We start from the raw sequence: 54825 nt of genomic DNA, 5'->3' as shown, positions 1-54825 counted from the left end.
ACGCAACAGAGATCTCGCTAATATCTCAAAAGGCATTAGCGGGCACATACAAATTCACGAAGTACAAAGAAAAGCTGATTTCAAAAGGCTTTGGCAAGCCCCCCAGGCAGCTCTCTATACCCACTATTAGGGATAGACTAACGTTGAAGATTATTTGCCAGTACTTGTTTACCATTTTTCCAGAATCAAAACCTGCTCTACCCCAAGAGAAAATTGAAGAGCTTCGCAAGGCCATCGATTCGGGAAAATACACTCACTTCATCAAGATCGATCTTCGGGATTTTTATCCATCTATCGATCACAGAATACTAGTTTCCAAATTAAGAAGAAGAATTCGGATTGAGCCTTTTCGTAAACTGATCAGTGATGCAATAAAAAATCCAACCGTATCCGAGACCAGCACAAAAAATCAAGACCCTGTTGCCAAAGGAGTTGCACAAGGCCTTTCCATATCGAATGTTCTTGCAGAAATCTTCATGCTCGACGTCGACGAAAAAATTCGGAAAATTGCTCCAGTCTTCCTAAGATTCGTCGACGACATCATCATTCTTACTGATTCGAACGCGGGCACAGCGCATACAGAGATTTGCAAGATTTTGCGAAAACACAAGTTAAACCCGCACCCTCTCGACGCAATTGGATCAAAAACAAAAATTGGAAAAATATCTGACGGACTAGAATTTCTAGGATACTCATTAAGACCAAAAACCGTTTCAATTCGAAGAAATAGCATTCTTGGCTTCGAGGGCTCATTGGTAGATGTTTTTTCGGACTACAAACATCGCATCAGAAACGCCAAAAACGCCTCTGAAAAGGAAACCGCGTTCGCAAGATTTAGATGGGCCTTGAATCTAAAAATTACCGGATGCATTTATAAAAATCAGCGATTTGGGTGGGTTTTTTACTACTCCCAAATTAACGACCTTAGTGTTCTTCGCCGAATAGACAACACCATCCTTATGCTGCTCAAGAGATTTGGAATTTCAACCCCTCCGAATCCAAAGCGCACATTAAAAGCCTTTTACGAATCCAAGAGAACTGACAAAGAAAGTCATCTATACATTCCCAATTACGACTCTTTGAACACATCCAAGATGAAAAAATTTCTAATTGGAATAGGGCAAAAAATTGATGACTTTCCGGATTCAGAGATCAATGCCGTGTTTCATCGACTAATACGTCGTGCGACGCGAAGCCTAGAAAAAGACATTGCAAGTCTTTCGTGAATATTCGAACATTTTTCGGCGATTCAATTTTTCTAAAAGCGCAAGAACTGTAAATCGCAGCACAGTCCTAGGCTAAAAAAATTGAACCTACGCGAGCCCCTTCAATAGCATCGCGTGCGCATCGCTCCCAATCCAATCTCGCAGGGCATTCGCTTTCGTCGCGAGGTGCGGGGGAAGCCAAAGAGCAAGTAGGCGCAGGTTGTTATCCGTGAGGAATCGCAGCGCAGACGCCGCTGCGGCATCGGCCTCATCCAACGTTCGAGCGTGACCATCGAGGAATTTCAGCGTGCCCTTGAGCTTCGGCGATGGGATTCGATCTGGGTCCAGCGCCGCAAAAGCAAGAAGCGGTTCCAACAAATTCGTTATGAGTCGGCCACGGCAATCGAACATGATCCACGGCATTGGCTCAAGTGCGCCAACAATCGCTGTCGCGTCCCGCGCAGCGGCCCTAGTTAGTCCTTTGGTGGCCGCCATCAAATTCTCAATTTCCGCCTCGGTCCGCTGTCGATATTCCTTGACTGTGAAGTCTCCACGCTGCTGAACGGCCTCCAACGATTCGAGTGAGGAGCCAATCAGTGCGTACAGCCCCGCTCTGACTTTAGTAAGCCACTTCGCCCCGAACTTGTTGGTGTGCATAAAAGCATTGATGCGAGCCTCGATAGAAGGAACTAAGGCCTGCAGCTCCCTTGCTCGCCTTACAAGGTCTGCGCGCTCCCTAAGTCGTTGATGGTCCGCCTGAAGCGTATGAAAAATCTCTTCGCCAAAATGCGTACGACCACAGTACTGACCGATGTTGGTTTCAATCCCGCTTTCTGTGATGACTAGGAACCCGTGGTTGTGAGGTGTCCTGCAAGCCTTGAGACCACACAGGACTTGTCTTTGGAAGTGGTACTCGGACAGCACCGCCTTTAGGACATGTTGGGTATGGTCGATTGGGGCCTGAAAGCTCTCACGCACACTCATCTCCTCGAATGTCTGAGGGCGATCGATGAGGGTCTGCGGAGAATCAGCGGTCAGTTGCATAGACTGTCTTTCCATCCAGTGCCACACTATATCTAGTGCATTTTCTGATTGCAACCCACTATATGTAGCGTTATTCCGCTCTTTTTTCCCGCTACGCATTCGCCAGATACTTGCTTATGAGGCAACTATCTTCTTCTCCATACCCTCTTAATCTGCAAAGGCAATCGCCAGACACTCCTCCCATCCCACAAGGAGTGCTCTCATGCCAATCGCCTTACTCGCGCTGACCCTCAGCGCCTTCGCCATCGGAACGACCGAGTTCGTCATCGTTGGCCTCATTCCCACCGTCGCCGCCGACCTCGGCATCGGCCTTCCCTCGGCGGGCCTCTTGGTCAGCCTCTATGCGCTGGGCGTTGCCATTGGCGCGCCGGTGCTCACGGCCCTCACGGGCAAGCTGCCGCGCAAGGCGCTGCTGCTCGGGCTGATGGCGCTCTTCACGGTCGGCAACCTGCTGGCCTGGCAGGCGCCCAGCTATGAATCGCTGATTGCCGCCCGCGTGCTCACGGGGCTGGCGCACGGGGTGTTCTTCTCGATCGGCTCGACGATTGCCACCGGCCTGGTGCCGAAAGAAAAGGCGGCGAGCGCCATCGCGATCATGTTCACGGGCCTCACGGTGGCGCTGGTCACGGGCGTGCCGCTGGGCACGTTCATCGGGCAGCACTTCGGCTGGCGCGAGACTTTCCTGGCGGTGTCGGCGCTGGGCGTGATCGCCTTCATCGGCAGCTGGATCTTCGTGCCGGGCAACATCCGCCACACGCCGCCGGCCTCGCTGGCGCAACAAGCCAAGGTGCTGGCCGAGCCGCGCCTGCTGCTGGTGTATGCCAAGACGGCCATCGGCTACGGCGGCTCGTTCATTCCGTTCACGTTCCTGGCGCCGATCCTCACCGACGTGTCGGGCTTCAGCGCCGGCGCGGTGGGCTGGGTGATGCTGGTGTACGGCATCTCGGTGGCGGTGGGCAACATCTGGGGCGGCAAGCTGGCCGACCGCATGGGCCCGATTCCGGCGCTGAAGATCATCTTTGCGCTGCTGGCGGCCGTGCTGCTGGTCTTCAACTTCGCGGCGCCGCACAAGTGGCTGGCGCTGGTGGCGGTGCTGATGTGGGGCGCGGTGGCGTTCGGCAACGTGCCGGGACTGCAGGTGTACGTGGTGAAGCAGGCCGAACGCTTCACGCCGCAGGCGGTGGACGTGGCCTCGGGCCTGAACATCGCGGCCTTCAACCTGGGCATTGCCGGCGCGGCCTGGGCCGGCGGCCTGATCGTGACGCACCTCGGGCTGATGCATACGCCCTGGATCGGCGCGCTGGTGGTGCTGGTGTCGCTGGCCCTCACGCAGTGGAGCGGCTCGCTCGACCGCCGTGCCGGCATTCCGGTGCGCGCCTCGGGGCCGGTGCCGGTCGGGCACTGAGCTTTCCTCTTCCCTTCTCTTCTTTTTCTTTCTTTCTTTGAACACAAGGCACACACACGCCATGACCACGAACATCCACACCCCCATTCCCGCCTTCGGCCTCGGCACCTTCCGCCTGCAGGGCCAGGTGGTGATCGACTCGGTGAAGAACGGCCTCGACCTGGGCTACCGCACGCTCGACACGGCGCAGATCTACGGCAACGAAGCCGAGGTGGGCCAGGCGATTGCCGAAAGCGGCGTGGCCCGCAACGACCTGTTCATCACCACCAAGATCTGGACCGACCACTACGCGAAGAACAAGCTGGTGCCCAGCCTGAAAGACAGCCTCGCCAAGCTGCGCACAGACCATGTGGACCTGACGCTGATCCACTGGCCCTCGCCGGCCAACGCCGTGCTGGTGGCGGAGTTCATGGGCGCGCTGGCCGAGGCCAAGGCGCTGGGGCTCACGAAGCAGATCGGCGTGTCGAACTTCAACATCGCGCTGATGCAGGAAGCCATCGCCGCCGTGGGCGCGCCGGCCATTGCCACGAACCAGATCGAGCTGCACCCCTACCTGCAGAACCGCAAGGTGGCGGCCTTCGCGCAGAGCCAGGGCATCCGCATCACCTCGTACATGACGCTGGCCTACGGCAAGGTGCTGAACGACCCGGTGATCGGCGCCATTGCCACGGCGCACGGCGCCACGCCCGCGCAGGTGGTGCTGGCCTGGGCGATGCAGCTGGGCTACGCGGTGATTCCGTCGTCGACAAAGCGCGCGAACCTCGAAAGCAACCTGAAGGCGCAGCAGCTGACGCTGACCGAGGCCGAGATGGCGCAGATCGCCGCGCTCGACCGGGGCGAGCGGCTGACCGATCCGCAAGGGCTGTCGCCGGCGTGGGACTGAGGCGCTGGCGCGGGATGTAGCGCCGCGCGGCAGAATGCAGTGACCCCTCGGGGCGCCTTCATGGGTGCCCTTTTTCTTCTGCTTCTTTTCGCTTGCCAGCCATGACCGACCTTCACACCCGCATCTCCGACAGCTTCAACGCACAGGGCCTGATGGCCACGCTCGGCGCGCGGCTGGTGCATGTGGGCGACGGCGAGGTGCACATCGAGATGCCGTTTTCAAAAGCGCTGTCGCAGCAGCGCGGCTATGTGCATGCGGGCGCGGTGACGAGCATCGTCGACAGCGCCTGCGGCTACGCGGGGCTCACGAAAGCGCCGCAGGGCTGCGACGTGGTGACGGCGGAGTTCAAGATCAACTTCATGCGGCCCGCGCTGGGCGAGCGCTTCCTGGCGGTGGGCCGCGTGCAAAGCTCGGGCAAGCTGCTCGCGGTGTGCACAGGCGAAGTGCGCGCCTTCGCGAAGGCGGGCGACACGGACTACAAGGTGGTGGCGATGATGCAGGCGACCATCGTGAACGTGCCGCAGTGAGCGAACGGCACCACGCCTCGCGCGGCTAGCAGCGCGGCGTGGTGGCTTCGCTCTGTTCTTGTTGCTGCTGCTTCTGCTGCTCGGCGATCACCGCGCGGCACAGGGCCTGCAGTTCGGCCGCGACGATGTCGGGCGCCTTGCGCAGCTCGGCAATGTCGCGCTCGCCGACGCAGTGGCCTTCGAGGCGCACATAGATGCGAGTGAAGTTGCCCCCGAGCGCGCGTGCAATGTCGCGCAGGCAATCGGCGACGCTGGCAAAGCCGGTGTGGCTGTACGAGCTGGGCGGGATCACGCCCTTGGAGCGCGGCGCACGCACGGAATACAGGTACGACGCGCCTTCAGACCGCAGCTCCACCACGGGCTGCAGACCGCGCTGAACCTCGCCGTTGCCTTGCTTTCCTTGCATGGGGCGGAGTGTAAATCTGGCGAAGGCAGAATCTGCCGACCAGGCCGAAGGCCGCTTCGCGAGGGGTGGCTCTTCTTCATTCTTGTCACGGCGACGCGCTCGCATTGCAGCCGCCATTCACACTTTGATCCATGGCCAATCGTTCTTACCTCTACAGCCTCACCAACCGGCCCACGGCGTACACGGACCGGCCCGAAACCATCTCGGGCCTGTCCGAATGGAACTACGACATTCCGTTCATGTACCGGCTGCTGATGTCGGGCGATCCGCAGCTGTGCGCGTCGCTGATCTCCGACGGCCTCGACAGCGACGAGGGGGATGAGAAGGTCAGGCTGTACGCGATCAGCGGCCGCTTCGAGCCGGGCTTTGCGCGGGTGAAGCGGCTGATCGACATCATGCGATTCCTGGCGGCACAGGCGCCGGTGCCTGCGACCGCGCCCGCAGCAGCGCCCGTCGTGGCCGCGCCGAAGGCCACATCGTTCGTCGACCGGCTCAAGGGCTGGTTCTCGCCGTCGGCCGCACCGAAGGCACCGCCCGCGGCTGCCGCGCCCGCAACGGGCTCGACGCAGCTGCCGGGCTGGCTGGACGAGACCCTGGCTTTTCTCGAAGCCCACCGCAACGAGCACCTGCTGCTGGAGACGGTCGAGCTCGACACCATGACCGAATCGGAAGAAGCCCCGCTGCGGGCCTGCGTCGAGAAGGAGCTTGCCCGCTGCCAGCAGGCCGGCGCCGCGCTCGATGCGCTGCCGCAAGACATCGCAGCGGCGGCGCAGGTGCTGCGCGAAGCCGGTGCGAAAAAGCAGGCGGCCCCGCTCGATGCGTTCTTCGGGCTGCGCTTCGACGACGACTGCGACAGCACGCGCAGCCGCGCCACGGAATATCCGCTGGGGCTGCAGTGGTACGACGTGCTGTACTTCGGCCTGCTCAACCGCGCCGAGTTCGAAGCCGCCACGCGCGGCGACGCTGCGGCCGCGTAGCGCTTCAGTCGCCGCGTCGCGGCTCGGCCCACGCCGAGAGGATGCGCACGGCTTCGGCGTCCATCTTCTGCTCGGCCGGTTGCACACGCGCGGCCAGCGGTGCGCCGGCTTCGGTGCGCAGCACATCGACGTCGATGGGGTGGCGCGCCGCCACGGTCACGCCTTTGAATGCCTCGCCCGACTGCGCGAGCGTGGCCGCGTAGTACAGCTGGCCGATGCCCGCGATGTGCATGGCCGCCACGCACATGGCGCAGGGCTCGCACGAGGTGTAGAGCTCGCAGCCCGACAGGTCGACGGTGCCCAGCCGGCGGCAGGCATCGCGAATGGCCTCGACCTCGCCGTGCGAGGTCGGGTCGTGGTGCGCGACGGAGTGGTTGAAGCCTTCGCCCACCACTTCGCCGTTCTTGACGACGACGGCGCCGAAGGGCTCGGTGCCGGGTTCCTGGAGCGCCCGGGCCGAGAGGGCCAGGGCGCGCTGCATGAAGTGTTCGTTGTACATGGGTCGAATCTCCTGGGTGCTCAGACCTTGCGGGCCTGGTTGATGGGGGACGGCGCGGGCGCGGCCTGCGCGCCGAACAGGCCGGCGGTGGCACTCGCGTAGCGGCGCGGGTCGAAACGCAGCACGGCGGGCAACAGCAGCACGGTGACAGCGGCCAGGTAGGCCCAGGCCATGGTGAAGCCACCGGTCTGCTCGCGCACCCAGCCGGTGACGAAGGGCGCGAGCGCCGCGATCATGAAGCCCACGCCCTGCATGAAGCCCGCGAGCGCGCCGGCCTGCGCGGGGTCGGGCCGGTGGTCGAGCGCGAGCACCATGCACAGCGAGAACGCACCGCCCAGGCCGGCGCCGAGCACGACGGCGACGATGGCCGCCGGCACGGGCAGCGCAAGCCCGAGCGCCGCAAAGCCCGCGAGCTGCGCCAGCAGCGCGCCGACCAGCCAGCGCCGCAGGTCGCGCTGGCCGCCGCGCCGCGCGAGCGCCGGCAGCGTGAGCGCGCCGACGACCTGCGCCAGCGTCATGAGCGCGAGCACGGCACCGCCCTGCTGCGCCGTCCAGCCGCGCTCGGCATGGAAGTAATGCGGCAGCCACGCGACGAGGCTGGTGTAGCCGCCGTTGATGAGGCCGAAGCACAGGGCCAGCAGCCATGCGCGGCGGTGGCCGAAGCAGCGCAGCCAGGCGCGATCGAGCGAGGGGGCGGCGGTGCCTCGCGCAGATGACGACGCAGATGGAAGTTGCCGCGCACCGCGCAGCCACGCCGCCAGCGCCACGACCGCGAGCACCGCCCACATGGCGAGGCCGGCGTGCCAGTCGAGTTGCGCATCGCCGCCCACGGCGCGCGCGAGCCACGGGCTGGCCATGGCGCCGAGCCCGCCGCCGCCCATGATGGCGGCCGAGTAGAGCCCGGTCATGAGACCGAGCCGCGCGGGGTAGGCCTGCTTGACCACGCCGGGCATGAGCGCCTGCACCAGCCCCACGCCCGCGCCCGCGAGCGCGGCGCTCCACAGCAGCGCCGCGGCGCCGCCCGCCACGTAGCGGCCGGCGCAGGCCAGCGCGATGGCGCCGAGCCCGAGCGCGATGCCGCCGCGCGCGCCCAGCCGCTGGCCCACGGCCGCGCCCGACAGCGACACGGCGCCCATTGCGAACATCGGCAACACGGTGAGCAGTGCGACGGCGTGGAAGCCGATGCCGGTCGCGGCGCGGATCGGTTCGAGCAAGGGGCTGCTCGACGTGAGAAAGGCGCGCAGGTTGAGCGCCACCAGCACGACCACGCAGGCGAAGAAGACCGGGCCCGCGCCGGTGCGCGAGCTGTCGGTTGCAGGGCGTGCGGCGCGGCTCACGCGGGCACGGCGCCGGGCACGAGCGTGCCGTGGCGCGCGACCACGCGGCCGCCCGACACCACGAGCTTGCGCACGGGGCGGCTCACCACGGCCTGCGCGGGCGTTTGCGCGTCGACCAGCACGAGGTCGGCGCGGCAGCCCACGTCGAGCCCGTAGGCCGCGAAGCCACAACCGCGCGCGCCGGAATGGGTGACGGTGTCGAGTGCCACGTCGAGCTCGTCGTCGCGGCGCAGGTTGTAGCGCAGGCCGATGAGCATGGCGCGCTCGAGCATGTCGGGGTTGCCGTAGGGCGACCAGGTGTCGCGGATGCCGTCGTTGCCGCCCAGCACGGTGACGCCGGCGGCGCGGCACGCCATGAGCGGCGGCACGTTGCGCGAGGCCGGCGCGCTGGTGATGAGCACCACGCCGAGCTTCGCCATGCGCGCGAGCAGCACGTCGCGCTCGCGTTCGCTCACGTCACCCAGGCAGAAGCCGTGGCTGATCGCGACCTTGCCCTGCATGCCGAGCGCCTCGGTGCGCTGCAGGATCAGCTCGAGCGAGAAGGCGCCCATGGCGCCGGGCTCGTGCAGGTGGATGTCGACGGGGCGCTGGTGCTTGTGGGCAATGCCGAAGAGCACATCGAGCGACTTCACGGGGTCGCCGTCGATGGCGCAGGGGTCGAGGCCGCCGAGCACGTCGGCGCCCAGGGCCAGCGACTGGTCGAGCAGCTCGGCCGTGCCGGCGCGCCCGAGCAGGCCCGACTGCGGAAACGCGACGACCTGGATCTGCTGCACCTCGCGCAGCGTCTCGCGCGTGCGCAGCGTGCCTTCGAGGTGGCGCAGGCCGGCCTGGGTGTCGACGTCGACGTGCGTGCGCAGGCGCGTGGTGCCGAGCGCGAGAAAGGCCTTGGCCAGCACCAGCGACTGCGCGGCGGCGTCGTGCCCGCTGGCGTGGCGGAAGGCGCGCTCGTTCTCGATCTTGTCGGTGAGATTGGTGCCGACCTCGTTGCGGTACCAGTCCATGCCCCACATGGTCTTGTCGAGGTGGGTGTGGCCTTCGACGAGGCCGGGCAGCAGCAAGGCGCCCTCGCCGTCTTCGACGGTGGCGCCGGCCGGTGCGGCCAGCGCCGCGCCGATCTCGGCGATGCGGCCGTCGTGCACGCGCACGTCGACAGGAGACGCACCCAGGGGGCGCACGTTGCGGATCAGGAGCTGCGAGGTCATTCGATTTCGTTCGTGGGTCAGGGGCAAGAGAAGACCGGTCAGGCGGGTTGCGCCGCCACGGTGCGCGGCAGCACGCGCGGCGTGACGAGCGCCACCGCCACGAAAACCAGCGCGTTGACCGCCAGCGCCACCAGCCCGGTGTTGAGCGACTTGAAGACGACAGGCGCCGCCGGGAACAGCGTGCCCAGGTTCGCGCCGGTGGTCATCGTGAAGGCCAGCACCGCACCGCCCGCGAGGATGCCCGCAAAGGCGGCGTGCTTGCTGCCGAAGGGTTTCTTCATCAGGCTGAACAGCAACGAGGGCAGCAGCTGCGTGAGCAGGCTCGACGCGAAGATGGCCACGGCCACGATGGTGGTGCCGCCGCGCAGCACGAAGTACACAGCCACCAATGCGAACAAGGGCAGCACGCCGCGCGCCACGCGCGAGACCTGCTTGTCGGTGGCGTGGGGCGCAAAGCCTTCCTTGTAGACGTTCTTGCCGATCACGGTGGAAGCGGTGAGCAGGATCATCGAGCCCGGCACCAGCGCGGTGAGCACGCCCGTGCCGCCGATCACGCCGACGAACCAAGGGTCGAAGGTGTGCTTCACGAGGCCGAACAGGGCCAGGTCGACCTCGGAGCCCTTGAGCCCCGGCACCTGCAGGATGGCCGCGAAGCCCACCAGGAACAGGAAGGCGATGACCACCTGGTACAGCGGCATCAGGATGGTGTTGCGGCGCACCGCACTCGCGCTGCGCGCGGCATACACCGAGGTGAGGTTGAACGGGTACAGGTAGTAGCCCAGCGCCGTGAGCAGGATGGTCGAGTTGTACCAGGTGAGGTTCAGGCCCTCTTTCGGAAACTCGAAGAAGCTGGGGTTGGCCGCGTGGATGGCGCTGAACATCGGCGTGACGCCGCCGTAGTAGTGCCACGGCAGGTACACGCCCAGGAACACGGCGAGCACGAGGATCAGGATGTCCTTCACGATGGCGATGCTGGCCGAGCCGTGGATGCCCGAGAACAGGATGTAGCTCACCATCACGAGCGTGCCGATCCAGATCGCCACCTGCGGCGCGATGGAGCCGTACGAGGCCTCCGACACGATGATGCCCAGCCCGCGCAGCTGGATGGTGAGCAGCGCCACCATGCCCATGAGCGCGACCACCGACACCAGCACGCCGAGCGGTCGGCTGTCGTACTTGTGGGCGAAGAAGTCGGAGAACGACACCAGCTTGTGCGCGGTGGCGTAGCGCCAGATGGCCGGCAGCATCCAGAAGGCCATGAGGTAGGCCAGGCCGCCGTAGGCCAGGATGTAGAAGGCCGGCGAGCCCTTGCTGTACGACCAGCCGCTGGCGCCCAGGAAGGTGAAGGTCGAGAACGACTCGCCCGCCATGAGCAGGAACACCATGATCGTGCCCAGCCCGCGTCCGCCCAGCGCCCATTGCTCCAGGCTCATGGTGCGCCCGCGCCGCGCGAGCACGGCCAGGCCCAGGGCGCCGGCCACGAAGAGCGCGATCACGCCGAGTGCGGCGTTCATCGCGCGTCTCCTGCAGCCTTGGCAGCCTGCGCATCCTGCGCGTCGAGGTCGCCCTCGGCGCGGTCGATGACCACCATGATGAGCGAGGTCAGCACCAGCCAGCTCACGTTCCAGACCATCAGGAACGGCATGCCGAGCACGAAGGTGGGCGCGACGGACGACAGCCATCCCCCGCTGAAGAAGGCGGCGACCGGCAGCAGGGCCAGCCATTTGGCGAGTTTCATGGGATGTCTCTGTGTGTTCGGGTGGTTGGAAATTCGATCTTCTTTTGGTTAACCATTTTATATATTTTGGTTAACCAAACGGCGCGAATGGTACGGAGCCGGGCGGGCCGCGTCAATCCGGGGGCTTTCCCGGAGGTGGCGGGGTGCAGGCAATAATCCGCAGACCCATGCCTGCCGCCACCCGCCGATCCGCCGCACCCGCCCCTTCCGCAGAACCTGCCGAACCCGCTTCCGTCGATGACGCGAACGTGGACGAGCGCGTCTACGCCGCCGTGTCCAAGGCGCTGCTCAGCGGCAAGCTGCGCCCCGGCACGCCGCTGCGCGAGCGCGCGCTGGCCGAGGCGCTGGGCTGCACGCGCGGCGCGGTGCGCAAGGTGCTGGCGCGGCTGGGCTCCGAAAAGCGGCTGGTGCTGGAGCACAACCGCGGCGCCTTCGTGCCCAACCCGTCGATCGACGACATGCGCGGCATCTACCGCGCGCGCCGCATCGTGGAGGCCGGGCTGGTCGCCACGCTGTTCGGCCGACTGGCGCGCGAGCAGGTGGCCGCGCTGCGCAAGCACGTGCAGGCGGAGCAGAAGGCGTTCAAGGAAGGCCGGCGCGAGGACGCGATCCGCCTGGCCGGCGACTTCCACCTGCTGCTGGCGCAGATGGCGGGCAGCGACGAGCTGCTGTCGTACATCCGGCGGCTGATCTCGAACACCGAGCTGTACAAGGCGCTGTACGACTCGGCCGAGGCCGCGAGCTGCGCGCCGCGCGAGCACGAACAGATCATCGAAGCGCTCATGGGCGACTCGCTCGACGCCGCGCTGGCCGTGGCGCTGGAGCACCTGGACGAGCTGGAGCAGCGCGTGATCGCGGGCGCGGCGGCGGAGCAGGAAGTCGACCTGGCGGCGCTGCTGAACGGCGCTGCGCCGGCGCGAAGCCACGGGCACGATCACTGAGGCTTTCGCGCCGACATTTCGCCCACATTTCGCCCATGAGCGAAGTGTCGAGGGGCCGGTCTCGCGAAGATCGGCGCACCATGCCAACGACCCCGCTCGCCGCTTCAGTCCAACCCCACACCCCTGCCCTTGAATGGGCGCTGCTCGCGGTGCTCGCGACCTGCTGGGGCGCCTCGTACACCTTCATCAAGATCGGCGTGGCGACGATCCCGCCGGTCACGCTGATCGCGGCACGCACCCTGATCGCCGGGTTGCTGCTGCTCGCGGTGCTGCGCGTGCGCGGCGTGCGCTTGCCCAAAGACGGCGCGACATGGCGGCGCTTCGCGCTGCAGGCTGGCCTGAACAGCGTGCTGCCGTTCACGCTGATCGCGTGGGCCGAACGCAGCGTGGATGCGGGGTTGGCGACCATCCTCAACTCGACCTCGCCGATCTTCATCTTCCTGCTGGGCTGGGGCCTGGGCGGGGCGGGCAAGCCCACGCTGCAGCGCCTCTTCGGCGTGGGGGCGGGGCTGGCGGGCATCTGCCTGATCGTGGGTTTCGAGGCGCTGCAGGGGCTGGGGCATTCGCTGCTGGCGCAGCTGGCGCTGGTGGTGGCCGCCGTCTGCTACGGCTGCGCCGCGATGTTCGGCCGCGTGTTCAAGGGCCTGGACCCGATGGTGCCCGCGGCCGGCTCGCTGTTGAGCGGCGCCGCTCTGCTCGTGCCCGCGAGCCTCGCGATCGACAGGCCCTGGGCGCTCGCCCCCTCCACCGCCTCGATGCTCGCCGTGCTGGCGCTGGCGGTGCTGTCCACGGCGCTGGCCTTCACGATCTACTTCCGGCTGATCAAGACGCTGGGGCCGATGTCGACCTCGGCGCAGGCCTACCTGCGCGTGCCCATCGGCGTGACGATCGGCGTGGTGTTTCTGGGCGAGACGCTGGCGGCCACGGCGTGGATCGGGCTGGCCTGCGTGGTGGTGGGCGTGGTCGCGATGACGACGCCCGACACACAACTTTTGCGCCGGGGCCTTCGTTTTTTACGCGGCTTTTAGACCCGCGCTTCTACGCTGCCGGCTCCTCCATCCGTTAGCGAATTCTTTCGATGAAACACCTTCTCCGCACCGCCTTGCCGGTGCTCGTTCTTCCCACCCTGTTCGCCCTGCCGATGCTCGCCAACGCGCAGCTCACGGGCAACGTGGCGCTGACCACGAACTACAAGTTCCGCGGCCAGGACCAGGACATGCTGGGCAAGAACGACTACGCCAAGACCAAGGGCTTCAAGCCCGCCATCCAGGGCGGCTTCGACTACGCCTTCGGCGACAGCGGCTTCTACATCGGCAACTGGAATTCGAGCGTCAACTGGCTCAAGGGCAACAGCATCGAGAGCGACCTGTACGGCGGCTACAAGTTCAAGGCCGGCCCGGTCGACATGGACGTGGGCGCCCTCACCTACCTGTACCCGGGCAATTCGACGGGCAACACGACGGAGCTGTACGCCAGCGCGGGCTACACCGACGCCACGCTCGGCTCGTTCACGCTGAAGTACTCGCACACGGTGTCGAAGGACTACTTCGGCTATGCCAGCGCCAAGACCGGCTCGGGCCGCACGGGCCGCAACACCGGCTACCTGAACCTGGCCTACAGCAAGGAGATCGTGCCCAAGGTCACGCTGAAAGCGGCCGTGGGTTACACGAACATGTCGAGCGACATCCGCAGCCTGGGCTACAGGAGCTACGTCGACTACAACGTCGGCGCCACGTACGACTTCGGCAGCGGCCTCACACTGACCGGCTCGGTGCAGGGCGCGAACAAGAAGGGCGCGTACGTGTCCGTGGCCAACCCGGGCTTCGACTACGGTTTCGGCAACGTCGGCCAGACGACCTACTCGCCGAACAAGGCCCGCTTCATCCTCACGCTGACCAAGACGCTCTGATCAGTCGATGCTGATGTTCGCCGCCTTGGCGACCTCGGCCCACTTCACGCGGTTGGCGTGCACGGTCTTCTTGAACTGCGCGGGCGATTCGATGCGCACGGTGTTGCCCTGGCTCTCGAAGCGCTCGCGGATCTCGGGCTGCTCGAGCACGGTCTTCACGGCGGCGTTGAGCTTGTCGACGATGTGCGCGTCGGTGCCCTTGGGCGCGAAGATGCCGAACCAGATGGCGCTGTCGAAGCCCTTGGTGCCGGGCAGGCCGCTGGAAGCGATGGTCGGCACTTCCTTCACGGCCGGCACCGCCGTGGCGGTGGTCACGCCCAGCAGGCGCACCTTGCCGGCCTTGTAGTGCGGCAGCACGGTCTGCACCTGGTTCATGATGCAGCAGGTCTCGCCGCGCACCACCGAGGTGATGGCCTCGGGGCCGCCCTTGTAGGGCACGTGGACCATGTTCAGGCCCAGGCGCGAGTTGAACTCCGCAAAGGCCATGTGCGTGCCCGCGCCGTTGCCGGTGGAGGCGTAGTTGTACTTGCCGGGGTTGGCCTTCACCAGCTCGACGAACTCCTTGAGCGTGCGCACGTTGATCACGTCGGGGTTGATGGTGAGCACGTTCGACACGTCGAGCACGGGCGCCACGGGCACGAAGTCGGCCTCCACGTCGAAGGGCAGCTTCTTGTAGAGCGCAGCATTGCTGCCGTGCGTGGCGGCGGTGCCGAACGAGAGCGTGTAGCCGTCGGGCTTGGCATGGGCGACGTACTCGCTGGCGATGTTGCCGGCGGCGCCCGACTTGTAGTCGATGATCACGGGCTTGCCGAGCTGGCGCGACAGCGGCTCCTGGATGGCGCGGGCGACCACGTCGACGCCCGAGCCGGCCGGGAAGCCCATGATCAGTGTGACGGGTTGTTGCGGCCAGTCGGGCTGGGCCAGCGCCAGGGTCGATGCGGCGGCGGTGCAGAGCAAGGCGCCAGCGGCCAGCAGGGCGCGACGCGGGAAGGGAGAATGGGCCATGTCGGTCTTTCTTCGAGGCGGACGGTGCAGGCGCCGATTGTGGCGCGCGGCTGATATCTGTTTGCACATGTGCTTATGCACCGCGCCCCTCGCCTCTCCATAATCGCTCCATGGTCCGCCCCACACAACAACTCCACACCCATCGCGAACCGGTGCCCGTGCGCGCCGCCGCCACCGTCCTGCTGCTGCGCGACACCGACGCCGGCCTGGAGGTCCTCATGACCCGCCGCTCGGCCACCGCGAGCTTCGCGCCCGGTGCCTACGTCTTTCCGGGGGGCCACATCGACGCGGCCGACGCCGCTGCCGCGCGCATCGCGGCACGGCGCGCCACGCAGAGCGACACGCAGCACACGCAGGCCATCGCCGCGATCCGCGAGGCCTTCGAAGAACTGGGCATCCTGCTGGCCCGCCACGCCGACGGCCGCGCGGTGGCTGCCGGCGAGGTCGCCGCGATGGACCGCAACGCCACCGCCGGCACGGCCTTCGCCGACCAGTGCGCGGCGCGCGGCCTGGTGCTGTCGGCCGACGAGGTGTTCACCTTCGCGCACTGGATCACCGACCGCGACCTGCCCAAGCGCTTCGACGTGCCCTTCCTGGTGGCGCGCATGCCCGAGGGCCAGGAGCCCACGGCCGACGAGAGCGAGCAGTTCGAGCCCTGCTGGGTGCGCCCGGCCGACGCGCTGGCGCGCCACGAGGCGGGCAGCTTCTTCATGATCTTCCCGACCATCCGCACGCTGCAGCGCATGGCGGCCTACGCGACGGTCGATGCGGTGCTCGCGGCCTGCGCGCCCGGGGCCGACGGCCAGGAGAAGCCGCTGTGGACCAGCTGCCCGCGCGCCGGCCTGCTCAAGGGCGAGGACGCGCGCTACATGGAACACGAGTCGCCCTTCGGCGAACTCGCGCTGGTGTGCCCCGACGGCCAGATCGCGCACGCGCTCGACTGGCAGAGCACGCAGCCCGTGGCGCTGCTGAAGAACGTGCAGCGCCTCACGGCGCCGAACCCCAGCGCCATGACCGGCCCGGGCACCAACACGTATCTCGTGGGCGACGCGGCCACCGGCTACCTCGTGATCGACCCGGGCCCGAACGACGCGACGCACCTGGCGCGGCTCGTGGAAGCCACGCAGGGCGACATCCGCCTGATCGTCTGCACGCACTCGCACGCCGACCACTCGCCGGGCGCTGCGCCGCTGCAGGCGCTGTGCGCCGCAGGACGCAAGCCGCCGATCCTCGGGCTGTCGTCCGCGCCCACGGCGCGCTCCACCGCGCGCTTCAGCGCCGAGCGCGAGCTGGCCGACGGCGAGCGGCTGGTGCTCTCGGGCACCGCGCCCGACGGCACGCCGCTCGTGCACACGCTGCGCGCCATCCACACGCCCGGCCACGCGGCCAACCACCTGTGCCTGGTGCTCGAAGAAGACGGCCTGCTGTTCTCGGGCGACCACATCCTCAACGGCAGCACGACGGTGGTCGATCCGCCGGACGGCGACATGACGGCGTACCTCGATTCGCTCGACAAGCTGGACGCGGCCTGCGCGGCCGGCGACATCGACTTCATCCTGCCGGCGCACGGCTACGTGATCGGCTTTGCGCGCACCGCCATCGCGCACCTGAAGGCGCACCGCCTCAAGCGCGAGGCCAAGATCGCCGCTGCGATGCAGCGGCTGCCCGACGGCACGCCCGAGCAGTGGCTGCCGCTCGCCTACGACGACGTGCCCGAGCGCATGTGGCCGGTGGCCGCGCGTTCGCTGGCGGCGCACGTGGCGCGCATCCGTCAACTGGCTGACGCGCGATGAACCGCTCGAACCGCCCCTCGGCACCCGACGACGAAGGCGTGCGCCTGGCCAAGCGCGTGGCCGCGATGGCCCAGGTGTCGCGCCGCGAGGCCGAGCTGCTGATCGAGAACGGCGCGGTGCGCGTGGACGGCGTGCCCGCCCTGCTGCCGCAGTCGCGCGTGCAGCCGCACCAGCAGGTCGAGATTGCCGCCGGCGCGCGGCCCGAGCCCGTGGTGCCGGTGACGATGGTGCTGTACAAGCCCGCCGGCATGCCGACCGACAACGCCCACCAGCTGCTGGTGGCCGCGAACCACCACGAGCCCGAGCGCGAAGGCCAGCGCTTCCTGCCGGCGCATGCGCGCGGCCAGCGCTGCATGACGCCGCTCGAAACTGGCGCCAGCGGCCTCGTGGCCTACACGCAGGAATGGCGCATCGAGCGCAAACTGCAGGAAGACGCGGGCATCCTCGAACACGAAGTGATGGTCGACGTGGCCGGCCCGGTGAGCCCCGAGGTGCTGGCGCGGCTGGAGCGTTCGCCCGCGCGCGTGAGCATCGGCCGGCAGTCGCCCGAGCAGACCGGCCTGCGCTTTGCACTCAAGGGCGCGCGGCCCGGGCAGATCGCGCACATCTGCGACGGCGTGAACCTGCGCATCGTCGGCATGCGGCGCCTGCGCGTGGGCCGTGTCTCGCTGGCCGGGCTGCAGCCGGGCCAGTGGCGCTACCTGGCGCCGCACGAGCGTTTTTGAAAGCGGCTTGAGGACGACGAGGCAGCACCGCAAACTGCCACCTGAAGACAGCGGCCCCGCGCCGCACACGGGAGATACCAGCACCATGAAGTTCGGCACACCGATCCGCACCCTGGCCTGCACCCTGCCCCTGACGCTGCTGGCGGGCTGCAGCTACCTCACGGCCCTGCTGTTCCCGGACGCGCCGGTCGGTTCGCCGACCGCCGCGACGACAGCCGCCCCGCCCGCCGTGGTTTCCAAAGACGGCCTCGCGCCGATCACCGCGGTGCAGGTGGAACGCATCCGCGAAGCCGTCGGCGGCAAGCCCCCGAGCCCCGCGGTGGGCAAGGTGGTGGGGAGCGCGTCGCCGACCATCGAATCCTTCTTGCGCACCGAAGGCTGTATCACGGCGCGCAACGGCGCGGTGCTCAACCCCTTCGCGGCGCCCGGCCGGTTGTTCGACGGCACGGGCTTCCAGGGCGGGCCGATGGCCGAGATGCAGTACCACGACAAGACCGCCTGCGTGACGGTGCAGCGCATCCAGAACTGGAAACTGGTGTCGCCCCGGCTGCTGCGTTTCGACGTGGTCTACGTGGGCGACGACGGCGAGGAGCGCGCCATCAAGCGCCACGAGCTGACGCGCCAGCCCAAGGGCGGCTGGCTGTTCACTCGCTGAGCGTTGCGGCCGGCGAGCGGCACGTGCCGCTCAGCGGACGGTCGTGGCGGGCTTGCCTTGTTGACTTTGTGCGAGCGCGTCATCGGCCGGCTCCCAGCCGCCGCCGAGCGCCATGAACAGCACGACCTGGTCGTCGGCCAGTTGCGCCTCGCTGGCCGCCAATGCGGCGTCGGCACCGGCCAGTGCGCGTTCGGCGTCGAGCGCGTCGAGGTAGGCGGTGCGGCCGTTGCGGTACAGCTGGCGCGCCTGCGCGGCGACCTTGGCGCTTTCGTCGCGCGAGGCCTGCAGGGCGGCGCGGCGGTCGAGCTCGCGGGCGTAGGTGCCGAGCGCGGTCTCGGTCTCGCGCAGCGCCGTCAGCACGGTGCCGTCGAACTTCGCGAGCGCGGCGCGCGTGCCGGCCTCGGCCTGCGCGATGCGGGCCTGCGCGGCGCCGGTGTTGGGCACGGTCCACGAGATCAGCGGGCCGACGCTCCAGGCCAGCGTGTCCTGCCGGCCGAAGCCGGTGGCATGGCCGGCCGACGAGCCCGACAGGCCCAGCGTGACCTTCGGATAGAGGTCGGCCGTGGCCACGCCGATGCGCGCGGTCGAGGCAGCGAGGCTGCGCTCGGCCTGGCGGATGTCGGGCCGGCGGCGCAGCAGCGCGGCGCCGTCGCCCACCGGCAGCGCGCCGGCCACGCGCGGCGGCGTGGTGCAGTCGGCCACCTCGCGCGGAAAGTCCTGCGGCAGTGCGCCGGTGAGCGTGGCCAGGCGGTAGAGCGCGCCCTGGCGCTGGGCCTTCAGCGGCGGCAGCGCGGCGTCGAGCTGCGCGAGCTGGGCGCGCGCGCGGCCGGCGTCGATGGCACCGGCGCGGCCCGCGCGCTGCAGGCGCTCGGTGACGTTCACGGCGTCTTGCTGCAGCGAGACCGACTTCTGCGCGATCTGCAGCCGCAGGCCGGCCGAACAGGCCTCGGCGTAGGCGCGCGCGGTGCCCGCCGCAACGTTCACGCGCACGAGGTCGAGCGCGGCTTCGGCGGCCTGGCTGTTGGCGGCCGAGGCTTCGATGGCGCGGCGGATCTGGCCGAACAGGTCGACCTGGTACGACAGCGATGCGCCCGCGCTGTAGTTGAAGGTGTTCGGCGGCTCGTAGCCCTTCTGCAGCAGCGACAGGCCCGAGACGTGGCCGAAGGACGGCCCGGCGTTCACGCCGATCGTCGGGTACTTGGCGCCGGCCACTTCGGTTTCGATGGCACGTTCGCGCTCGAGGTTGGCCACGGCCTGGCGCAGGTCGGTGTTGTGCGCGAGGGCCTGGGTGACGAGGCGGTCGAGCAGCGGGTCGTGGTACAGGCGCCACCAGTGCGCGGGCAGCGGCGCAGCATGGGCCGGGGCTTCGGCGAACGGCTTGCCGGCAGCGGGCTGGCTGGCCAGCGCCTCGGGCGGTTGCCGGTAGTCGGGGCCGACCGCCGCGCAGGCCGCGAGCCCGGCCGCGACCGCGAGCGAAGCCATGCGAAAGGCGAAGCGGGTCATGGCGGTCATCCCTTCTTCGGCGTGGCGGCAGCGTGGGCCGCGTCGTGTTCGAGGACCTGCACCGTGACCGTCTGGCCGGCCACGAGGCGCGCGCCTTCGGGCAGCGGGTCGAGCTTCACGCGCACCGGGATGCGCTGCGCCAGCCGCACCCAGTTGAAGGTCGGGTTCACGCTGGGCAGCAGGTTGGCGCTGGTGGAACGGTCGCGGTCGGCGATGCCGGCAGCCACGCTGTCGACCGCGCCTTCGAGCACCGCGCCGCCGCCCATCGGCGTCACGCGCACGCGGTCGCCCAGGTGGATGCGCGGCAGTTTGGTTTCTTCGAAGTAGCCCTCGACGTAGAACGACTGCGCATCGACCAGCGCGAGCACCGGCCGGCCCGCGGCGGCGTAGCTGCCCTGGCGCAGGTCGAGGTTGGTGACGAGGCCGTCGGCTGGCGCGCGCACTTCGGCGCGCTGCAGGTTCAGGCGCGCCGAATCGAGCGCCACCTCGGCCTGCGCGACGGCGGCCTGGGCCTGCTCGACGCGGGCACGGGTCTGTTCGCGCGACTCTTTCGACACCAGCTCGTCCAGCCCCGTGTTGCGTGCGTTCTCGCGCTGGGCCTGGGCGCTCACGGCGCGCTGCGCGGCGAGCGCGGCCTGCGCCTGGCGCACGGCGAGGTCGTAGCGCGCGCGGTCCACCTCGAACAGCAGCGTGCCGGCGGCGACCGGCTGGTTGTCCCGGATCGGCACGGCCGTGACGAGGCCCGAGACGTCGGGCGCGATCTGGACCACGTTGGCGCGCACGCGGCCGTCGCGCGTCCACGGCGCGAGCTCGTAGTGGTCCCACAGGCGAAAGCCCGCCCAGACGGCGGCGGCCACCACGGCCACGGTGAGGAGAACGCGCAGCAGGCTCTGGGCCCGGGGGTTGTCTGCGAAGGGGTTGGCTTTCATGGGAATCTCTGTGTGGTTTGCGTTGTCATTGCAGGTGCGCCGTGAGGCGGCTCAGGCCGTACAGCAGCAGCAGGTACAGCGCCATGTCGAACAGCGCCGGGTGCCACACCCAGCGGTACAGGCCGGTGGCGGCGAGCAGCCGGCGCACGCCCCACAGGGCGAGCAGCGCGGCGCCGGCCAGCAGCATGAGCCAGGGCACGTAGAGCCCGTAGAAACTGGCTTCGCCGATCATGCGGAAGCTCCTTGCGGTGAAGAGGAAGACACGCCTGCCAGCGAAGGCGGCGCGTCGGGGAACAGGTTGCGGCGCAGGCCGACCAGCGCGGTGACGGCGGCGCGCGACGCGGTCGAGGTGTCGCGCGCGGCGAGCACGGCGGTCAACGCTTCATCGATCTGCGGCAGCAGTGCCGTCGGGCGCGGCGCCATGCGGCCTTCGCCGCGCTGGCGGAAGAAGCGCGCGATGCCGCCGAGCAGTGCGGCCGAGGTGGCCATCGGCAGCTGGGCGCGCACGCGCTGCAGCACGGCGATGTCGGCGCCCATGCGCAGGTCGCGCAGCGCGTCGTTGGCGGCCACGCCCTCGACGGTGCCGCCGGCCTGCGCGATGCGCGGCGCCAGCAGGCCGATGCGGTCGAGCATGCGCACGGCGTAGGCGTCGCTCTGCGCGTACTGCGGCTGGGAGGAAGCGGCCATGTCGCCGAGCTCGCGCCAGGTGGCGCGCTGGATGCGGCGCGCGCTCCAGTCGGCGCCCACCGAGCGCACCAGCCGCGTGACGCGCGCTGCGACCAGCACGCCGACGACCTGGCCGATCATGCTGTTGATGAAGCTCACGAGGTCGGCGCTGGCGGTGTCGTGCATCGCCAGCGTGCCCGACACGCCGAAGACCAGCGCCATCGCGGCCATGAAATGCGTCGGGCGCGGCAGGTACAGGCCCAGCAGCAGGAAGAGCGGCGCGCAGATCACGACCAGCATGCCGAAGTCCTGCACCGTGGGCATGAGCACGAGCACGTAGACGGCCGAGATGGGAATGGACCACAGCGTCCACTTCAGGAAGCCGTGGATCGCCGGCACCGGGTCGTCCATGGTCGCGAAGAAGCAGCAGAAGACCGCGGCCATCATGGTGGCGGCCGAACCCGTGGGCCAGCCCGTGAGGATCCAGAACGCACCGCACAGGCAGATGGCGATGACGGCCGCGAGCGCGGAGAGCAGCGCCATGCCGTGGTCGCGGTGCATCGCGCGATGGCCCAGCGCGGCCGTGCGGCGCAGCGGCGCGCCGCCCTTCAGGCCTTCGTCGATGTCGCGGCGCAGTTGGGCGCAGGCGGTCCAGCCGTCGACCAGTTCTTCGAGCCGCCCCGCGAGGCCGATGCGCAGCGCGCGGGCCCAGGGCGTGAGCCCCGTGTCTTGTGCGCCGCCCAGCGCGGCGATCGCCTGGCGCAGCGCCTGCAGGCGTGCGGAGGCATCGACGGCCGGGTCGCTTTCGTCGCGCAGCCACTGTGCGGCCAGCGCCAGCACGGCGGTGACGTCGGGCGCGAGGCGGCCTTCGGCTTGCGCCAGCGCCTGCAGCCGGTCTTCGACGGCCGACAGCGCGGGCGTGAGCGCCGCCACGCGGTCCTGCATGGCGCGGATCGCGCCGGCGGTCCAGCGCAGGTGCGTGGTGTCGAAGGGCACGTGGGTAGAGAGCAGGCGCAGCTGCGTGATGTCGCCGGCGAGGCGGCGGCGGTCGTCATCCAGGCGCTTCGGGTCGGCGTCCTTGGGCGTGCTGCGGTCGCCGGGCTGGAACAGGTCGCCGATCCACTGGCGCGCGTCTTTCAGCGTGCGGTCGAGCAGGCCCAGCACGGTGGGCGCGAGCCCCGCGGGCAGCACGAGGCTGTGGACCAGCGTGGCGCAGAAGATGCCCAGGCCGATCTCTTCCACGCGCGCCACGGCGGTGTCGAACAGCACGAGCGGCGTCTGCACCGAGGGAAAGCCGATCAGCGCCGCCGTGTAGCCCGCGAGCATGAAGACGTACGAGCGCGGCGTGCGGTCGAGCAGCGACACATACAGGCACAGCCCGACCCACAGCGCGAGCACCAGCGTGAGCAACTCGGGCGCGTTGGACAGCGCGGGCACCATCAGCACGGTGGCAACGCTGCCGATGAGCGTGCCGCAGAAGCGGAACACCGCCTTGGAGCGCACCGCGCCGGCCAGCGGGTGGGCGACGACGTAGGTGGTCATGAGCGCCCAGAAGGGGCGCGGCAGGCCGGCGCGGCTGGCCAGGTACATCGCCAGCATCGCGGCGGCGAAGCTCTTGACGGAAAAGAGAGCTTCCGCGCGGGTGAAGCGCGGCAGCGCCATCGACATCGCCATTTACGAGCCGCGCCCTTCCTGCTGCAGGCTCTGCATGCCGGCGGCACTGCGGCCGAGCTTGGCCTCGAGCGCGCCGAAGACGCGCAACGTGGCGGCGATGTCCTCGTCGGGAATGCCTTCGAACAGCGCGGCTCGCATCTGGCGCAGCGCCGCCTCGATGGGCTCGCAGACGGCGCGGCCGGCGGGCGTGAGGTGCAGCGTCTTGGCGCGGCGGTCGGCCGGGTCTTCGCGGCGCTCGACGAAGCCGGCCTCGACCAGCTGGTCGAGCGAGCGCACCAGCGACGGCCCTTCGATGCCCAGCGCCTCGGCCACCGTGCCCTGCCGAACGCCGTCTTCCATGCGCCCGAGCACCACCACTGGCCAGGCCAGCGTCTGCGACAGGCCCACGTGCGCCACTGCCTTGTCGGCCGCCGCGCGGTAGCCGCGCTGGAGCACCGACAGCGAGGTGCCGAGCCGCATCAGTGCGTGTTCGCGCAACGGGGAGATGGGTTCGGTATCGGCCACGGCGTTATCAATTAGTTAGCTTGCTAACAATTGTACGGGTTTCTACCGAGTCTTGCACGCGGCCGCGCACGACGTCAGCACGCGGCCCAGGGAAAAGGGGGAAGGGAAAGAAAAGTGTGAAGCTCGCCGATAAGCCGGATTCTGTGCACCGGGGCCCTCTTGCGAAGACCCCGGCGTGACCGCCATTACTCTGGGCCGTTTGTCGCCAAACGGCTCGATGCCACCTACCCGCCAGCTCAGCGGAACCACCTCAATACTGGCCTACTTGGTGTTGCTGCGCGCAGAGATTGCCCGTTTCACCCGAACTGAATCGGCTCGTCTCTGTTGCTCTGATCCTCACCTCACGGTGGAGAGTCGTTAACTCCTGCGCTGTCCTGTGCAGTCCGGACGTTCCTCCAGTGCGATCTTTCGACCCGATGCTGTTGCCCGAGGGCAGAGCATCGTCCCTTTCGGGCTTGCACCAGCGGCGGTCTGGCGTGCTTCACCTCTCGATTATCGCCCGCCCCATCAATGACCCTTCAAGCGGTGTCGCGCGCCGACCTTCAACCGAGCGTTTCGCTGTCGCCGGCCTGCACCAGGCCCAGCTTGCGCAACGTCCGGTGGAAGTTGCTGCGGTCGATGCCGGCCTCGCGCGCGGCGCTGGCCACGCGGCCGCCGTGGCGGGCGAGCAGTTCCAAGAGCCAGGCCCGCTGGAAGGCCTCGGTCGCCTCGCGCAGCGTGCCGCCCGCGATGGCAGGCCCCGCGTGTTCGTTCGCCGGCGCCTGCACGGGCGCTGCCACGGCGCTCCCCACGGCAGCGCTGTCCAGCGCCAGGTGATGCGGTTCGATGGCCGTCCAGCGCGAACCGCGCGGCTGTTCCCTGAACGCCCGCAGCGAGGCGCGGCTGATCACATGCTCGAGCTCGCGCACGTTGCCCGGCCAGCCGTGCGTCAGCATGGCGGCCTTCGACGCCGGCGAGAGCCGCAGGTTGCGCGCGCCCAGCCGGTGCTGGTTCTCCTCGAGAAAGCTGCCGGCGAGCACGAGCACGTCGCGCCCCCGTTCGCGCAGCGGCGCGACGACGAGCGGATAGACCGACAGCCGGTGGTACAGGTCGGCGCGAAAGCGCCCCTGCGCGATCGCGGCGGGCAGGTCGCGGTTGGTGGCCGCGATCACGCGCACATCGACCTTGCGCATGCGGTCGCTGCCGGGTCGCTGCACCTCGCCGCTTTGCAGCACGCGCAGCAGCTTGGCCTGCACGCTCAGCGGCAGCTCTCCGACCTCGTCGAGAAAGAGCGTGCCGCCATCGGCGATCTCGAACTTGCCGTCGCGGTCCTGCACGGCGCCGGTGAACGCGCCGCGCTTGTGGCCGAAGAGTTCGCTGTCGGCCAGCGACTCGGGCAGCGCCGCGCAGTTGACCTGCACGAGCGGCTGCTCGCTGCGACGCGAGCGCGCGTGCAGGCGCTGCGCGACCAGGTCCTTGCCGACGCCGGTTTCGCCGAGCAGCAGCACCGTGAGGTCGGACACGGCGACGGTGTCGATCTCGTGGCACAGCTGCTTCATCGCCGGGCTGCTGCCCAGCAGCTCGCGCGGCGCGCCACGCCCTGCGCGCAACGCCTGCGCGACGGCCTGTTCGCGCACCGCGCGCGCCTGCATCTCGCGGATCGTGTGGGCGGCCTCGATGCCGGTTTCAACGAGGGCGATCAGTGCCTCCATCTGCGCCGGGCCCACGGCATCGAAGGCGTGCGGCTCCAGGGCGTCCAGCGTGAGCAGGCCCCAGACGGCGCCGCGCAGGCGCAGCGGCGCGCCCATGCAGTCGTGCACCGGCAGGATGCCCGGCTGGCCGGCAACGAGGCCGTCGTACGGGTCAGGCAGGTTGCTGTCGTGCGCGAAGCGCAGGCCCCGTTCGCTGTCGAGCAGGCGCGCGAAGCGCGGATGAGCGGCGACGGGAAACTGGCGTCCGAGGGTTTCATCGCTCAGGCCGTCGACCGCGACGGGCTTCAGCACGTCGACGTCGAGCTGCAGCAGCGCGGCGGCATCGCAGCGGACCAGTCCGCGCGCGGCGGCGAGCAGCGACCGGTAGCGGGCGGACTCGGCTTCGGGCTCGGGCTCAGGTGGTGAGGCCTCGGTGGTCGAATCGACACGCAATGTGGTCATAAGTACAACGCAGAAGTTGTTGCGAATTTGACCACGCCCGATAAATCCCCAATGGCGTCAAGCACTTGCAGAGGCCTTCCGGCTGGCACGGATCGTGAGATGACACAGGCATCTCCAACCGAAGGACCGCAAGACCATGCACCCGCAAACCATCGCCATCGTCAAGTCCACCGTGCCCGCGCTCCAGGCCCACGGCGAGGCCATCACCAGCCACTTCTACAAGATCATGTTCGAGGGCCATCCGCAGGTGAAGGCCTTCTTCAACGAGGCGCACCAGGCCGCCGGCACGCAGGCGCGTGCGCTGGCGGGGGCGGTCATCGCGTACGGCGCGCACATCGACCGGCTCGAAGCGATCGCCGGCGCCCTGCCCCGCATCATCCAGAAGCACGCCGCGCTGGGCGTGCTGCCGGAGCACTATCCGATCGTCGGCCACTACCTGCTGCGCGCCGTGAAGGAGGTGCTCGGCGATGCCGCGACCGACGAGGTGATCGCCGCGTGGGGCGAGGCCTACGAATCGCTGGCGGGCCTGCTCATCGCCGCGGAAGAAGCCGTCTACAGCGCCAACGCGGCGCAACCCGGCGGATGGCGCGGCACGCGCGAATTCCGCGTGGCCCGGCGCGAGGACGAGAGCGAGGTCATCACCTCGTTCTACCTGGAGCCCGTGGACGGCGGCGCGCTGCTGGCGTTCTCGCCGGGGCAGTACCTCACGCTGGTGCTGGAGATCGACGGCCAGCCGGTGCGCCGCAACTACTCGCTGTCCGACGCGCCGGGCAAGCCGTGGTACCGCATCAGCGTGAAGAAGGAAGAAGGCGGCCGCGCCTCGAACTGGCTGCACGCGGCCGCCGCGGTCGGCACGCGGCTGCAGGTGCAGGCGCCGTGCGGCGACTTCGTGCTGCAGCCCGCGGGCGAGCAGGCGCGTCCCCTCGTGCTGGTGACGGGCGGCGTGGGCATCACGCCCGCGATGAGCATGCTCGAATCGGTGGCGCACACGGGCCGGCCGGTGCACTTCGTCCACGCGGCGCGGCACGGCGGCGCGCATGCGTTCCGCGCCCGCGTCGACGCGCTCGCGCAGCGGCATGCGAACGTGAAGCCGCTGTATGTCTACGACGCGCCGCGCGACACCGACACGCCGCACGCGACCGGCTTCGTCACCCGCGAGCTGCTGGCCGGGCTGCTGCCGGAAGACCGCGACGTCGACCTGTACTTTCTCGGGCCGAAGCCCTTCATGCAGGCGGTGTATGCGAACGGGCTGGCGCTCGGCGTGCCGAAGCAGCAGCTTCGCTACGAGTTCTTCGGGCCGCTGGAAGCCCTGGAGGCCTGAACCGCAACGGCCTGCCATCCCCTCGTGCTGAAACGGTCGCGGGCCGGATGCAACCCGGCCCGGGGGGCGCCACAATGCGCGCTGACCATCCGACCCTCGCACCCAAGGAGATTCCATGAAGGCCCAGAACATCCTCCAGACCATCGGCAACACGCCGCACATCCGCATCAACCGCCTGTTCGGCCATGCGAAGCAGCAGGTCTGGATCAAGTCGGAGCGCGCCAACCCCGGCGGCTCGATCAAGGACCGCATCGCGCTGTCGATGGTGGAAGACGCCGAGAAGAGCGGCGCGCTCAAGCCCGGCGGCACCATCGTCGAGCCCACCTCGGGCAACACCGGCATCGGCCTGGCGATGGTCGCGGCCGTCAAGGGCTACAAGCTGATCCTGGTGATGCCCGACAGCATGTCGGTGGAGCGCCGTCGCCTCATGCTGGCCTACGGCGCCACCTTCGACCTCACGCCGCGCGCCAACGGCATGAAGGGCTCCATCGCCCGCGCCGAGGAAATCGTGGCCGGCACGCCGGGCGCGTGGATGCCGCAGCAGTTCAACAACCCCGCCAACGTCGACGTGCACGTGCGCACCACGGCCGAAGAGATCGCGGCTGACTTTCCCGAGGGCATCGACGTGCTCATCACCGGCGTGGGCACGGGCGGCCACATCACGGGCGTGGCGAAGGTGCTCAAGAAGAAGTGGCCCAAGCTGCAGGTGTTCGCGGTGGAGCCGGTGGCTTCGCCCGTGATCTCGGGCGGCGCGCCGGCACCCCACCCCATCCAGGGCATCGGCGCGGGCTTCATCCCGAAGAACCTGGACACCTCGCTGCTGGACGGCGTGCTGCAGGTCGACGCCGAACCCGCGCGCGAAATGGCACGCCGCTGCGCGGTCGAGGAAGGCATCCTGGTCGGCATCTCGTCGGGCGCGACGCTCGCGGCCATTGCGCAGAAGCTGCCCTCGCTGGCGCCCGATGCGGTGGTGCTGGGCTTCAACTACGACACCGGCGAGCGCTACCTGTCGGTCGAGGGCTTCCTGCCCGCCTGATCCAGCTACAAGTTTCATAGCGCCACGGGCGCTTAAAATCGTCGGTCTGCTTGATAACCACAAGCCCCACGACATGCTGCGAATCTCCGAACTCAAACTCCCGCTCGACCACGCGCCTGACGCGCTGGTCACCCTGATCGCCCGGACGCTCGACGTTCCGCCTGACGCGATCGCCTCCCACACCGTCTACAAGCGCAGCTTCGACGCTCGCAAGGTCGACCTGCTCACGGTCTACATCTGCGACGTGCAGCTGGCCGACGCGGCGCTCGAAGCCGCGCTGCTGGCCAAGCACGCCAGCCACCCGCACATCCAGCCCGCACCGGACATGCGCTACACGCCGCCGGGCCAAGCACCTGCGGACGCGACGCGGCCCGTGGTGATCGGCTTCGGCCCCTGCGGCATCTTCGCGGCGCTGATGCTCGCGAAAATGGGCTTCAAGCCCATCGTGCTCGAACGCGGCAAGACCGTGCGCCAGCGCACCCGCGACACCTGGGGCCTGTGGCGCAAGAGCGTGCTCAACCCCGAGTCGAACGTGCAGTTCGGCGAAGGCGGCGCCGGCACCTTCTCGGACGGCAAGCTCTACAGCCAGATCAAGGACCCGCGCTTTCTCGGCCGCAAGGTGATGGAAGAGTTCGTGAAGGCCGGCGCGCCCCCCGAAATCTTGTACGTCGCGCATCCGCACATCGGCACCTTCAAGCTGGTGAAGGTGGTGGAGAACATCCGCGAGCAGATCGTCGCGCTCGGCGGCGAGATCCGCTTCGAGCAGCGCGTGACCGACGTGCACATCGAAGAGGGTCATCTGCGCGGCCTCACCGTGCTCGACCAGACCACGAACCAGAGCAGCGAACTGCGCGCCGACCACGTCGTGATGGCACTGGGCCACAGCTCGCGCGACACCTTCGAGATGCTGCATGCCCGCGGCGTGCACATCGAGGCCAAGCCCTTCTCGATCGGCTTCCGTGTCGAGCATCCGCAGGGCCTGATCGACCGCGCCCGCTGGGGCCGCCACGCGGGCCACCCGCTGCTGGGCGCGGCCGACTACAAGCTGGTGCACCACGCCAGCAACGGCCGCTCGGTCTACAGCTTCTGCATGTGCCCCGGCGGCACCGTGGTCGCGGCCACCAGTGAGCCGGGCCGCGTGGTCACCAACGGCATGAGCCAGTACTCGCGCAACGAACGCAACGCCAACGCGGGCATCGTGGTGGCCATCGACCCGAAGGACTTCCCCGGCGATGCGCTGGCAGGCATCGCGCTGCAGCGCCAGCTCGAAAGCAACGCCTACGTGCTCGGCGGCAGCAACTACCACGCGCCCGGCCAGCTGGTGGGCGACTTCATCGCCGGCAAGCCCTCGACCGCGCTCGGCAGCATCATCCCGTCGTACAAGCCCGGCGTGACGCCGACCGACCTGCACCAGGCCCTGCCCGCCTACGCCATCGAGGCGATGCGCGAGGCCTTCCCGGCCTTCGGTCGCAAGATCAAGGGCTTCGACACGCACGACGCCGTGCTCACCGGCGTGGAAACGCGCACCTCGTCGCCGATCAAGATCACGCGCGGCGACGACTTCCAGAGCCTCAACGTGCGCGGCCTCTACCCGGCCGGCGAAGGCGCGAGCTACGCGGGCGGCATCCTGTCGGCCGGCGTGGACGGCATCAAGGTGGCCGAGGCCGTGGCGCGCAGCGTGCTCGGCAGCGCCGTTTGACGATGCACTTCCACCGTCCCACCACCGGCCAGCTGGCCGTCGCCACGCTGGCGATGGCCGCCGTGGTGCTCGCGTCCAACATCCTCGTGCAGTTCGCCATCAACGACTGGCTCACCTGGGGCGCCTTCACCTACCCGGTGGCCTACCTCGTGAGCGACCTCGTCAACCGGCGCTTCGGCCCCGGCATGGCGCGGCGCGTGGCGTGGGTCGGCTTCGCGGTGGCCGTGGCGGTGTCGCTGCTGCTGGCGCCGGCGCGCATCGCCGCCGCCTCGGGCCTGGCCTTCATCGCCTCGCAGCTGCTCGACATCCGCGTGTTCGACCGCCTGCGCCGGGGCCTGTGGTGGCGCGCGCCGCTGGTGGCCACGGTGATCGCGGCCGTGCTCGACAGCATCGTCTTCTGGGGCATCGCCTTCGCAGGCACCGACGGCCCCTGGCTCACCTGGGCGCTCGGCGACCTGGGCGTGAAGCTCGGTGTCGGCGTGCTGATGCTGCTGCCGTTCCGGCTGCTGATCGGGCGGCAGGTCCCTGACCGAGGTGACCGAGGCGCTGCACGCGCATGACCATCCGCCCTGACAATACCCGCAGGATGTTCCGGCCGCGCTGACCGCGCGGGACCGGTTGTTCTTTTTCTTCCCTTTCCATCCCTCGCGCCCATCGCCGAGCCTTCCGTATGACCGACGCATCCACCGCCGCCCCGAACACGAACTCGCGCAACGCACGGCGCCAGCGCCCGGACATGGCCGAGCAGCTGCAGCAGCTGAAGTCCGGCGCGGGCAGCACCGACGCAGGCGCTGACGCGTCGGCGGCGCAGCCCGCCCCCGCACAACAGCAACAACAACGCCCGCCGCGGGCGAAGCAGCAGCGCCCGCACGGGCAGCAGCAGCCGCAGCAAGGGCGCAAGCCGCGCGGCCCGCAGCAACAACAACAGCAGCCCGAAGCCCAACGCACACCGCGCAAGGTCAACCCGGTGCTGGAACGCCTGTTCGCGCTCTACCCGCAGCTCTTCGGCGCACGCTTCGTGCCGCTGAAGCTCGGCGTGTACGAAGAGCTGATCGCGCGCCATCCCGAAGACTTCAAGGCCGACGACCTGAAGATCGCGATGGGCCAGCATGCGCGCTCCACGCGCTACCTCGAGAGCGTGGCCGCCGGCCATGCGCGCCACGACCTCGACGGCAACGCGCTCGACCCGGTCGCCCCCGAGCACGTGCACCACGCCATCCTCGAGCTGCACCGCCGCCGTTCGCACCGCAACCCCGGCGAAGACCTGCGTCCGCAGCTGGTGACGCGCATCGCCAAGGCCATCGAAGCCTCGGGCCTCGACCACGAGGCCTATGCCGTGCTGGTGCGCTCGCGCGACGCCAACAACAACGCCATCGTCGACGAAGCCCTGGCCGAACTCGCCCAGCAGGCCGCTAAGCGCGAAGCCCTGCTGCGCGCCTTCGAAGCCAGCGGCCGCAGCGAACAGGAGTTCGCCGACATGTACGGCATGAAGCCGGGCGACGTGACGCGCACGCTGCAGCGCGTGCGGGACGACAAGAAGCGGGCCGAGGCTGCGGCAGAGGCCGCCGCCGCTGCGGCCGCAGCGGCACCGGAAGCAGTACCAGAAGCTGCGCCGCAAGCCGCCGAATCCGCACCGGACACGCCCGCGTCCGACGAGCCTGCCGCCACCGGCAATTGAACGGCCTGAAGCGCCCAGAAGGCTGCAACTGTGCAGTCTGACTGCGGCGCGGCGAATTTTTCGCCAGGGATCGGTGCTCAGGAAACGTTTTTACACATTTCCAGCTACATTCCTTCGGCCCATTCCGGGCGGAGGAGAAGTTCATTTGAAAAGAGTCATCAGGCTGCTTCTCGCGGCCGTGGCTGTTTCCGTGTTCGCGAGCGGCTGCGCGGTCAACCGCGCAACAGCGACCGTCGATCCCTCGGCAAATCTCGACAAGCTGCGCGTGGTGCAGGTCAGGAAGCTCGAGGGTGAAGACGGCACGCTCCAGAAGCTGATTGCCGGCAATCTGCGCAAACGCGGTTTCGAGGTCACGGAAGAAGCCAAGCCCCCCGAGCCAGTCGACGCTGTCGTCACCTACGTGGACAAGTGGATGTGGGACATCACCATGTACCTCGTCGAGCTCACCGTCACGATCCGCGAACCGAAGTCCGACTACCCGTTGGCCACCGGCAATTCGCTCCACACCTCCCTCACACGCCTCTCGCCGCCCGAAATGGTCGACGAAGTGGTCGGCAACATCTTCAAAGAATCGGACAAGACCAAATGATCAACACCACCACCCTTCGCCGCGCAGGCGCCCTGGCCGTTCTCTCCGTCGTCGTCGTGCTCGCGGGCTGCGCCTCGTCGGCCAACCGCGAGGCCATGACGCCCACCAGCATCGCTTCGAGCAAGAAGCTGCCCTACTCGGTGTCGGTGAAGACCGGCGGCGGCAATGAAACGAACCCGCTCTGGAGCTCGGACATCACCAACGAAGACCTGGGTGCCGCCATCGAGAAGTCGGTCACGCAATCGGCCCTGTTCAAGGAAGTCGTCAAAGGCAAGAGCGGCGACTACGAGCTGTCGGTCTCGATCGTCAAGCTGACCAAGCCCACGTTCGGCGCCGCGTTCACGGTCGACATGGAAGCGGGCTGGTCGCTCATCAAGACCTCCGACAAGTCGGTGGCGATGCGCCAGGTCATCAAGTCGACCTACACGGGCGGCGCGTTCGACTCGCTCGTCGGCACGACCCGCCTGCGCATGTCGGTGGAAGGTGCCGCGCGCAACAACATCAAGCAGGGCCTGGAAGCCGTCTCGGCGCTCAACCTCTGAGGTCTGACTGAACGACACACCGTTCTTCGGTGAATGAAAAAGGGGCTGGTGAATCACCAGCCCCTTTTCCTTTGTGCCGCTGCGCGGCCTGTCTGTGCTCAGCGCGCGTTCTGCAGCGCCGCAATGCGCTCTTCGATCGGCGGGTGCGTGGCAAACAGCTTGCCCATCGCGCCGGTGATGCCCATGGCTTCCACGGCCTTGGGCAGTTCGCCGGCCGGCAGGCCGCCCAGGCGCGCGAGTGCGTTCATCATCGGCTGGCGGTTGCCCATGAGTGCGGCGGCGCCGGCGTCGGCGCGGAACTCGCGCTGGCGCGAGAACCAGGCCACCACGATCGCGGCGGCGAAGCCGAGCACGATGTCCAGCACGATGGTGCTCACGTAGTAGCCGATGCCGGGGCCCGACGAGCGGTCGTCGCCGCGGCGCAGGAAGCTGTCGACCGCGTAGCCGATCACGCGCGAGAGGAACACGACAAACGTGTTCATCACGCCCTGGATCAGCGTCATCGTGACCATGTCGCCGTTGGCGATGTGCGCGACTTCGTGGCCGATGACGGCCTCGACCTCTTCACGCGTCATGCCCTGCAGCAGGCCGGTGGACACAGCCACGAGCGACGAGTTCTTGAACGCGCCGGTGGCAAAGGCATTGGGCTCGCCTTCGAAGATGCCGACCTCGGGCATGCCGATGCCGGCCTTGTCGGCGAACTTGCGCACCGTGCCGACGATCCAGGCCTCGTCGGGCGACTGGGGGTTGTCGATCATGCGCAGGCCGGCCGTCCACTTGGCCATGGGCTTGCTGATGAGCAGCGAGATGATCGCGCCGCCGAAACCCATGACCAGCGCGAAGCCGAGCAGCGCCGTCAGGTTGAGCCCGTTGGCCGTGAGAAAGCGGTTGACGCCGAGCAGGCTGGCGACCACGCCGAGCACCGCGACGACCATCACGTTGGTCAGGACAAACAGAAGGATACGTTTCAAGTTGAATTCTCCGTGGGGAACACTGCCGACCAGATGAGGGCCACAAGGCCCGCTTCAAGCCTGCCCGGCCGGGGTGACCGCTGTTGTCGTAGGTTGTGACGGGCGCGGCGCGGTGGCGTGCGGTAGAGCAATGATAGGAGTAAAAGTTCTATGAACGGGGCCGGAAGACCTTCGGATCGTCGTAGTAATCGGGTGTTTCGTTGGCGCCGCACCACCCCGGAACGCCGAGCACCGGCAGCGGGGCGAAGGGCTTGCGTGCCATGTGCTCGAGCGTGAGGCAGCGCGCCAGCGCCGCGTCGCCGAGCGGACCTCCGGCTGCAGGCAGCAACAGCACATGCGCGGTCGCGGCCTTGCGCGGCACCACCAGTTTTTCGAGCAGCGCATGGCCGAACACGCGCAGCCGGGCCTGCGCCCAGAGTGGGCGCCGCGTGACGAACAACGCCTGCCAGTCGCGCGCCACCAGCGCCTCCCACAGCGCAGGCGGTGCATCGAGCACGGCCCCGTTCTCGTCGAACAACGTGAGCGCATCGCGCAGCGGCCCGCGCGTGGCGCCGACGCCGGCGCGTGCGATCTCGGCGGCCTGCAGTTCGTTGAGCCGGCGCTTGGTTTCAGGGAAAGCCAGCCAGACCAGGCCGTTGAAGAAGTCGTGCAGGTTGTCGCGCGTGGGCACGGTGCGCGTGCGGAAGATGTGGGCCTCGTAGGCCTGGCCCTCGGGCAGCGCGTCCTGCGTGACGAAGTCGGGCACGGCGAGTGGCTTGGCCGCCTGCAGCGCGGCGGCGACGGTACCGGCTTGTGCGACGGCCCGCGCCACGACTTCGCCGGGATCACGGTACGGCGCCAGCCAGGGTGCGGCCCAATCGATGGCCGCGACCGCTGGCAGGTCCGTGCTCAAGGCGCGGGCGCCCCCGTCCATCGGATGCGGTCGGGGTGCTGCATCACCGCGAACTCGCCCGTGAGCTTGTCGAAGAGCTTGAGCGAGCTGCCGCTCTTGCTGAGCAGGCCGGCGGTGCGCAGGGCCTTGGCCACGTCGTTCAGCGGCACGTCGGTGCCGCGGCGCAGCGCGGGAACGGCCTGCAGGATGAACTCGGCGGCTTCGGAGATTTCAGGCTGCTGCGGCGGTGGCGGTGCCACCGGCTTGGCCGTCTTCGCCGCCGTCTTGCGCGCAGTCTTGGCCGCAGCCTTCTTCGCGGGGGCGGTCTTCGCGGCCGGCGTCTTCTTCGCAGCCGCCACCTTCTTGGCCGGCGCGGTGCGCACGGCCGGCTTGATGCCGTGGTGCGCGAGGTCGATGAAGCTGTCGTAGATGCCGACGGTCTCTTCGCCGGTCTTGCCCTGCTGGCCGATGCCGCAGACGCGGCAGCCCTTTTCGCGCAGGCGGATCACCAGCGGCGCGAAGTCGGAGTCGGACGACACCAGCACGACCACGTCGGGCCGCTCGGCGATCACGAGGTCGATGGCGTCGACGGCCAGCGCGATGTCGGTGCTGTTCTTGCCCGCCGACAGGTTCACCATGGGCCGCACCGACAGCCGCTTGAACAGCGCCTGGCGGTTCACGGCCATCTCGGCGTTGCAGTAGGCGCGACGCACGTGGATGGCGCCGTAGTCCTCCATCGTGCGCTGCACGGCCTGCTCGATCACGTCGGCCGAGACGTTGTCGGCGTCGATCAGCAGCATCACGCGCAGCGACGACAGGGGCACCGGCGCCGTCATGCGAGCTTCCAGTTCACCGTCTCGCCACCGCGCAGCGGCTTGAGCGTGGCTTCGCCGTAGGGCACGGTCTCGGGCAGGGTCCAGGTTTCGCGCTTCAGCGTGATGGTGTCGGTGTGGCGCGGCAGGTCGTAGAAGTCGGGGCCGTGGAAGCTGGCGAAACCCTCGAGCTTGTCGAGCGCGTTCACGCTGTCGAAGGCCTCGGCGTACAGCTCGATGGCGGTGAGCGCGGTGTAGCAGCCGGCGCAGCCGAGCGCGTGCTCCTTCAGGTGCGCGGGGTGCGGCGCGCTGTCGGTGCCCAGGAAGAAGCGGTCGCTGCCGCTGGTGGCCGCCTCGACGAGCGCCACGCGGTGCGTCTCGCGCTTGAGCACGGGCAGGCAGTAGTAGTGCGGGCGGATGCCGCCGGTGAAGATGGCGTTGCGGTTGTACAGCAGGTGGTGCGCCGTGATGGTGGCGGCGGTGAAGCGGTCGGCGTCGCGCACGTAGTGGGCGCCTTCCTTGGTCGTGAGGTGCTCGAACACCACCTTGAGCTCGGGGAAGTCGCGGCGCAGCGGGATCATCACGCGGTCGACGAACACGGCTTCGCGGTCGAACAGGTCGATGGCCGGGTCGGTCACTTCGCCGTGCACCAGCAGCAGCAGGCCGTGCTTCTGCATGGCCTCGAGCGTCTTGTAGGTCTTGCGGATGTCGGTCACGCCGGCATCGCTGTTGGTGGTGGCGCCGGCCGGGTAGAGCTTGAGCGCGCGCACGCCGGCTTCGGCGGCCAGCGCGATTTCTTCGGGCGGCAGCTTGTCGGTCAGGTAGAGCGACATCACGGGCTCGAAGGACGTGCCCGCGGGCACGGCGGCGCGGATGCGGTCGCGGTAGGCCACGGCCTGGGCGGCGGTGGTCACGGGCGGACGCAGGTTCGGCATGATCAGCGCGCGGCCGAACTGGCGGGCGCTGTGGGGCACGACGGCTTCGAGGGCGGCGCCATCGCGCACGTGCAGGTGCCAGTCGTCTGGGCGGGTGATCGTGAGGGTGTCTGTCATTGCGGCGAGATTGTCGCATCGCCCCTCGACCGGAGCACCCCCGGGCTACCCCAGCAGGTACTCCCGCACCAGCAGGCGCGCCCGGTGCAGCCGGCTCTTCACGGCGCCCGGCGGCTCGCCCAGGCGCTCGGCGATCTCGGCGATGGTGAGTTCCTCGAAGTCGCGCAGCAGCACGACCTCGCGGTAGTGCGCCGGCAGCGATTCGAGCGCATGGGCCAGGTCGATGCGCAGCGCGTGGTCGCTGCGGGCCGCGAGCTGGCGCTCGACGGTGTCTTCGTCGAGCGGGTCGTGGCGGAACATCGCGCGCTGCAGGCGCAGGCATTCGCGCCGGATGACGGTGAACAGCCACGACGAGAACGCCACGGCCGCCTGCAGCCCGCGCACGCGGCGTGCGACCACGAGCAGCGATTCCTGCACGGCGTCGTCCACGTCGCTGGCCTGGCAGTGCCGGCGGGCGTAGCGGCGCGCGTCGGTCTGGCAGGCGGCGAGCAGGCCCTCGAGGGCGACGGGGTCGCCGGTCTGCGCGGCCAGTATCAGGCAGGTGCGGTCGATCGCTGCGGTGGCCATGGGTCAGTGGCCCTTGTCGAGCTTGCGCCCGACCATCGCGCACATCGGGCAGAAGCCGACCAGCCCGGTGAGGGCCAGCATCGCGCCCATGAGGCCGACCGCGACGGCCATGGCATTCGCCGGCCAGTTCAGGGCGGCGAAGGCGAGGCCGGCGAGGCCCAGGGCGATGCGCAGGGCGCGTTCCCAGCCGGGGACATTCTTGACGTAGAGCATGGTGGTTTCCTTCGATCCGTGACGTGTGAATGCGGGGGAGCAGAGCGCCCCTCCCGCATGGAAAGAGGCGGCCACCCGCCGAAACGGTTCGCGGAAAGTCAGGATTTTTTCATGCACCGGTGCCAACGGCCACCGCAGCCAGGCGCCACTACCGCTGGAACACCCCGCAGATGCGGTCCGCCACGGCCTGCATCCAGCGCACGTGGCTGGTCGAGCTGCGCGCGCCCCGGCCCGGCGGCCAGGGGTCGAACAGGCGCAGCGTGGTGCCGCCCCCGCCGGGGTCGTTGTCGCCGCGGATGCCCGCGAGCACGACCATGTGGCCCGGCTGGCCGGCGGGCGCGCCGCCCTTGGCGCCCCAGCGCAGGTCGAACATCAGCGGCCCGGCGTGCAGCGCGGTGCGCAGCGCGGCGACGGTCCACGGGCCGTGGGTCCGCAGCGTGAGGCCGTGCGCGGCGGCGAAGCGGCGGTTGTCGTCGTCCTCTTCGCCGCTGCCCTGCGCATGGCGGTCGCTGTCCACGCGGCGGCGCAAGGCGCCGTCGGCGCCCATCAACTCCGAGGGCGTGCGCGCGACCACGGTCTGCACGGTGGCGCGCGTGAGCATCGCGGTGGCGGCCGCCCAGCACAGCGCGGGCGCCGGTTGCGGGATCAGCGCCACGGGGTGCAGCAGCGGCGCGTGGGTTTCGTTGTCGAAGGCCACGTTGCGGGTGCAGGGGCCGGCCTCGCCGTCTTCGCACAGCCAGTGCGCGGCCTGCAAGCGCAGCACGGCCGCCCGGGTGACGGGGCCGTAGTCGCCGTCGGGGACGAGGGCGGGGCTGGGTTGCAGCTTGCGGTTCAGGGCCTCCTGCAGGCGACGGACATCGGCCCCGCGCCAGCCCTGTTTCAGCGTGCTCATCGGTGGGAATCCCCCTTGAGACAAGGATGCACGGACGAAGGAAAGCGAGCGGATGCATTGTGAAAACGGCACGCCCCTGCGTCTATTGGTCGGATGACATAGCCGAAACATGTGATGACGCGGGGGTGTCCCCCGGAGCGCCAGCCCCGTGGCGGACCTTGGTAGGCTCGCTCCCCATGACCGCGCCCGCCCCGACCGCACACCCCATCACCACCGAACTCGCCGACGGCGGCCTCGCGGCCCTGTTCACCGCGCCCGGCGGCGCGCCGGCCTTCGCGGTGCGCTGGCAGGGCGCCGTGCACGGCTACCTGAACCAGTGCCCGCACGCCGGCGGCCCGCTCGATTTCGAAGGCCAGATCCTCGAAAGCTCCGGGCGCTACCTGATGTGCGCGCGGCACGGCGCGATCTTCGAGCCCGACACCGGGCGCTGCGTGGGCGGCCCCTGCCGCGGTGCGCGCCTCACGCCGCTGGCGCTGCGCGAAGCGGCGGACGGCAGCGTGTGGCTGGCCGACTGAGGCCGCCAAGCGGCTACAGTCGCGACCTCTTCTTTCCGCCCTGCCCCATGCGCCGATTCGCTGCTTTCTCCGTCCTCGTTCCGGCCCTGCTCATCGGCGCGGGCTGCGTCTCGCGGCCCGCGCCGCGCGTCACCTTCCTGGCCGACGGCGTGTTCAAGTCGCCCACGGCGCAGGACGCCGAGAACTACTGCCGCAACTTCGGCGCGCCGATGCGCTTTTTGAGCAGCACGCTGTCGGAGGTGCCGGCGCAGGGTGTGCCGGCGGGAGAAGTCGTCTACCGCTGCGACTGAGCTTCTTCGGCTTCTTCCGGCCGCACCCGCGCCAGGATGAAATCGATGAACGTCCGGATCGCCCGCGTGTGCTGGCGGTTCGGCATGTAGAGCATGAACATCTGGGTGCCGAAGATCGACAGGCGCCAGTCGTCCAGCGTGGTCACCACGTCGCCGCGGCGCACGTCTTCCTGCACCACGTAGTCGGGCACGAGGCCCACGCCCAGGCCCGCGAGGATGGCCTGGCGCAGGAACAGAAAGTTTTCCGAGATCAGCGTCGGCTCCAGGATCACCTCGCGCCGCGTCTCGCCCTGGTAGGCCGAGATGCGCAGCTGCCGACCGATGACGGCGGCCGTGACCACCGGCGTGGCGCGCAGCGCGTCCAGCTGCACGGGCAGCGGGTGGCGCTCGGCGTACGCGCGCGTGGCGCAGGCCACGTAGCGCACCGGGCCCATCTCGCGCGCCACGAGGTTCTGCGGCGGCTCGGGGATCACGCGGATGGCGATGTCGACCTCGTCGCGCAGCAAATCCTCGATGCGGTTCTCGAACACCACGTCGAGCACGATGCCGGGGTACTGGCGCTTGAAGTCGATGAGCCAGTCGGCCATCACGAGCTGGCCGTAGCCGCTGGGCACGCTCAGGCGCACGCGGCCCTGCAGGCCCTCGCCCAGCGCGGTGACCGACTCGCGCGCCGCCAGCAGCTCGCCCTGGATGGCCACGCCGTGCTGGTACAGCCGCAGGCCGATCTCGGTGGGCTCGGCGCGCCGGGTGGTGCGCCGGATCAGCTGCGCGCCCACCGAGCGCTCCAGCTGGTTCAGGTGGTAGCTGACGTTGGCGCGGGTCATCTTGAGCCGGCGCGCCGCCGCACTCAGGTTGCCCGCGTCAAGGATTTCCACCAGCAGGGTGAGCGATTGCAGGTCCATGGGCGGATTGTGTCAAAAATTCTTTGACAGTCTGTCAACCACCTATGCAATTGTCAAAGCAGCGATGCCGGCCAAGAATGCAGGGCTCCCCAGAGCCCCGGACCCCTCGGCTTCACGAGGGCCTGCCACGCAAGCAAGAGACAAGCGACACGCACATGGCCACCCCCACTCCCAGCCCTTCCACGTCCAACGGTCCCGTCACCTTCCAGCGTCAAGGCGACGTGTGCGTGGTGACCATCGACAACCCGCCCGTCAACGCCCTGGGCGTGGACGTGCGCCGCGGCCTGGCCGCCGCCATCGATGCGGCCGAGGCCGACAGCGGCGCCAAGGCGGTGCTGATCGTCGGCGCGGGCCGCAACTTCATCGCCGGCGCGGACATCCGCGAGTTCGGCCAGGCGCCGCAGCAACCCTCGCTGCCCGAGGTCTGCCTGAAGATCGAGAACTGCACCAAGCCGGTGGTCGCCGCCATTCACGGCGCCGCGCTCGGCGGCGGGCTGGAAATTGCCCTGTCGGCGCACTACCGCCTCGCCGCGCCCACTGCCAAGCTGGGCCTGCCCGAAGTGGCGCTGGGCCTGCTGCCCGGCTCGGGCGGCACGCAGCGCGCGCCGCGCCTGATCGGCGTGAAGCCCGCGCTCGAACTGATGCTCAGCGGCCGCCATGCGGGCGCCAAGGAAGCGCTGACGCTCGGCCTCGTCGACCGCCTCGGCGCTGAAGCCGATGCGCGCGCCGAAGGCCTCGCCTACGCGCAGGAACTCGTCGCCGCCCACGCCCCGGTGCGCCGCACGCGCGAAGCCGCCGGCCTGGCCGACAAGGAAGCCGCCCGCGCCGCCCTCGAGGCCGCGCGCGCCGACACCGCCAAGAAGAGCCGCGGCCTGTTCTCGCCGATGAAGATCGTCGAAGCGGTCGAAGGCGCGCTCACGCTGCCCTTCGACGAAGGCATGGCGCTGGAGCGCAAGCTGTTCCTGCAGTGCATCGACAGCCCGCAGCGCGCCGGCCTGATCCACGCCTTCTTCGCCGAGCGCGAAGTGCTGAAGGCGCCCGAGACCCGCTCGGCCAGCCCGCGCGCGCTCACCTCGGCCGGCATCGTCGGCGGCGGCACCATGGGTGCGGGCATTGCCGTGGCCATGCTCGACGCGGGCCTGCCCGTGACCATGGTCGAGCGCGACGAGCCCAGCCTGGCGCGCGGCCGTGCCCACGTCGAGAAGGTGTACGACGGCCTCATCGCCAAGGGCCGCATGACGCCCGAAGCCAAGGCCGCCGTCATGGCGCGCTTCTCGGGCTCGACCAGCTACGACGCGTTCGCGAATGTCGACATCGTGGTCGAGGCCGTGTTCGAAGAGATGGGCGTCAAGAAGGCCGTGTTCGCCGAACTCGACCGCGTGTGCAAGAAGGGCGCCGTGCTCGCCACCAACACCTCGTACCTGGACATCGACGAGATCGCCGCCAGCATCTCGCGCCCGCAGGACGTGGTGGGCCTGCACTTCTTCTCGCCCGCCAACATCATGAAGCTGCTGGAGATCGTGGTGCCCGCCAAGGTGAGCGCCGACGTGGTCGCCACCGGCTTCGAACTCGCCAAGAAGCTCAAGAAGGTGCCCGTGCGCGCCGGCGTGTGCGACGGCTTCATCGGCAACCGCATCCTGGCCGTGTACCGCCAGGCCGCCGACCACATGATGGAAGACGGCGCCTCGCCCTACGACATCGACGCGGCCGTGCGCAACTTCGGCTACCCGATGGGCCCGTTCCAGGTGTCCGACCTGGCCGGCGGCGACATCGGCTGGGCCACGCGCAAGCGCAAGGCCGCCACGCGCGACCCGCAGGCGCGCTACGTGCAGGTGGCCGACCGCATCTGCGAGCGCGGCTGGTTCGGCCAGAAGACGCAACGCGGCTACTACCTGTACCCCGAAGGCGCGCGCACCGGCGTGCCCGACCCCGAGGTGCTGGCCATCATCGACGCCGAGCGCGTGCGCGCCGGCATCACGCCGCGCACTTTCACCGAAGAAGAAATCATGCGTCGCTACATGGCCGCCATGGTCAATGAAGGCGCCAACGTCGTGCTCCAGCGCATCGCGCTGCGCCCGCTCGACGTGGACGTGACCTTCCTCTATGGCTACGGCTTCCCGCGCCACCGCGGCGGCCCCATGAAGTACGCCGACACCGTGGGCCTGCCCAAGGTGCTCGCCGACATCCGCGAGTTCGCCAAGGCCGACCCGATCTTCTGGAAGCCGTCGCCGCTGCTCGTGGAGCTGGTCGAACGCGGCGCCGATTTCGCCAGCCTGAATCAATCCGAGTAACCGTTAGAGCCCACCGTCCAGGAGACAAACCCATGCGTGAAGCCGTCATCGTTTCTACCGCCCGCACCCCGCTCACCAAGGCGCACCGCGGCGAATTCAACATCACCTCCGGCGCCACGCTGGCCTCGTTCGCGGTGAAGGCCGCGGTCGAGCGCTCGGGCCTGGACCCGGCGCTGATCGAGGACGCGATCCTCGGCTGCGGCTACCCCGAAGGCACCACCGGCCGCAACATCGCGCGCCAGTCGATCATCCGCTCGGGCCTGCCGATCAGCATCGCCGGCACCACCGTGAACCGCTTCTGCGCCTCGGGCCTGCAGGCGATCGCCATGGCCGCCGGGCGCATCGTGGTGGACGGCGCGCCGGCCATGATCGCGGGCGGCGTGGAAAGCATCTCGCAGATCCGCGGCCGCAGCCCCGGCGACGGTGGCGACCTCAGCCTGGACCCGTGGATCGTCGAGCACAAGCCCGAGCTGTACATGGCGATGATCGACACCGCCGACATCGTCGCCAAGCGCTACAACATCAGCCGTGAAGCACAGGACCGCTTCTCGGCCGAGAGCCAGCGCAAGACCGAAGAAGCGCAGCTGGCCGGCCGCTACAAGGACGAGATCGTGGCCTGCACCACCACGATGGCCGTGACCGACAAGGAGACCAAGGAGGTCACGCACCGCGAAGTCACCGCCACGGAAGACAACTGCAACCGCCGCGGCACCACCTACGAGGCGCTGGCCAAGCTCAAGCCCGTGATGGGCGACGACAAGTTCATCACCGCCGGCAACGCCTCGCAGCTGTCCGACGGCGCTTCGGCCTGCGTGATGATGGAAGCCAAGGACGCCGAGCGCGCCAACCTGAAGCCGCTGGGCGCCTTCCGCGGCCTGGCGCTGGCCGGCTGCGAGCCCGACGAGATGGGCATCGGCCCGGTCTTCGCCGTGCCCAAGCTGCTCGCGCGCCACGGCCTGAAGGTGCAGGACATCGACCTGTGGGAACTCAACGAAGCCTTCGCCTCGCAGTCGATCTACTGCCAGGAGAAGCTGGGCATTCCGTCGGAACGCCTGAACGTGAACGGCGGCGCGATCTCCATCGGCCACCCCTTCGGCATGACCGGCGCGCGCCTCACGGGCCACGTGCTGCTCGAAGGCAAGCGCCGCGGCGCCAAGTACGCCGTGGTCACGATGTGCATCGCCGGCGGCATGGGCGCGGCGGGCCTGTTCGAAATTTACTGATTCATTGAGGAGTCCGCGATGGACCTGAACTTCACGACCGAAGAAGAAGCCTTCCGCAGCGAAGTGCGCACCTTCCTGGCGAACAAGCTGCCCGCGCGGCTGTCCGACAAGGTGCGCAGCGGCAAGATCCTGGAAAAGGCCGACATGCAGGAATGGCACGCCATCCTGAACGAGCGCGGCTGGCTCGCCAACCACTGGCCCGAGCAATACGGCGGCCCGGGTTGGACCGCGGTCGAGAAGTTCATCTTCGAGAACGAGTGCGCGCTGGCCTTCGCGCCGCGCATCGTGCCCTTCGGCGTCAACATGCTGGGCCCGGTGCTCATCAAGTACGGCAACGAAGCGCAAAAGAGCTACTGGCTGCCGCGCATCCTGAGCGGCGCCGACTGGTGGTGCCAGGGCTACTCGGAACCCGGCGCGGGCTCCGACCTGGCCGCGGTGAAGACCACGGCCGTGCGCGGCATCGACGCGCAGGGCGACCACTACATCGTGAACGGCCAGAAGACCTGGACCACGCTGGGCCAGCACGCCAACATGATCTTCTGCCTGGTGCGCACCAACCGCGAGGCGAAGAAGCAGGAAGGCATCAGCTTCCTCTTGGTCGACATGACCTCGCCCGGCGTGGAAGTGCGCCCGATCATCACGCTCGACGGCGAGCATGAAGTCAACGAGGTGTTCTTCTCCGACGTGCGCGTGCCGGCAGAGAACCTCGTGGGCGAAGAGAACAAGGGCTGGACCTGCGCCAAGTACCTGCTGACCTACGAACGCACCAACATCGCGGGCGTGGGCTTCTCGGTGGCCGCGCTCGAACAGCTCAAGGGCATCGCCGCGTCGCAGACCAAGAACGGCAAGCCGCTGGCGGACGACCCGGCCTTTGCCGCACGCCTGGCGCGTGTCGAGATCGACCTGGAGAACATGAAGACCACCAACCTGCGCGTGATCGCGGCGGTGGCCGGCGGCGGCGTGCCCGGCGCGGAAAGCTCGATGCTGAAGATTCGCGGCACCGAGATCCGTCAAGAGATTTCGTCGCTCGCGCGCCGCGCCATGGGCGTCTACGGCCGCCCCTTCGTCGCCGAAGCGCTGCAGGACGGCTACACCGAGAACGGCGGCGAGACCTTCGGCCCCGCCTATGCCAAGGCCGCCGCGTCGCGCTACTTCAACAACCGCAAGCTGTCGATCTTCGGCGGCTCGAACGAAATCCAGAAGAACATCATCTCCAAGATGATCCTCGGGCTGTAAAGGAGACACGCACATGAACTTCGAACACACCGAAGACCGGCGCATGCTCGCCGACAGCCTGAACCGCTTCATCGCCGAGCAGTACGCCTTCGATGCGCGCGACCGCATCGCGAAGTCGGCACACGGTTTCAGCAAGGAGATCTTCCAGAACTTCGCCGAGCTCGGCGTGATCGGCGCGCTGTTCAGCGAAGCCGACGGCGGCTTCGGCGGCAGCGGCTTCGACATCGCCGTGGTCTTCGAAGCGCTGGGCCGCGGCCTCGTGGTCGAGCCGCTGCTGGGCGCCGTGATGGTCGGCGAGGCGATCAGCGCCGCCGGCAGCGACGCGCAGAAAGAGAAGATCGGCGACATCGTCAACGGCGTGACCGTGGCGGCCTTTGCGCACGATGAAGCCGACACGCACTACGAACGCACGCGCGTGGCCACGACCGCCGAACGCCGCGGCGACGGCTGGGTGCTCAAGGGTGCCAAGGCCGTGGTGCCGCAAGGCGAGCAGGCCGACCTGTTCCTCGTGTCGGCCCGTACCTCGGGCAACGTCGATGACGAAGCCGGCATCTCCCTCTTCCTCGTGCCCGCCAAGACCGCCGGACTCGCCGTGCGCGGCTGCCCCGCGATCGACGGGGGCCGCGTGGCCGAACTCACGCTCGACGGCGTGACGCTCGGTGCCGACGCGCTGCTGGGCGCCGAAGGCCAGGGCGCCGCCACGCTGGAACGCGCCATCGGCCGCGGCGTGCTCGCGCTGTGCGCCGAAGCACTGGGCGCGATGGAAGCCGCCAAGACCGCCACGCTCGAGTACCTGCGCACGCGCAAGCAGTTCGGCATCCTCATCGGCAGCTTCCAGGCCCTGCAGCACCGCATGGCCGACCTGCTGCTGGAGATCGAACAGGCCCGCTCGGCCGTGATCAACGCCGCCGCCGCCATCGACGGCAGCGACCGCGTGGCGCGCGAGCGCGCGCTGTCGGCCGCCAAGTTCAGCATCGGCCGCATCGGCGCGCTGGTGGCCGAGGAAAGCATCCAGATGCACGGCGGCATCGGCATGACCTGGGAGCTGCCACTGCCCCACTACGCCAAGCGCCTCGTGATGATCGACCACCAGCTCGGCGACGAAGACCACCACCTGCAGCGCTACATCGCTCTGGGCAAAGAGGTCGCGGCATGACGGACAAGACCGTCCTCATCTCGCAGGAAGGCGCCGTACGCATCCTGACCAACAGCAACCCGGCCGCGCGCAACGCGATCACGCCGACGCTGTACGCCGAGCTGTCTGCCGCGCTCACCGACGCGCAGAACGACCCCGAGGTGGGCGCCATCGTCTTCACCGGCGCGGGCGACTTCTTCTGTTCGGGCGGCGACCTGAACCTGCTGGCCAAGCGCCGCGAGCTGCCCGAGGCCGAACGCCGCGAGAAGCTCGAAGGCCTGCATGACCTGATCCGCGCGCTCCGCGACTGCGGCAAGCCCGTGATCGCCGCCGTGGAAGGCGGCGCGGCCGGTGCCGGCCTGTCGATGGCGCTGGCCTGCGACATGCTGGTGTCGGCGCGCGATGCGTTCTACACGGTGGCCTACGTCAAGGTCGGCCTCACGCCCGACGGCGGCGCCACGGCCTTCCTCGCGGAGTTCGTCTCGCGCCAGCTGCTCACCGAGCTGTGCCTCACCGGCGACCGCCTCACGGCCGAGCGCCTGCACGCGATGGGCGCGGTGAACCGCCTGACCGACAAGGGCGGCGCGCTGGCCGAAGCCATCGCACTCGCCGCCAAGGTGGCCAACGGCCCGCAGCGTGCGAGCGCACGCATCAAGACGCTGTGCCGCCAGGCGCACCGTGCAACGCTCGAGGAACAACTCGAGGCCGAAGCGGTCTACATGGTGACGTCGCAGGCCGACGCCGAAGCCGCCGAAGGCATCGGCGCCTTCCTCGGCAAGCGCAAGGCCGACTTCGTCGCGTTGCGCCACGCGCCCCAGCCCGACGCGTCCTGACGCGCCGAGCCCCTCCCCGCTCGTGCATGCCGATGCAGATGCGGGGGTCTTTCGTTTTCCTGGAGTTGTTCCCATGCCCTCGCTGAATTCCTCGCTGCCGCTCGCCGGCGTGCGCGTCCTCGATCTGTCCCGCATCCTTGCCGGCCCCTGGTGCGGCATGGTGCTGGCCGACATGGGCGCCGAGGTGATCAAGGTCGAGCACCCGGGCCGCGGCGACGACACGCGCGACTGGGGCCTGCGCGTGGGCAAGACCGAGACCGCCTACTTCAACAGCGTGAACCGCAACAAGCGCTCCGTCACGCTCGACCTGCAGACGCCCGAAGGCCAGCAGATCGCGCGCGACCTCGCCAAGCAGTGCGACGTGGTGATCCAGAACTTCAAGTTCGGCGGCATCGACAAGCTGGGCCTGGGCTACGAACAGCTGCGCAAGGACAACCCGGGCCTCATCTACTGCTCGATCTCGGGCTACGACCGCACCGGCCCCGAGGCCGCGCGCCCCGGCTACGACCTCGTGGTGCAGGGCGAGGCCGGCCTGATGGCGCTGAACGGCGAAGCCAACCAGCCGCCGCTGAAGTTCGGCGTGGCCGCCGTCGACCTGTTCACCGGCATGTACTCAGCGCAGGCCGTGCTGGCCGCGCTCTACCAGCGCGAGAAGACCGGCACGGGCCGCCACATCGAGATGGCGCTGTTCGACTGCGGTCTGATGATCACTGCCTACTACGGCCTCGAAGCGCTGCTGATGGGCGAAGACCCGCCGCGTTATGGCAACTCGCACCCGTCGATCGTGCCCTACGGCGTGTTCGACGCGGCCGACGGCCCGCTGGTGATCACCGTGGGCAACAACGCCCAGTTCATGCGCTTCTGCACCGAGGTGATCGAGCGCCCCGACCTGGCCGCCGACGAGCGCTTCAAGACCAACATCCTGCGCTCGGCCAACCGCGCCGCGTTGCTGCCCGAGCTGAACGCCGAACTCGCGAAGCGCCCGCGCGCCGCGCTGCTCGAAAAGCTCAACGCATCGGGCATCCCCTGCGGCGAGGTGCTGGGCCTGCTGGAAGCGCTGAACTCCCCGCGCGCGACCGACGCCGGGCTGGTGACCAAGCAGCCGCACCCGGTGGCCGGCGAAGTCAACGTGCTGGCGCCGCCCTACCGTTTCGATGGCGAGCGCCTGCCCGTGCGCAGCGCGCCGCCCACTTTGGGCGAAGGCACGCACGACGTGCTGAAGTCCCTGCTCGGCCTGTCGGATGAAAAGCTGGCAGCGCTGAAAACGAATGGCGTCGTCTGATCGCACCACGCGAAGACAACGCCCGCATCCCTGAAGAGAAATCCATGGCCTTCCCGTTCCTCCGTACCCCCCGCAACCCCGTGCGCCGCGCCCTGCTCGCGCTGGCCCTTCCCCTGCTGGCCGGCAGCGCCTTCGCCCAGGCCTGGCCGACCAAGCCCATCACGCTGGTCGTGCCCTTCCCGCCCGGCGGCCCGACCGACGTGGCCTCGCGCATCGTGGCGCAGAAGATGTCGCTGTCGCTCAAGCAGAACATCCTGGTCGACAACCGCAGCGGCGCCTCGGGCACCATCGGCGCGGCCTTTGCCGCCAAGGCCGCACCCGACGGCTACACCTTCGTGATGCTGGCCACGCCGACGCTGCTGGCCTCGCACCTGTACGGCACCGTGCCCTACGACATCTTCAAGAACTTCACGCCCGTGGGCACCGTGTACGACCTGCCGATCGTGATGGTGGTGAACCCGAAGGCCCTGCCCGGCGTGAACGGCCTGCAGGACCTGATCGCCAAGGCCAAGGCCGACGGCGGCAAGCTCAACTACACGACCGCCGGCGCCGGCAGCTTCGGCCACCTGACGACCGAGCAGCTGAAGAACATCGGCAAGTTCGAGATGCAGCACGTGCCCTACCGCGGCAGCGCCCCGGCCGTGACCGACCTCATCGGCGGCCAGGTGCCCGCGATGTTCTCCGACCTCGTGGCCGTGATCCCGCACATCCGCGCCGGCACGCTGCGCCCGATCGCCGTGGGCTCGGGCAAGCGCGTGAGCCTGCTGCCCGACGTGAAGACCGTGGCCGAGCAAGGCTTCCCCGGCTTCGACGCCACCTCGTGGGGTGGGCTGCTGGCCCCGGCCGGCACGCCGCAGGCCGTGGTCGACCGCATGAGCGCCGAGCTGAAGAAGGCGCTGGCCGACAAGGAAGTCGGCGAGAAGCTGCAGAGCGTGGGCTCCTTCGCGGCCTACGGCACGCCGGAACAGACCGCCACGCGCATGCGCCAGGACTTCGAGCGCTGGGGCAAGGTCATTCGCGACAACAAGATCACGAACCAGTAAGACACGGCCTCCGTCCGCAGCCGGCAAGACCCCCTCAAGGAGACAACATGACAACAGGCAACGACAAGAACAACCCCACGGGAACGGCCAGCGCGCCGTTCCGCCCCCTGTTTCCGGTGCGCGGTCTCGCCGACATCCGGCGGCTGGAAGAAACGCCGCTCGAAGAAGCGCTCACGGTGCGCAGCACCTACGAGCTCTTCCGCAACTCCGGCGCGGCCTTCGGCGACAAGACCGCGCTGACCTTCCTGCGCAGCGGCAACCCGGCGGACGAACCCATCCGCTGGTCGTATGCGCAGCTGCTCGCGGGCATCCACCAGACCGCCAACCTGCTGCACACGCTGGGCGTGGGGCCTGACGATGCGGTCGCGGTGCTGCTGCCCGGCTGCCTCGAGTACCACCTCGCGCTGTGGGGCGGCGAGGCGGCCGGCATCGTGCAACCGCTGAACCCGCTGCTCACCGACGAGAAGCTGGTCGCGCTGATGACCGCGGGCCGCGCCAAGGTGCTCATCGCCTACGGCTCCGACGCGGAATCGGGCATGTGGTCGAAGGCGATGCGCCTGCGCGGCCAGGTGCCCACGCTCACCACCGTGCTGCGCGTGGCGCCGCACGACGAAGCATCCGGCGCGGCCGGCACGCTGCCCGACGGCGTGGCCGAGTTCGACGCGCTGCGCGCCGCGCAACCGTCTGACCGCCTCGTGAGCGGCCGCGACATCGCGCCCACCGACATCGCCGCCTACTTCCACACCGGCGGCACCACGGGCGCGCCCAAGCTCGCGCGCCACAGCCACGGCGCGCAGGTGTTCACCGCGTGGGCCAGCGTGCAGCTCGCGGGCATGAACGAACAGGGCATCTCGATCAACGGCTACCCGCTGTTCCATGTGGCGGGCGTGCTGCCGGCCTCGCTCTCGTCGCTGTCGGCGGGCGTGGAGGTGATCATTCCGACGCCCTCGCTGCTGCGCAACAAGGAGGTGCTGGCCAACTACTGGAAGCTGGTCGAGAAGTACCGCCCGACCTCGCTGTCCGCCGTGCCCACGGTGCTGGCCGCGCTGGCCAACGTGCCGCTGGACGGCGCCGACATCTCGTCCATCACCTACTGCCGCACCGGCGCCGCCGTGCTCGCGCCCGAGCTGGCCGCGCGCTTCGAGCGCCTGTTCGGCCTGCACGTGCACGAGAGCCTGGGCATGACCGAGATGGCCGGCATCTCGACCATCACGCCGCCCGGCGTGAACGGGCCCGCGGGCTGTGTCGGCTTTCGCCTGCCCTATGCGCAGGTGCGCATCGTGGCGCTCGACGAGAACGGCAACGCCAGCGACCGCGAGGTGGCGCAGGGCGAGACCGGCATGGTGCTGTTCAAGTCGCCCAACGTGTTCTCGGGTTTCGTCGATCCGGCCGACAACGCCAAGGCCTTCACGGCCGACGGCTGGCTCGCGACCGGCGACCTGGGCTGGATGGACGCCGAAGAGCGGCTGCACCTCACGGGCCGCTCGAAGGACCTGATCATCCGCAGCGGCCACAACATCGACCCCAAGACCATCGAGGACGCGCTGGGCGCGCATCCGGCCGTGCAGCTGTGCGCGGCCGTGGGCGCCCCCGATGCCTACGCGGGCGAGCTGCCCGTGATCTTTGCGACGCTGGTGCCCGGCGCCTCGGCCACCGAGGACGAGCTGCTGGCCTTCACCTCCGCGCGCGTGGACGAAGCGCCCGCGCGTCCCAAGTGGGTGTCGGTGATCGCCACGATGCCGATGACCAACGTCGGCAAGATCTACAAGCCCGAGCTGCGCGCCATGGCCGCGCGGCAGGTGGTGGCGGCCACGGTCGCCGAGGTCTGCGCCGCACTCGGCGTGGGCGACGCGGCGCGGCCGGCGGTGAGTACCGAAGGCGAAAGCCTCGTGCATGTGCAGATCGACGCTGCTGCAGCGGGCGCGCAGGCCGCTGCATTGCAGGAGCGACTGCAGAAGGCCCTGGAACCCCTGCCTTTCAAGACGCGCATCGCGCTGAAGTGATCTTGATCTGCTTCTTCACAACGATTTTCTGCAACCGAACGGGAGACAAACCATGACCCATCAACCCTCGACCCGCCGCGCCCTGCTGTGCGCGGCCGCCTCGACCGCCGCGCTGTTCGCGCTGGCCCCCGCGCATGCGCAGGCGCCCTATCCGAACAAGCCGATCCGCCTCGTCGTGCCCTTCCAGGCCGGCGGCGCGACCGACGTGCTGGCGCGCGTGCTGGGTCAGAAGATGTCGGCCAGCATGGGCCAGCCCCTCGTGGTCGACAACAAGCCCGGCGCGGCCGGCATCATCGGCACCGACGCGGTCGCCAAGGCCGCGCCCGACGGCTACACCATCGTGCTGTCGCTGAGCAACTCGCTCATGACCAACGAGTTCCTCTACGAGAAGCTGCCCTACGACACGCAGCGCGACCTCACGCTGGTCTACCAGATCGCGATGGCGCCGCTGGTGCTGGTGGTGCACCCCAGCGTGCCTGCCAAGACCGGCCCCGAGCTGCTGAAGTACGTGGCCGCGAACAAGGGCAAGGTGGCCTACGGCTCGTACGGCGTGGGTGCCTACCCGCACCTGGCCGGCGCGCACATGAGCCTCACGCAGCAGGCCGACATGAACCACGTCGCCTACAAGGGCGAAGCGCCGATGGTGCAGGACCTCATCGGCGGCCAGATCCAGATGGCCTACGCCAGCGCCCTCGCGGCCAAGCCGCACATCGACGCCGGCAAGCTCAAGGCCGTCGGCGTGACCGGCGAGCGCCGCATGAGCACGCTGCCCAACGTGCCCACGCTGGCCGAGCAGGGCCTGAAGGACGAGGCCTACCGCGTGACCGGTTGGCTCGCCATTGCCGCGCCCGCCAAGACGCCCAAGGCCATCGTCGACCGCATCGCCGACGAAGTGCGCAAGGCCACGCAGCAGCCCGACGTGCGCGAGCGCGTGGCGGCCATGGGCTTCGAGATCAAGGACAGCTCGCCCGAGCTCTTCGCCGCGGCCTGGAAGCAGGAGCGCCCCGTGTGGGAGCGCCTGATCAAGCAGTCGGGCGCCAAGCTCGAGTAACCCCTTTTCCCATTTTTGTCATTCAAGAGGAACAGCCATGAAAGTTCTGGTGCCTGTCAAACGGGTCGTCGATTACAACGTGAAGGTGCGCGTCAAGAGCGACGGCACCGGGGTGGACATTGCCAACGTCAAGATGAGCATGAACCCCTTCGACGAAATCGCTGTCGAAGAAGCGGTTCGGCTGAAGGAAAAGGGCATCGTGACCGAAGTCATCGCCGTCTCGTGCGGTGATGCCAAGTGCCAGGAAACCCTGCGCACCGCGATGGCCATCGGCGCGGATCGCGGCATCCTGGTCGAGACCACCGAAGAGCTGCAGCCGCTGGCCGTCGCCAAGCTGCTCAAGGCACTGGTCGACAAGGAACAGCCCCAGCTGATCATCCTGGGCAAGCAAGCCATCGACGACGACGCCAACCAGACCGGCCAGATGCTGGCTGCGCTGGCCGACCTGCCCCAAGCCACCTTCGCCTCGAAGGTCGACCTGGCAGCCGACAAGGTCACCGTCGCACGCGAAGTCGACGGCGGCATGGAAACCCTGACGCTCACGCTGCCCGCGGTCATCACGACCGACCTGCGTCTGAACGAGCCGCGCTACGTCACCTTGCCCAACATCATGAAGGCCAAGAAGAAGCAGCTGGACACCTTCAAGCCCGAAGACCTCGGCGTGGACGTCAAGCCCCGCCTGAAGACCCTGAAGGTCAGCGAGCCGCCCAAGCGCGGTGCAGGCATCAAGGTGCCTGACGTTGCAACGCTGGTGGACAAACTGAAGAACGAAGCGAAGGTGATCTGAACATGACCGCACTTGTTATTGCCGAACACGACCACGCCAGCATCAAGCCGGCCACCCTCAACACCGTCACCGCCGCCCTGGCTTGCGGTGGCGACGTCCACATCCTCGTGGCCGGTGCCAACGCAGCCGAAGCCGCCAAGGCCGCCGCGCAGATCGCTGGCGTGTCCAAGGTGATCGCTGCCGACAGCGCATCGCTGGCAGAGAACCTCGCCGAGAACGTCGCAGCGCAAGTGCTCGCGATCGCCGGCAACTACAGCCATATCCTGTTCCCCTCGACCGCCAACGGCAAGAACGTCGCTCCGCGCGTGGCTGCCAAGCTCGACGTGGCGCAGATCAGCGACATCACCAAGGTCGACAGCCCCGACACCTTCGAGCGTCCGATCTACGCCGGCAATGCCATCGCCACCGTGCAGAGCACCGACGCCACCAAGGTGATCACCGTGCGCACGACCGGCTTCGACGCCGCAGCCGCCACCGGTGGCAGCGCCACCGTTGAAACCGCTGAAGGCGTGGCCGACAGCGGCAAGAGCGCCTTCGTGGGCCGTGAAGTCACGAAGAGCGACCGCCCCGAACTGACCGCCGCCAAGATCATCGTCTCCGGCGGCCGGGCTCTCGGCAGCGCTGAGAAGTTCAACGAAGTGATGACGCCGCTGGCCGACAAGCTCAACGCCGGCCTGGGCGCCAGCCGCGCCGCAGTGGACGCAGGCTACGCCCCGAACGACTGGCAAGTGGGCCAGACCGGCAAGATCGTCGCGCCGCAGCTGTACATCGCCGCGGGCATCTCGGGGGCCATCCAGCACCTGGCCGGCATGAAGGACTCGAAGGTCATCGTCGCGATCAACAAGGACGAAGAAGCCCCGATCTTCTCGGTGGCCGACTACGGCCTCGTGGCCGACCTGTTCACGGCCGTGCCGGAACTCGTGACCACGCTGTAAGCGGCTGCGACGATGAAGACCCGCATCACCGAACTGCTCGGCATCCGCTACCCCATCATCCAGGGCGGCATGCAATGGGTGGGCCGCGCCGAGCTGGCCGCGGCCGTGTCGAACGCCGGCGGCCTGGGCATTCTCACGGCGCTCACACAGCCCACGCCCGACGACCTGCGCCACGAAATCGCGCGCACGCGCACGATGACCGACAAGCCCTTCGGCGTGAACCTCACCATCCTGCCGGCGGTGAAGCCGCCGCCGTACGCCGAGTACGTGCAGGCCATCATCGACAGCGGCGTGAAGATCGTGGAGACCGCCGGCAACAGCCCGAAGGACTTCATCGAGGCCCTGAAGCGCCACGACGTGAAGATCGTCCACAAGTGCACCTCGGTGCGCCACGCGCTCTCGGCCGAGCGCAACGGCGTCGACGCGGTGTCCGTGGACGGCTTCGAATGCGCGGGCCACCCGGGCGAGGACGACGTGCCCGGCCTCGTGCTGCTGCCGGTGGCGGCGCGCAAGCTGCGCATTCCGATCATCGCCTCGGGCGGCATCGCCGACGGCCGCGGCATGGCCGCCGCGCTGGCGCTGGGCGCCGAGGGCATCAACATGGGCACGCGCTTCTGCGTGACCCAGGAAGCGCCGATCCACGACAACATCAAACAGGCGCTGGTGGCCGCAACCGAGCGCGACACCAAGCTGATGTTCCGCACGCTGCACAACACGGCGCGCGTGTTCCGCAACGCGATCTCCGAAGAAGTGGTGGCCACCGAACGCCGTCCGGGCGGCTGCGAGTTCGAGGATATCCGCCCGCTGGTGGCCGGCGCACGCGGCCGCGCGGCGCTGGAGTCGGGCGAGGTGCACAACGGCGTGGTCTCGGCCGGCCAGTGCATCGGGCTGATCGACGACATCCCGACCTGCGCGGAACTGCTGGAGCGCATGGTGCGTGAGTGCCGCGAGCATCTGGACCGGGCTCGCAGCTGGATGAACTGAAGCTCTGCCGCGCTCCCGCCGACGGGGCGCCTTGCTCCGCGAATGTCCCCCGGGCTTCGCCCTCCTCCTTTATTTCGCTGCGCAAGGCACCCCATCGACGTGAGCGTTCAGAGCCGCTTCGGACTGGCGCGGCACCGGGCCCGCGAGGTCCGTGCTCGGCGCATCGCAGAAGCTGCATTTGTTGGCGCTCGCCGAGACTTCGTGCCGCATGAACCGGCCACTTCGCCGGGTTCCTCTCTAGAGTGAATGCCCCTGTCACTCGACACCCCACCAAGGGAAGAAGAAAGGCGCCACACCCCACCCCCCTACTGAGATGTTTGAAGGCTGCTTGCCTCGCGGCAGGTCGTCGGTGCGAAAGCAGCGATGCAGATGCGAGGTATCAAAAGGCGACGGCCGAGGTGTTACTAGCACCC

General features: G+C 68.6%; 54 protein-coding genes and 1 other RNA gene (1 of these 55 cut by a window edge). 32 read left to right on the top strand and 23 right to left on the bottom strand.

Features of this window, described 5'->3' with window-relative positions:
• Positions 1-1226, top strand: partial view of a reverse transcriptase domain-containing protein gene (locus AC1RGU_RS21615; RefSeq protein WP_492698091.1) — the 3' portion only. 139 nt of this gene lie to the left of the window's left edge; only the last 1226 of its 1365 coding nucleotides appear in the window; the start codon falls outside the window, past its left edge; it ends in the stop codon at positions 1224-1226.
• Positions 1227-1313: 87 nt separating this feature from the next.
• Here AC1RGU_RS21615 and AC1RGU_RS21610 read toward each other — a convergent pair whose 3' ends face one another.
• Positions 1314-2249: a hypothetical protein gene (locus AC1RGU_RS21610; RefSeq protein ID WP_492698093.1), complete on the bottom strand. Its 936-nt coding sequence runs from the start codon at positions 2247-2249 to the stop codon at positions 1314-1316.
• Positions 2250-2451: 202 nt separating this feature from the next.
• Between AC1RGU_RS21610 and AC1RGU_RS21605 the strand changes: the two genes are divergently transcribed.
• The 3 genes from AC1RGU_RS21605 to AC1RGU_RS21595 all read left to right on the top strand — a co-directional run bounded on the left by AC1RGU_RS21605 (position 2452) and on the right by AC1RGU_RS21595 (position 5064).
• Positions 2452-3654: an MFS transporter gene (locus AC1RGU_RS21605; protein ID WP_159278578.1), complete on the top strand. Its 1203-nt coding sequence runs from the start codon at positions 2452-2454 to the stop codon at positions 3652-3654.
• Positions 3655-3715: 61 nt separating this feature from the next.
• On the top strand, positions 3716-4537 hold the full coding sequence (gene dkgB, locus AC1RGU_RS21600; protein WP_492698096.1) for a 2,5-didehydrogluconate reductase DkgB: 822 nt from the start codon (positions 3716-3718) through the stop codon (positions 4535-4537).
• Positions 4538-4638: 101 nt separating this feature from the next.
• Positions 4639-5064 (top strand): PaaI family thioesterase, encoded by a 426-nt coding sequence (locus tag AC1RGU_RS21595; protein ID WP_070060148.1) that lies wholly within the window; start codon positions 4639-4641, stop codon positions 5062-5064.
• A gap of 25 nt (positions 5065-5089) precedes the next feature.
• Here the strand turns inward: AC1RGU_RS21595 and AC1RGU_RS21590 are convergent, their stop codons facing one another.
• The gene (locus AC1RGU_RS21590; RefSeq protein ID WP_492698098.1) at positions 5090-5470 is read right to left on the bottom strand and encodes a hypothetical protein; all 381 of its coding nucleotides are present in this window, start codon (positions 5468-5470) and stop codon (positions 5090-5092) included.
• 131 nt (positions 5471-5601) lie between these two features.
• Here AC1RGU_RS21590 and AC1RGU_RS21585 point away from each other — a divergent pair, with 131 nt between their 5' ends.
• On the top strand, positions 5602-6447 hold the full coding sequence (locus AC1RGU_RS21585; protein ID WP_492698100.1) for a DUF7822 domain-containing protein: 846 nt from the start codon (positions 5602-5604) through the stop codon (positions 6445-6447).
• A gap of 4 nt (positions 6448-6451) precedes the next feature.
• Here AC1RGU_RS21585 and AC1RGU_RS21580 read toward each other — a convergent pair whose 3' ends face one another.
• Genes AC1RGU_RS21580 through AC1RGU_RS21560 form a run of 5 tightly spaced genes read right to left on the bottom strand, consistent with a single transcriptional unit; the run spans position 6452 to position 11223 of the window.
• Complete coding sequence (locus AC1RGU_RS21580) at positions 6452-6946, bottom strand: nucleoside deaminase (protein WP_390346714.1); 495 nt, start codon at positions 6944-6946, stop codon at positions 6452-6454.
• A gap of 20 nt (positions 6947-6966) precedes the next feature.
• The gene (locus tag AC1RGU_RS21575) at positions 6967-8283 is read right to left on the bottom strand and encodes a cyanate transporter (protein WP_492698102.1); all 1317 of its coding nucleotides are present in this window, start codon (positions 8281-8283) and stop codon (positions 6967-6969) included.
• Positions 8280-9485, bottom strand: coding sequence for an amidohydrolase family protein (locus AC1RGU_RS21570; protein WP_492698104.1), 1206 nt, complete (start codon positions 9483-9485; stop codon positions 8280-8282). The genes AC1RGU_RS21575 and AC1RGU_RS21570 overlap by 4 nt, the downstream gene beginning before the upstream one ends.
• A 38-nt stretch (positions 9486-9523) precedes the next feature.
• Positions 9524-10999, bottom strand: coding sequence for a sodium:solute symporter family protein (locus AC1RGU_RS21565; protein WP_095948149.1), 1476 nt, complete (start codon positions 10997-10999; stop codon positions 9524-9526).
• Positions 10996-11223: a DUF3311 domain-containing protein gene (locus AC1RGU_RS21560; protein WP_390346720.1), complete on the bottom strand. Its 228-nt coding sequence runs from the start codon at positions 11221-11223 to the stop codon at positions 10996-10998. The genes AC1RGU_RS21565 and AC1RGU_RS21560 overlap by 4 nt, the downstream gene beginning before the upstream one ends.
• Positions 11224-11390: 167 nt before the next feature.
• Here AC1RGU_RS21560 and AC1RGU_RS21555 point away from each other — a divergent pair, with 167 nt between their 5' ends.
• The 3 genes from AC1RGU_RS21555 (at position 11391) to AC1RGU_RS21545 (ending at position 14073) form a co-directional block, all read left to right on the top strand.
• Complete coding sequence (locus tag AC1RGU_RS21555; protein ID WP_492698107.1) at positions 11391-12164, top strand: GntR family transcriptional regulator; 774 nt, start codon at positions 11391-11393, stop codon at positions 12162-12164.
• A gap of 80 nt (positions 12165-12244) precedes the next feature.
• The gene (locus tag AC1RGU_RS21550; protein ID WP_492698109.1) at positions 12245-13192 is read left to right on the top strand and encodes a DMT family transporter; all 948 of its coding nucleotides are present in this window, start codon (positions 12245-12247) and stop codon (positions 13190-13192) included.
• Between the two features lie 50 nt (positions 13193-13242).
• Positions 13243-14073 carry a TorF family putative porin gene (locus AC1RGU_RS21545; RefSeq protein ID WP_492698111.1) on the top strand — a complete coding sequence of 277 codons (831 nt, stop codon included), beginning with the start codon at positions 13243-13245 and terminating at the stop codon, positions 14071-14073.
• Here the strand turns inward: AC1RGU_RS21545 and AC1RGU_RS21540 are convergent, their stop codons facing one another.
• A complete protein-coding gene (locus AC1RGU_RS21540) occupies positions 14074-15078 on the bottom strand; it encodes a Bug family tripartite tricarboxylate transporter substrate binding protein (RefSeq protein ID WP_095743580.1) in 1005 nt (334 codons plus the stop codon).
• 110 nt (positions 15079-15188) lie between these two features.
• On the opposite strand from AC1RGU_RS21540, the gene AC1RGU_RS21535 reads away from it, so the two are divergent.
• The 3 genes from AC1RGU_RS21535 to AC1RGU_RS21525 all read left to right on the top strand — a co-directional run bounded on the left by AC1RGU_RS21535 (position 15189) and on the right by AC1RGU_RS21525 (position 18251).
• Positions 15189-16871 (top strand): MBL fold metallo-hydrolase, encoded by a 1683-nt coding sequence (locus AC1RGU_RS21535; protein WP_492698112.1) that lies wholly within the window; start codon positions 15189-15191, stop codon positions 16869-16871.
• Complete coding sequence (locus tag AC1RGU_RS21530; RefSeq protein WP_492686326.1) at positions 16868-17596, top strand: RNA pseudouridine synthase; 729 nt, start codon at positions 16868-16870, stop codon at positions 17594-17596. Before AC1RGU_RS21535 ends, AC1RGU_RS21530 begins: the two co-directional genes overlap by 4 nt.
• A gap of 85 nt (positions 17597-17681) precedes the next feature.
• On the top strand, positions 17682-18251 hold the full coding sequence (locus AC1RGU_RS21525) for a hypothetical protein (protein WP_492698113.1): 570 nt from the start codon (positions 17682-17684) through the stop codon (positions 18249-18251).
• A 30-nt stretch (positions 18252-18281) separates the two neighbouring features.
• Here the strand turns inward: AC1RGU_RS21525 and AC1RGU_RS21520 are convergent, their stop codons facing one another.
• From AC1RGU_RS21520 to norR, 7 genes are all read right to left on the bottom strand, one after another.
• The gene (locus AC1RGU_RS21520; RefSeq protein WP_492698114.1) at positions 18282-19763 is read right to left on the bottom strand and encodes an efflux transporter outer membrane subunit; all 1482 of its coding nucleotides are present in this window, start codon (positions 19761-19763) and stop codon (positions 18282-18284) included.
• Positions 19760-20683, bottom strand: coding sequence for an efflux RND transporter periplasmic adaptor subunit (locus AC1RGU_RS21515; RefSeq protein WP_095743575.1), 924 nt, complete (start codon positions 20681-20683; stop codon positions 19760-19762). The genes AC1RGU_RS21520 and AC1RGU_RS21515 overlap by 4 nt, the downstream gene beginning before the upstream one ends.
• A gap of 25 nt (positions 20684-20708) precedes the next feature.
• The gene (locus AC1RGU_RS21510; RefSeq protein ID WP_062483051.1) at positions 20709-20915 is read right to left on the bottom strand and encodes a DUF1656 domain-containing protein; all 207 of its coding nucleotides are present in this window, start codon (positions 20913-20915) and stop codon (positions 20709-20711) included.
• Positions 20912-23023, bottom strand: coding sequence for an FUSC family protein (locus tag AC1RGU_RS21505; RefSeq protein WP_492698115.1), 2112 nt, complete (start codon positions 23021-23023; stop codon positions 20912-20914). Before AC1RGU_RS21505 ends, AC1RGU_RS21510 begins: the two co-directional genes overlap by 4 nt.
• Positions 23024-23482: a MarR family winged helix-turn-helix transcriptional regulator gene (locus AC1RGU_RS21500; RefSeq protein ID WP_307583336.1), complete on the bottom strand. Its 459-nt coding sequence runs from the start codon at positions 23480-23482 to the stop codon at positions 23024-23026.
• Between the two features lie 159 nt (positions 23483-23641).
• Positions 23642-24010, bottom strand: an RNA gene (gene rnpB / locus AC1RGU_RS21495) — RNase P RNA component class A.
• Between the two features lie 59 nt (positions 24011-24069).
• Complete coding sequence (gene norR, locus AC1RGU_RS21490; RefSeq protein WP_492698116.1) at positions 24070-25659, bottom strand: nitric oxide reductase transcriptional regulator NorR; 1590 nt, start codon at positions 25657-25659, stop codon at positions 24070-24072.
• Positions 25660-25795: 136 nt separating this feature from the next.
• Here norR and hmpA point away from each other — a divergent pair, with 136 nt between their 5' ends.
• The 7 genes from hmpA to AC1RGU_RS21455 all read left to right on the top strand — a co-directional run bounded on the left by hmpA (position 25796) and on the right by AC1RGU_RS21455 (position 32524).
• Positions 25796-26980 (top strand): NO-inducible flavohemoprotein, encoded by a 1185-nt coding sequence (gene hmpA / locus AC1RGU_RS21485; RefSeq protein WP_492698117.1) that lies wholly within the window; start codon positions 25796-25798, stop codon positions 26978-26980.
• A 115-nt stretch (positions 26981-27095) separates the two neighbouring features.
• Positions 27096-28016 (top strand): cysteine synthase A, encoded by a 921-nt coding sequence (cysK, locus tag AC1RGU_RS21480; RefSeq protein ID WP_062478599.1) that lies wholly within the window; start codon positions 27096-27098, stop codon positions 28014-28016.
• A 73-nt stretch (positions 28017-28089) separates the two neighbouring features.
• Positions 28090-29715 carry an NAD(P)/FAD-dependent oxidoreductase gene (locus tag AC1RGU_RS21475; RefSeq protein ID WP_492698118.1) on the top strand — a complete coding sequence of 542 codons (1626 nt, stop codon included), beginning with the start codon at positions 28090-28092 and terminating at the stop codon, positions 29713-29715.
• A 2-nt stretch (positions 29716-29717) separates the two neighbouring features.
• Complete coding sequence (locus AC1RGU_RS21470) at positions 29718-30275, top strand: VUT family protein (protein ID WP_492698119.1); 558 nt, start codon at positions 29718-29720, stop codon at positions 30273-30275.
• Between the two features lie 110 nt (positions 30276-30385).
• Positions 30386-31393 (top strand): ProQ/FinO family protein, encoded by a 1008-nt coding sequence (locus tag AC1RGU_RS21465; protein WP_492698120.1) that lies wholly within the window; start codon positions 30386-30388, stop codon positions 31391-31393.
• Between the two features lie 145 nt (positions 31394-31538).
• Positions 31539-31982, top strand: coding sequence for a hypothetical protein (locus tag AC1RGU_RS21460; protein ID WP_070060167.1), 444 nt, complete (start codon positions 31539-31541; stop codon positions 31980-31982).
• On the top strand, positions 31979-32524 hold the full coding sequence (locus AC1RGU_RS21455; RefSeq protein WP_070060168.1) for a hypothetical protein: 546 nt from the start codon (positions 31979-31981) through the stop codon (positions 32522-32524). Before AC1RGU_RS21460 ends, AC1RGU_RS21455 begins: the two co-directional genes overlap by 4 nt.
• A 98-nt stretch (positions 32525-32622) precedes the next feature.
• Here the strand turns inward: AC1RGU_RS21455 and htpX are convergent, their stop codons facing one another.
• From htpX to AC1RGU_RS21420, 7 genes are all read right to left on the bottom strand, one after another.
• The gene (gene htpX, locus AC1RGU_RS21450; RefSeq protein ID WP_056575841.1) at positions 32623-33495 is read right to left on the bottom strand and encodes a protease HtpX; all 873 of its coding nucleotides are present in this window, start codon (positions 33493-33495) and stop codon (positions 32623-32625) included.
• 148 nt (positions 33496-33643) lie between these two features.
• Entirely contained in the window at positions 33644-34387 is a 744-nt protein-coding gene (locus AC1RGU_RS21445; RefSeq protein WP_492698122.1) for a DUF3025 domain-containing protein, read from the bottom strand.
• A complete protein-coding gene (locus AC1RGU_RS21440; protein WP_307635922.1) occupies positions 34384-35202 on the bottom strand; it encodes an NYN domain-containing protein in 819 nt (272 codons plus the stop codon). The genes AC1RGU_RS21445 and AC1RGU_RS21440 overlap by 4 nt, the downstream gene beginning before the upstream one ends.
• Positions 35199-36230, bottom strand: a complete 1032-nt coding sequence (gene pyrC, locus AC1RGU_RS21435; protein ID WP_070060172.1) for a dihydroorotase — start codon at positions 36228-36230, stop codon at positions 35199-35201. Before pyrC ends, AC1RGU_RS21440 begins: the two co-directional genes overlap by 4 nt.
• A 45-nt stretch (positions 36231-36275) precedes the next feature.
• Positions 36276-36797: an RNA polymerase sigma factor gene (locus tag AC1RGU_RS21430; RefSeq protein ID WP_492698123.1), complete on the bottom strand. Its 522-nt coding sequence runs from the start codon at positions 36795-36797 to the stop codon at positions 36276-36278.
• A gap of 3 nt (positions 36798-36800) precedes the next feature.
• Positions 36801-37010 (bottom strand): YgaP family membrane protein, encoded by a 210-nt coding sequence (locus tag AC1RGU_RS21425; RefSeq protein WP_492698125.1) that lies wholly within the window; start codon positions 37008-37010, stop codon positions 36801-36803.
• A 148-nt stretch (positions 37011-37158) separates the two neighbouring features.
• Positions 37159-37902, bottom strand: coding sequence for a peptidoglycan-binding protein (locus AC1RGU_RS21420; protein ID WP_492698126.1), 744 nt, complete (start codon positions 37900-37902; stop codon positions 37159-37161).
• 176 nt (positions 37903-38078) lie between these two features.
• Between AC1RGU_RS21420 and AC1RGU_RS21415 the strand changes: the two genes are divergently transcribed.
• Both AC1RGU_RS21415 and AC1RGU_RS21410 read left to right on the top strand, forming a co-directional pair.
• Entirely contained in the window at positions 38079-38417 is a 339-nt protein-coding gene (locus AC1RGU_RS21415) for a Rieske (2Fe-2S) protein (RefSeq protein WP_492698127.1), read from the top strand.
• Between the two features lie 47 nt (positions 38418-38464).
• A complete protein-coding gene (locus tag AC1RGU_RS21410) occupies positions 38465-38707 on the top strand; it encodes a hypothetical protein (RefSeq protein ID WP_390346755.1) in 243 nt (80 codons plus the stop codon).
• On the opposite strand, the gene AC1RGU_RS21405 is transcribed toward AC1RGU_RS21410, so the two are convergent.
• Positions 38692-39609 carry a LysR family transcriptional regulator gene (locus AC1RGU_RS21405; protein WP_062478562.1) on the bottom strand — a complete coding sequence of 306 codons (918 nt, stop codon included), beginning with the start codon at positions 39607-39609 and terminating at the stop codon, positions 38692-38694. The two genes, AC1RGU_RS21410 and AC1RGU_RS21405, sit on opposite strands and share 16 nt — an antisense overlap.
• Before the next feature lie 155 nt (positions 39610-39764).
• On the opposite strand from AC1RGU_RS21405, the gene AC1RGU_RS21400 reads away from it, so the two are divergent.
• The 12 genes from AC1RGU_RS21400 (at position 39765) to AC1RGU_RS21345 (ending at position 54412) form a co-directional block, all read left to right on the top strand.
• Entirely contained in the window at positions 39765-41900 is a 2136-nt protein-coding gene (locus AC1RGU_RS21400; protein ID WP_492698129.1) for a 3-hydroxyacyl-CoA dehydrogenase NAD-binding domain-containing protein, read from the top strand.
• A 32-nt stretch (positions 41901-41932) separates the two neighbouring features.
• Positions 41933-43123, top strand: coding sequence for an acetyl-CoA C-acyltransferase (locus tag AC1RGU_RS21395; protein WP_062478557.1), 1191 nt, complete (start codon positions 41933-41935; stop codon positions 43121-43123).
• 18 nt (positions 43124-43141) lie between these two features.
• The gene (locus AC1RGU_RS21390) at positions 43142-44359 is read left to right on the top strand and encodes an acyl-CoA dehydrogenase family protein (RefSeq protein WP_492698131.1); all 1218 of its coding nucleotides are present in this window, start codon (positions 43142-43144) and stop codon (positions 44357-44359) included.
• Positions 44360-44372: 13 nt separating this feature from the next.
• On the top strand, positions 44373-45515 hold the full coding sequence (locus tag AC1RGU_RS21385; RefSeq protein ID WP_492698133.1) for an acyl-CoA dehydrogenase family protein: 1143 nt from the start codon (positions 44373-44375) through the stop codon (positions 45513-45515).
• Positions 45512-46327: an oxepin-CoA hydrolase, alternative type gene (locus tag AC1RGU_RS21380; RefSeq protein ID WP_492698135.1), complete on the top strand. Its 816-nt coding sequence runs from the start codon at positions 45512-45514 to the stop codon at positions 46325-46327. The genes AC1RGU_RS21385 and AC1RGU_RS21380 overlap by 4 nt, the downstream gene beginning before the upstream one ends.
• Before the next feature lie 73 nt (positions 46328-46400).
• Complete coding sequence (locus AC1RGU_RS21375) at positions 46401-47609, top strand: CaiB/BaiF CoA transferase family protein (RefSeq protein WP_492698136.1); 1209 nt, start codon at positions 46401-46403, stop codon at positions 47607-47609.
• Between the two features lie 44 nt (positions 47610-47653).
• The gene (locus tag AC1RGU_RS21370) at positions 47654-48652 is read left to right on the top strand and encodes a Bug family tripartite tricarboxylate transporter substrate binding protein (protein ID WP_307635933.1); all 999 of its coding nucleotides are present in this window, start codon (positions 47654-47656) and stop codon (positions 48650-48652) included.
• A 47-nt stretch (positions 48653-48699) separates the two neighbouring features.
• Positions 48700-50655 (top strand): acyl-CoA synthetase, encoded by a 1956-nt coding sequence (locus tag AC1RGU_RS21365; protein ID WP_492698138.1) that lies wholly within the window; start codon positions 48700-48702, stop codon positions 50653-50655.
• 52 nt (positions 50656-50707) lie between these two features.
• Entirely contained in the window at positions 50708-51706 is a 999-nt protein-coding gene (locus AC1RGU_RS21360) for a Bug family tripartite tricarboxylate transporter substrate binding protein (RefSeq protein WP_095743556.1), read from the top strand.
• 37 nt (positions 51707-51743) lie between these two features.
• A complete protein-coding gene (locus tag AC1RGU_RS21355; protein ID WP_369631195.1) occupies positions 51744-52493 on the top strand; it encodes an electron transfer flavoprotein subunit beta/FixA family protein in 750 nt (249 codons plus the stop codon).
• A 2-nt stretch (positions 52494-52495) separates the two neighbouring features.
• On the top strand, positions 52496-53428 hold the full coding sequence (locus AC1RGU_RS21350; RefSeq protein WP_070060186.1) for an electron transfer flavoprotein subunit alpha/FixB family protein: 933 nt from the start codon (positions 52496-52498) through the stop codon (positions 53426-53428).
• Positions 53429-53440: 12 nt separating this feature from the next.
• Positions 53441-54412, top strand: coding sequence for an NAD(P)H-dependent flavin oxidoreductase (locus AC1RGU_RS21345; RefSeq protein WP_062470992.1), 972 nt, complete (start codon positions 53441-53443; stop codon positions 54410-54412).
• The last annotated feature ends 413 nt before the right edge of the window (positions 54413-54825 follow it).

Source organism: Variovorax sp. GW823-FHT02B07 (assembly GCF_058797695.1).
This window is presented reverse-complemented; position numbering and strand designations above follow the sequence as displayed.

Coding starts and splice junctions, on each gene's coding strand:
- AC1RGU_RS21610 (WP_492698093.1), bottom strand. CDS start 2,249: ATGCAACTGACCGCTGATTCTCCGCAGACCCTCATCGATCGCCCTCAG.
- AC1RGU_RS21605 (WP_159278578.1), top strand. CDS start 2,452: ATGCCAATCGCCTTACTCGCGCTGACCCTCAGCGCCTTCGCCATCGGA.
- dkgB (WP_492698096.1), top strand. CDS start 3,716: ATGACCACGAACATCCACACCCCCATTCCCGCCTTCGGCCTCGGCACC.
- AC1RGU_RS21595 (WP_070060148.1), top strand. CDS start 4,639: ATGACCGACCTTCACACCCGCATCTCCGACAGCTTCAACGCACAGGGC.
- AC1RGU_RS21590 (WP_492698098.1), bottom strand. CDS start 5,470: ATGCAAGGAAAGCAAGGCAACGGCGAGGTTCAGCGCGGTCTGCAGCCC.
- AC1RGU_RS21585 (WP_492698100.1), top strand. CDS start 5,602: ATGGCCAATCGTTCTTACCTCTACAGCCTCACCAACCGGCCCACGGCG.
- AC1RGU_RS21580 (WP_390346714.1), bottom strand. CDS start 6,946: ATGTACAACGAACACTTCATGCAGCGCGCCCTGGCCCTCTCGGCCCGG.
- AC1RGU_RS21570 (WP_492698104.1), bottom strand. CDS start 9,485: ATGACCTCGCAGCTCCTGATCCGCAACGTGCGCCCCCTGGGTGCGTCT.
- AC1RGU_RS21565 (WP_095948149.1), bottom strand. CDS start 10,999: ATGAACGCCGCACTCGGCGTGATCGCGCTCTTCGTGGCCGGCGCCCTG.
- AC1RGU_RS21560 (WP_390346720.1), bottom strand. CDS start 11,223: ATGAAACTCGCCAAATGGCTGGCCCTGCTGCCGGTCGCCGCCTTCTTC.
- AC1RGU_RS21555 (WP_492698107.1), top strand. CDS start 11,391: ATGCCTGCCGCCACCCGCCGATCCGCCGCACCCGCCCCTTCCGCAGAA.
- AC1RGU_RS21550 (WP_492698109.1), top strand. CDS start 12,245: ATGCCAACGACCCCGCTCGCCGCTTCAGTCCAACCCCACACCCCTGCC.
- AC1RGU_RS21545 (WP_492698111.1), top strand. CDS start 13,243: ATGAAACACCTTCTCCGCACCGCCTTGCCGGTGCTCGTTCTTCCCACC.
- AC1RGU_RS21540 (WP_095743580.1), bottom strand. CDS start 15,078: ATGGCCCATTCTCCCTTCCCGCGTCGCGCCCTGCTGGCCGCTGGCGCC.
- AC1RGU_RS21535 (WP_492698112.1), top strand. CDS start 15,189: ATGGTCCGCCCCACACAACAACTCCACACCCATCGCGAACCGGTGCCC.
- AC1RGU_RS21530 (WP_492686326.1), top strand. CDS start 16,868: ATGAACCGCTCGAACCGCCCCTCGGCACCCGACGACGAAGGCGTGCGC.
- AC1RGU_RS21525 (WP_492698113.1), top strand. CDS start 17,682: ATGAAGTTCGGCACACCGATCCGCACCCTGGCCTGCACCCTGCCCCTG.
- AC1RGU_RS21520 (WP_492698114.1), bottom strand. CDS start 19,763: ATGACCGCCATGACCCGCTTCGCCTTTCGCATGGCTTCGCTCGCGGTC.
- AC1RGU_RS21515 (WP_095743575.1), bottom strand. CDS start 20,683: ATGAAAGCCAACCCCTTCGCAGACAACCCCCGGGCCCAGAGCCTGCTG.
- AC1RGU_RS21510 (WP_062483051.1), bottom strand. CDS start 20,915: ATGATCGGCGAAGCCAGTTTCTACGGGCTCTACGTGCCCTGGCTCATG.
- AC1RGU_RS21505 (WP_492698115.1), bottom strand. CDS start 23,023: ATGGCGATGTCGATGGCGCTGCCGCGCTTCACCCGCGCGGAAGCTCTC.
- AC1RGU_RS21500 (WP_307583336.1), bottom strand. CDS start 23,482: ATGCGGCTCGGCACCTCGCTGTCGGTGCTCCAGCGCGGCTACCGCGCG.
- norR (WP_492698116.1), bottom strand. CDS start 25,659: ATGACCACATTGCGTGTCGATTCGACCACCGAGGCCTCACCACCTGAG.
- hmpA (WP_492698117.1), top strand. CDS start 25,796: ATGCACCCGCAAACCATCGCCATCGTCAAGTCCACCGTGCCCGCGCTC.
- cysK (WP_062478599.1), top strand. CDS start 27,096: ATGAAGGCCCAGAACATCCTCCAGACCATCGGCAACACGCCGCACATC.
- AC1RGU_RS21475 (WP_492698118.1), top strand. CDS start 28,090: ATGCTGCGAATCTCCGAACTCAAACTCCCGCTCGACCACGCGCCTGAC.
- AC1RGU_RS21470 (WP_492698119.1), top strand. CDS start 29,718: ATGCACTTCCACCGTCCCACCACCGGCCAGCTGGCCGTCGCCACGCTG.
- AC1RGU_RS21465 (WP_492698120.1), top strand. CDS start 30,386: ATGACCGACGCATCCACCGCCGCCCCGAACACGAACTCGCGCAACGCA.
- AC1RGU_RS21455 (WP_070060168.1), top strand. CDS start 31,979: ATGATCAACACCACCACCCTTCGCCGCGCAGGCGCCCTGGCCGTTCTC.
- AC1RGU_RS21440 (WP_307635922.1), bottom strand. CDS start 35,202: ATGACGGCGCCGGTGCCCCTGTCGTCGCTGCGCGTGATGCTGCTGATC.
- pyrC (WP_070060172.1), bottom strand. CDS start 36,230: ATGACAGACACCCTCACGATCACCCGCCCAGACGACTGGCACCTGCAC.
- AC1RGU_RS21430 (WP_492698123.1), bottom strand. CDS start 36,797: ATGGCCACCGCAGCGATCGACCGCACCTGCCTGATACTGGCCGCGCAG.
- AC1RGU_RS21425 (WP_492698125.1), bottom strand. CDS start 37,010: ATGCTCTACGTCAAGAATGTCCCCGGCTGGGAACGCGCCCTGCGCATC.
- AC1RGU_RS21420 (WP_492698126.1), bottom strand. CDS start 37,902: ATGAGCACGCTGAAACAGGGCTGGCGCGGGGCCGATGTCCGTCGCCTG.
- AC1RGU_RS21415 (WP_492698127.1), top strand. CDS start 38,079: ATGACCGCGCCCGCCCCGACCGCACACCCCATCACCACCGAACTCGCC.
- AC1RGU_RS21410 (WP_390346755.1), top strand. CDS start 38,465: ATGCGCCGATTCGCTGCTTTCTCCGTCCTCGTTCCGGCCCTGCTCATC.
- AC1RGU_RS21405 (WP_062478562.1), bottom strand. CDS start 39,609: ATGGACCTGCAATCGCTCACCCTGCTGGTGGAAATCCTTGACGCGGGC.
- AC1RGU_RS21400 (WP_492698129.1), top strand. CDS start 39,765: ATGGCCACCCCCACTCCCAGCCCTTCCACGTCCAACGGTCCCGTCACC.
- AC1RGU_RS21395 (WP_062478557.1), top strand. CDS start 41,933: ATGCGTGAAGCCGTCATCGTTTCTACCGCCCGCACCCCGCTCACCAAG.
- AC1RGU_RS21390 (WP_492698131.1), top strand. CDS start 43,142: ATGGACCTGAACTTCACGACCGAAGAAGAAGCCTTCCGCAGCGAAGTG.
- AC1RGU_RS21385 (WP_492698133.1), top strand. CDS start 44,373: ATGAACTTCGAACACACCGAAGACCGGCGCATGCTCGCCGACAGCCTG.
- AC1RGU_RS21380 (WP_492698135.1), top strand. CDS start 45,512: ATGACGGACAAGACCGTCCTCATCTCGCAGGAAGGCGCCGTACGCATC.
- AC1RGU_RS21375 (WP_492698136.1), top strand. CDS start 46,401: ATGCCCTCGCTGAATTCCTCGCTGCCGCTCGCCGGCGTGCGCGTCCTC.
- AC1RGU_RS21370 (WP_307635933.1), top strand. CDS start 47,654: ATGGCCTTCCCGTTCCTCCGTACCCCCCGCAACCCCGTGCGCCGCGCC.
- AC1RGU_RS21365 (WP_492698138.1), top strand. CDS start 48,700: ATGACAACAGGCAACGACAAGAACAACCCCACGGGAACGGCCAGCGCG.
- AC1RGU_RS21360 (WP_095743556.1), top strand. CDS start 50,708: ATGACCCATCAACCCTCGACCCGCCGCGCCCTGCTGTGCGCGGCCGCC.
- AC1RGU_RS21355 (WP_369631195.1), top strand. CDS start 51,744: ATGAAAGTTCTGGTGCCTGTCAAACGGGTCGTCGATTACAACGTGAAG.
- AC1RGU_RS21350 (WP_070060186.1), top strand. CDS start 52,496: ATGACCGCACTTGTTATTGCCGAACACGACCACGCCAGCATCAAGCCG.
- AC1RGU_RS21345 (WP_062470992.1), top strand. CDS start 53,441: ATGAAGACCCGCATCACCGAACTGCTCGGCATCCGCTACCCCATCATC.